The sequence below is a fragment of the Maricaulis sp. genome (genome assembly GCF_048270095.1).
Classification (GTDB): domain Bacteria; phylum Pseudomonadota; class Alphaproteobacteria; order Caulobacterales; family Maricaulaceae; genus Maricaulis.
Window position 1 is genome coordinate 332,493 of sequence record NZ_JBLWTL010000001.1, and the last position, 48,914, is coordinate 381,406.

Here is a 48,914-nt window from a genome sequence, read left to right on the forward strand (position 1 = left end):
CGCCAAAATAGGCGTCCTCACACGGTGAACTGAAAGGGGCCGGGTTTCGATCCGGCCCTTTTTATGCCCGAACGCGCGCGACAATACTCCTGCAACTCATTTGCAATACGGCTGGACAGGCGGCTCAATGCTCTGTAATTGCGGATCAGTCGCAATGATAGAGCGTTTAGGGGTCTCATGCGTATCGCACTTCTCTCGGCCACCGCGCTGGCCGCCGTCACGACATCCGCCTGGGCCCAGGCGCCTGCTTCCAGCAATATCCACGCCGAAGTGATTTCGGTCATTGGCCTTGGCGGCGACCCCAATTCCATTCCCGGCTCGGCCGACCTGCTTGATGCCGAAGACCTCGCCGTCCATGATTATGCCGACATCACCCGGCTCTTGCGGACCGTCGCCGGGGTGAATTTCCAGGAAGAGGATGGTTACGGCCTGCGCCCGAATATCGGCATGCGCGGCACCGGTCTCGACCGCTCTGACAAGATTACCCTGATGGAGGATGGCGTCCTGATCGCGCCGGCGCCCTATTCCGCGCCGGCGGCCTATTATTTTCCCCATGCCGGCCGCATGGCGGGTGTTGAAGTGATCAAGGGCGCGGCTGGCGTTCGCTATGGCCCGCGCACCCAGGGCGGCTCGCTCAATCTGTTCTCGACCCCGGTTCCCGACGCGTTTTCGGGCGCATTGGACCTGTGGGCCGGTGATGAGGGCATTCGTCGCGCCCATGGCTTCGCCGGCGGCATGACCGAGCTGGACGATGGCGTCCGCATTGGTGGCCTGCTCGAAGCCTATCTGGACAGCGCTGACGGATTCAAGACGATCGATGGCTTCGAGTCGGGTTCGACCGGATATGAAATCGAGGACTATGTCGGCAAATTGCGTCTGGAATTCTCGACCGGCGGCATCGACCACATGTTCGAACTGAAGGGCCAGGCCTCCGATGAGGTCTCCGACGAGACCTATCTCGGCCTGACCGAGGCGGACTTTGCCGCGGACCCGTTCCGCCGCTATGCCGGTAGCCAGCTCGACCAGATGAATGCCGATCACAGCGAGCTGTCGCTGCGCTATCGCGCCGATTTTTCCAACGGGCTGGAAGTGTCGGCAGTTGTCTATTCAACCCACTTCGGCCGCGACTGGTTCAAGCTGGACAATATCGACCCGGACGGGGCGGGTGCGGCCGGCTCGGTCTCGATCTCGGCCCTGCTCGCAGACCCGGCCGCCCATTCCGATTCCCTCGACATCATTTTCGGCGGTGCCGGTCTCGTCTCGGCCGATAATGCGTTGACCGTCAAACACAATAATCGCGACTATTCGGCCGAGGGCATCCAGCTCGAGCTGGCTGGCGATCTGACGCTGGGGCGGACCGATCATGCCTGGCGGGTCGGGGTGCGCGCGCATCGCGATGACATGGATCGCTTCCAGTGGGTCGAACGCTTCCGCATGGATGACGGTGTCATGGTGCAGACAAGCGTCGATGTGCCGGGCTCCGATTCCAACCGGATCGAAAGTGCCGAAGCCACCGCCTTCTTCATCCAGGACGAAATCAGTTTCGGCAATTGGATGCTGACGCCCGGCCTGCGCTATGAGCGTGTCGAGCTGCGGCGTGAGGATTTCGGCAAGACCGACCCGGACCGCACCGGCGCCAATTTGACCGTGCGGACCAATACGGTCGATGCGCTGATCCCGGGATTGGGTGTGCGCTATGATTTCAACGAGAGCCTGTCTGTATTCGGCGGCGTTCATCGCGGCTTTGCACCGCCGGCACCGGGCACGACCAACCAGGAGCCCGAAGACGCCCGCAATTGGGAAATTGGCGCGCGATATGGCCGCGAAAACTGGCAGGTCGAAGCGGTCGGCTTCTTCAATGCCTATGACAATCTCATCGGCAGCTGCACCAATTCCACCGGCGGTGGCTGCACGATCGGCGATCAGTTCGATGGCGGTGAAGTCGATGTCCGCGGCCTGGAACTGACGGGTCGTGCCGATCTCGCGCCGCTTCTGGGACTGGGTATCTCGGTGCCGGTGCGCGCGGCCTATACCTGGACCGAGGCTGAATTCCAGACCGGTTTCAGCTCGGATTATGAGCCCTGGGGCGTCGTGGTGTCCGGTGATCTGGTCCCCTACATCCCGGAACAGCAATTCTTCGCCGCCATCGGTATTGATGCCGGACGTTTCGGCGGCGAATTGGCAATGTCCTGGGTTGATGAAGTGCGCACGACGGCCGGCCAGGGCGCTATCGCAGCTACCGATCGCATCGAGGCCCACACCGTTGCGGATCTTTCAGCCTGGTATGCCGTCAGCGAGCAGGTGCGCGCCCGCCTCTCGGTCCGAAACCTGACCGACGAAGTCTATGCGGTAGCCCGTCAGCCGGCCGGATTGCGCCCCGGGGCGCCCCGTGCCGTACTGCTGGGCCTGTCCGTCAGCTTCTGACGCCGTTCAGTCCGCGGTGGGCCGCTGGATGCTCGGTCCGAGATTGGTCATCACGGCGCGGGCGTCGAAGGCATTCATGTCATCAGGCTTGGCGCCCCGCCCGAGCACGATTTCGGCGCTCGCTTCATAGCGGGTGATCTCGCGGTAATTGGTGTCATTCCAGAACGGGTCTGCCGCACCGCGCCAGCCCCAGCGTGGATGGAAATAGCTATAGTGCAGGCCGAATCCAGGCCGGTAGAATGGGTCCGGGCGGGAGCCGATGATCCGCGATTCCACATCGGTTGCCCGTTGCGCGACGAGGAAGTGATCATAGCCGTTCTCCAGAGTGAGTTCGGCGGCGCGGTACAGGAAATAGGTCTCGACCGTTTCGCGATCGGTCAGGGAATTGCCGCTGAATGAGACCCGGAAGCGATTGGATTCAATCTGGCTTTCCTGGAAGCCCCATTGGGTTTGGCCGGCGGCCTGGTAGGGCGTCGGTGTGGCGCATGCGGCGAGCAGGGAAAGTCCGGCGAGGCAGAGAAAGCGTTTCATGATTCTATCCTTGGTCTGTTTCCCGATCGAGATTCATCAACTATGACGATGCCCCATAGATTTGAAAGAGCCGTGTTGAAATTCTTGCCCGGGGCCGCTGCCGTCAGGCCGTGGGGGTGTCGCAATAATCCGCTTCCTTGTAGCAGGTTCGGCGGGCATTCGGTAGCTGCAGCCTGTGAGCTGCCTCTGCCAGCGGCGTCAGTCGCGTCCGCGAGATCGCTCGATAGCGCTGCCGAACCGATCGCCGGAACCGGCTTGTCGCGCGACCTCGATGATGCGGCCAGCCAATGCCTTCTTTGCGACGCCGGGAATGGCGCTATGGCAGGTCCAGCTCAAGGATGACGGTCGCCGGGCGGGGCGTCTCGGGGGCAGAGCCGTCCTCGGGGAAAAGCGGCCAGGCTGCGTTCGCCACCAGCCAGCCGCGGCCATCAGCCAGGTCAATCAGCGTCGGTTCGGTCTCGCCGGCCATGTCGCGATGACCGCGCAGCAGGATATCGATATGGGCGACGGCATGGCCTGTCGCATCGAGGTCGATCGCCATCACCTGATGTGGGGTAACCCCGTTGCGCACGGCGATCAGCCGACCGTCGCGCGTGTTGAGGAACCCATCAATGCCGATCAGGCTTTCATCGCCGGCGCGGACCAGCGAGACGCTGTGATCGCCCAGATCGATGCGCCATATCCCCATCGCATAATCGGCGACGTATAGCGCGCCATGCGCCAGGGCGAGGCCCTGCAGGCTGACGAAGCGCGGGTCCTCGACCAGCAGTTCAAGCTGGCTGGAAATCGAGTTGAGGACATAGATGCGCGGGGCGTCGGCATCGGAAACATAGACAATGCCGTCGCGGACGACGAAGTCGGCGAGCCGGCGGGCACCATCCATTTCGAACCGGCGATAGAGGTCGCCCGTCATCATGTCGAAGGCAAACAGGGCCGTGCCCGCTTCCTCACCGGCCTCGAGCGGGGTCTGCGGCACGACGCCGGACGCGGCCCAGACCATGCGGTTTCGATCATCAACGGCGATGCCGAACACCGACCACAGCCCGTCCTCGCGGTCGGCGAAGACCACCGGGTCATTTGGCGCGAAGGGCTCAAGCATGAGAATTTCGCGGTTGGCGACCGAGGACAGGAAAATGCGGTCAGTCTCGATATCGACGGCAACCCCTTCGATCAGTGCGTCGGGCCGGTCAATGCGGGCGGCGCGTTCGGCATGACCGGTGGCGGTCATATTGTCGGCCAGGCGCGCCTGGACGTCCGAGAGGCGGCCGGAATCGGCGGCGTTGAGGGCCGCGAAGTCATTCCCCGCGTCAAAGCCGAGGCCGGCATCGGCCATGCGTTCGAGCACGGCAAGCGCATCGCCGGGCCGTTCGGCGTTGATCGCGACACGGTAGAGGCCGCGCAAGATGGCCGGATGGCCGGGTTTGAGGTCGAGCGCCGCTTCCAGCATGCGCCGGGCGCTCTCGTAATCGCCGGAGCGCAGGGCGCTATTGGCGCCGCCGAATAATTCCATGGCAATGCTCTGCGGCGTCGGCAGAGTTGAAGCCGGACCTTCGGCGCTGCCCTGTCCAAGCGCCGGCAGGGTGATCAGGACCGTCAGGCCCGCCGCCGCCAGCAGGCTTCGCATGGTGAGAGTTTTGCCCATAATCACGCTTTCTATACATTGCCGCCTCGCGTTACGGGCCGGCTGGATGCTTGATAATATTGATTTTATTCTGGCCAGAAAGTTACTTTTGCGACAGTCCCGTCAGTGCCAGGGCTCGAGTTCGATCTCGCCGTCGTCCTCGACCGGGCCGGTGAGAATGACATGACCGTCGCTCTCGCGCCATTCGACAAATAGCTCGCCGCCATCGGCGGTTATCGTAGCGCTTCGCCCGGCCAGCCCCCGGCGGTGTGCCGCGACGAGCGCAGCGCAGGCCCCCGTTCCGCAGGCGGGGGTCAGTCCGGCACCGCGCTCCCAGACCCGCAGACGGATATGAGCCGGGTCGTGGATCTGGGCGAATCCGGCATTGACCCGCTCCGGGAATACCGGATCGAGTTCAACCTCGCGGCCCAGGCGCGCCACCGGCAAACTTTCCAGATCGCGCACGAAGAAGACCGCGTGGGGATTGCCCATATTGACGGCTCCGGGGTTCTCGACGCGGATACCATCAACCTCGGCGCGGAAATCCAGACTGATCGTGTTCATTGGGCGGGCCAGCGGGATGTCGCGCCAGTCCAGGCGCGGGACGCCCATATCGACACTCACCTCACCGCCGGGCTTGCGGCCGGCCAGCAGAATGCCAGCCTGTGTGTCGATGGCCACATGCTGAAGGCCTGTCGCCTCCATCATCTGCCAGGCCGCAGCGCGTGTCCCATTGCCGCAGGCGCCAACCTCGTCGCCATCCGCATTCCAGATCCGCATGAAGACATCGGCGCGATCGGAGGTTTCGAGCACAAGTAGCTGATCGAATGGCCATCGTTGGGCCCAATCGCGAATCCGGCTGGCCGCAATCCGGGTCGGCGCCGGATTTCCCCGCGCATCGACGAGGAGAAAGGCATTGCCGGCACCATTCATCAATCTTGCTCTCATCCTGCTGCGATAGCGCCGAGACGGCTTTACGTCCAGCACCAGTCCGGGCTTAACTGCGCCGCAAATCGGCAAGAAGGATTTCGGTGATGCGCTCAACAGCGAATAAATTGACGGCCATGGCAGGCGCGCTCTTGCTGGCGGCCTGCAGCCAGCCGGTCGCGGAAAGTGGAGACAGTGTGACCCCTGATAATGTGGTAACCGGCGCCGGGCGTCAGATTGTGCAGATCGATCCGGACAATGATCCGCGGGTCTGGCTGGAAGAGGTCGAGGGCGAGGCCGCCATCGAGTGGGTTGAGGGGCAAAACACACGCACCTTTGATCGTCTACAGGGCGATGAACGCTATCAAGGCATGTTTGACCAGGCCCTCGCCATCTATCAGAGCGAGGACCGGATCCCTGGCGGCGCCTTCTATGGCGGCTTTGTCTGGGGCTTTTGGCAGGACGCCGCCAATACGCATGGCCTGTGGCGCCGCACAACGATGGAAAGCTATGTCACCGACACGCCGGAATGGGATGTCATCCTCGATCTTGACGCCCTGTCGGAAACCGAAGGCCGGAATTGGGTCTGGCGCGGTGCCAATTGTCTCGCACCGGACTATGAACATTGCATGGTCACCTTGTCCGATGGCGGCTCCGATGCCGCCGTGCGCCGGGAGTTTTCGATTTCGGCCCGTGAGTTTGTCGATGGCGGCTTCGAGACGCCTGATGCCAAGGGTGGCGTGAGCTGGATTGACGCCGACACTCTTCTGGTCGGCCTGGCCACGAGTGAGGCAGACAGCACGGATTCCGGCTATCCGTCCGTCGCCTATCGCTGGGAACGCGGTGTGGCGCTGGAAGACGCGACAGAGGTTGTGCGCGGTGACCGGTCCGATGTCGGCCTGTTCACCTTCCGCGCCGAGGATTTCGACGGCACGGTCTATATGATGGCCTCCCAGGCCGTCACCTTCTACGACACCAACTGGTGGTATCTGCCTGCGGATGCGGCACCGGTTCAGCTGCCATTGCCGGCCAAATCCTCTATCCAGGATATTTTCCACGGCCAGCTGGTCTTCACAATCGAAGAAGACTGGGCACCGGTCGAGGGCGGCGCCAGCTTCGCCCAGGGTTCGCTCCTCTCCTTTGATATTGCCGAATGGGTCGCGACCGGCGAATTGCCGAGTGTGCACACGGTCTATGTGCCCCGCGCCCGACAATCACTTGGCGGTATGGGGTCGACGCGGACGGCCTTCCTGGTCGAGATCGACGAAAATGTTGTCGGTGGCCTGGAGGCCTTCCAGTTTGTGGATGGCGCCTGGACCTCGGAGACCATCCCGGTCCCGGCCAATATGACGATCACTCTGGGCAGCACCCATCGTCACGAAGACATTGCCTTCATGACTGCGGAAGGCTTTCTGACGCAGGATACCCTGTCTGTCGTCAATTCTGCGGCACTCACGGTTGAGCCGATCAAATCCATCCCCGCGCGCTTTGATGCCGAAGGTCTGGTGGTCGAGCAGCTCGAAGCCGCGTCGCCTGATGGCACCATGATCCCGTATTTCGTGGTGCGCCGCGAAGACACGGTGATGGACGGCACGACGCCAACCCTGCTCTACGCCTATGGCGGGTTCCAGGTTTCGATCCGGCCGAGCTATTCGGGCAGTCGTGGCCAGCTCTGGCTGGAAAATGGCGGCGCCTATGTCGTCGCCAATATTCGTGGCGGCGGCGAGTTTGGGCCTGCCTGGCACCAGGCCGGCCTCAAAATGGATCGCCAGCGCATCTATGATGATCTGATTGCGGTTGCTGAAGGCCTCATCGATACCGGCCTGACCAGTTCACGCCATCTCGGCGTCTATGGCGGGTCGAACGGCGGTCTGCTGACCGGTGTGATGTATACCCAGCGGCCCGATCTGTGGAATGCCGTCGTCTCGGCTGTGCCGCTGCTCGACATGCTGCGCTATCACACCCTGCTGGCGGGCAATTCCTGGATGGGCGAATATGGCGACCCGGCCGATCCGGACGAGGGCGCCTTCCTGCGCTCGATTTCGCCCTATCACAATGTCGACGCCAATGGCGAATACCCGGAAATCTATCTCTACACCTCGACCAAGGATGATCGGGTTCATCCGGGCCATGCGCGCAAAATGGCGTATCTGCTCGCTGAGCTTGGCCATCCCTATCTCTACTATGAGAACACGGCGGGCGGTCATGCCGCAGCCGCCAATCTGGAGGAATACGCCCGGCGTGATGCCCTGCTCTACACTTTCCTGATGCAAAAGCTGATGGATAGCGACGAGCCGGTTACCGATGAGGGTGCCACGCCGGAATAGTCCGTCCGGCAGGCTGAACACAAAACCCCCGGAGCCTGGCTTCGGGGGTTTTCATGTCCGGGCTCTATGGTTGGGCGCTATTGCGCGTCGCACCTGAAACTGCGCCGTTCGGCATCGGCGGCGGCGATCATCGACGGGTCTTCGACAATCTGGCGAAACAGGACCAGGCCGGTCTGCGTGGGGCTGCTCACCGAGATCGCTCCGTCCGGGACCGCGTCTGCGCCGGGCCGGTCCAGCCAGATCGCCGGGGCGCGGCCGGCATCGCGGTCGCTGAGCGTGAAGATGTTATTGGTGCGACTGTCATACAGGCTGATCGAGGCATAGCTGCCGCTCCGCGGCCAACGGGCCTGAATCAGCAAGGGCCCGTTAGACAGGTCAAACGGGCAAATGGAGTAAAGGATATCGGGGCTGGGCCTGACGACATGGCGGCTGGCCTCGGTGACGGGGGGCGCGTGCGTTGCCGTATTGGTCGCTGCTCCACCGTTTCCCAACTGCTCCATCGCGCGGGTCATGATGAAGCCGGGAATCCAGTTCAGGGTGAACCAGAATCCGAGCATGGCCGCGAGCAGGGCTGCCGTGAGCGGTATGAGCCGGCGCATCAGGACTCACCCTCGCAGGACAGGCGCTCAATCCTGGGCAGGATAGCCTGGACCGGGTCGTCACTGATCGCCGGGTCCGGTTGGTACAGGCGCAAGGTCAGGGCGAAATTGCCTGCATGGCGTGAACTCATCCAGTGGGCCGGACGCTCCGGCCGTGATGCTGCGACGGCAATATCGATCGAATTCGCAGCACTGGCGGCTGCGTGCTCTGCCGTGATGGAATGGGCGCTATCGCCATTGACGGCGAGAAAATCGTCCTCGGCGTAGAGGGTCAGGCTCCACCACCGTGTATCCGGCTGTTGATCGAAGCTGACGCGATAACTGCAGTCTTCGCGCAAGCCTTGGCCGGAATCATCGCTGGTCGCGTTGAAATACACGGTCTCCGAGCGGTTCAGAGCCAGCAATCCGCGTCGTGCAATCGCGGCCCGCACGGCCGGGCTGGCGGCGGGGTCGCCGATCAGGAGATTGGTTTTCCACGGGCCGACAGCCGTGCCGCCAAGCTCGAACGGGCCAAACACGAGCAGCACGGCCAGCAGCGCGCCGCCCGCCACGCCTGCCAAAGTCGCCAATCCGGTCTTGATCCACATGCGACGAGCCTAGCCGTGGCCTTGCGGCTTGGAAAGTGTGTCGAACCGGTGCTGTCAGACGCGCGGGGCCGCTATGCCGCGTCGGCGCGCGGCGTCATCTTGACCAGCATGGTCTGGATCAATTTCAGCTTGGCCCTGCCATCCTCTGTCTGCGCCTCACTCATCCCGCCGGCGGATTTGAGATGGCGGATTGCGCGCGCCTGTGCGTCGGATGAGCATTGGCCGGCGGGCAGGGCGCCCGCAGTTGCCAGCCTTAGCAGGCCGGTCGCCTTGTCCAGCGCCGGACGATCGCCGGCTTCGACGGCGTTGAGGATCTTGCTCTCATCGATAATCTTCATCCCGAGCTCGTCGATGGCGCTCGCCAGCTCGGCCTTCTCCCGCGACGGGTATTGCCCCTTGAGGACGCGGCGCTGGTGAACCGTGAGCGAGGCCAGCCGTTCGAGCGGTTTGTTGGGGCCGCGCAGATACCAGGACAGTGTGTTCTGTGCGCCCAGCATTCCATGCGCATAACCAGCAAGTTTCTGCTTGTTGGTCTCGCCGACAAGATTTTCTTCCAGCGCCAGCAAGCGCTCGAGTTCCTCGTTCGGATCCGCCGCGCCCTTCAGCAATTCTTCGATCGTCTCCGGATGCAGCAGCCGCGCCGAGCGCGCTGCGAACGCCTTGATCAGGGCGTCGGTAGGCAGCAGGGAATCGGGGCTCATCACGAGTTTTTGTGCCAGCTCCCGGGCCAGTTGAAGCTCGCCGGACAGGCTGGAGGGGCGCAGGCGTTTGGGTCGCTGCAATTCAGTCAGGAGGGATTGGGCGACGACAGCGCGGCAGGCATCCATCTCACCCTTGCCGATACGGGCCGTGAGGCGTTTGCAGACGCTTGGGGCGTAATTGATCGCATCGGCCCCTTGGTCGCCATCGAACAGGCAGGCCAACCGCTGGAGTGTCTCGCCCAGATCACGACAAGACCCCAGCAGGGCCGCCATCCCGGCGTCGAAGCTGATCACTTCCGCCGCATAATTGTCGATCTCGGTCAGTGCGAAATCGCGCTCCGGAGAGTCTTCACCAAGCGTTTCACCCATATCCATCAGGGCGTCGAGCTTGTTGCTATATCGCTTCGCCGACTTGAGCCGTGCGGCCATTGCGGATCGCAGCAGGTAGGCGCGCTGATCACCGGCGTGGATTTCGCTGACGATATCCTTGAACGGTTTGGAGTCAGGATATTCCGGGAGGCGCTGGGCACGGGCATCCTGGTAGATCCGGGTCAGTGCCTGCTGGATCAACTCGTTCAGCTGTTTGACATAGCCGTGGACATTTGCATCGCCATCCTTGGCACTGGCGATAGCGACTTTCTGAACCGCGTGCTGGAGATCCGTGCCGGAGGCTTCCAGCTGCTCGACCAGATCGGGCCGGTGCAGCAATTCCATCGGCAAGGCCTGCAATCGCTCGAACCAGGCGGTCAAGACGCGGCGAATTGTATCGCGGGCGTGCGGCTTGGAGAGGTCGTCCGGTGTCAGGCAGGGCAGCGTAGCGGCCCCGTTCTTGTCCTCACCCTCGGCAAATTTCTCGTCACCGAGCTCGCAGATCGGGACAGACCGGAAGGTGCGCGCTTCCTCGTCATACACTTCCTTGGTGACCCGTACGGAGCCGATCTTGTTTTGTGCAAAAATCTTGTGCGCGAGCCGGATCGCCGTTTCACGGTCGTTCTGGGCCTCGTGCAGCGTCCAGGCGGCCTTCCGATTCTTCTTCACGAAGACTTCGTAATGCGTGTCGGTAGCCATTGGTATCCCCGGAATATTCAGCGGAAGACTGCGCCAATAGGCTTAAAAGCATATGAACCCGGCGCAATCAGGCGGTTCCTGCTTGGCGTGTGGGGGCTGCCGCGTCTATCCTCCCCGCTGAACGGCAGTATTCGGCATCCGGTTCACGGTGCAATGGGCGGAGATGGCATGGCTACAATTGCGCTCGTCGATGACGACGAGAACATCATAACTTCGGTTTCGATCTTTCTCGAGGGTGAGGGATATAATGTCCGAACCTATAATGACGGTGCGTCTGCGCTCGTCGCGCTGACCGAGGATCCGCCGGATCTCGGGATTTTCGACGTCAAGATGCCGCGTATGGACGGGCTCGAATTATTGCGGCGCCTGCGGCAATCCTCGAACCTTCCCGTGATCTTCCTGACCTCGAAGGATGACGAGTTCGACGAGGCGCTTGGCCTCAATCTCGGCGCTGATGACTACATCGCCAAACCCTTCTCCCAGCGCCTGCTGGGCGAGCGGGTCAAGGCGGTCCTGCGCCGTGCCCGGCTGGCATCGGAGCCTTTGACCCTTACAGGGGGAGAGCCCGGCGATGCCAAACCGCTGGACCGCGGCAAGCTCCTCCTCGATTCGAATCGCCACGCCTGTTCCTGGGTGGGTGAGCCGGTTCGTCTGACGGTGACGGAATTCCTGATTTTGCAGGCGCTGGCCACGCGCCCCGGTTATGTGAAGAGCCGCGATAATCTGATGGACGCGGCCTATGACGACCAGGTTTACGTCGATGACCGGACAATCGACAGCCATATCAAGCGCATCCGGAAGAAGTTCCGGGAGGTGGATCAAGAATTTGATTCCATCGAGACCCTCTACGGCGTGGGTTACCGGTACAAGGAAGATTGACGTAGCCGACATGCGCGAGACTGTCAGACGCACCCGCGCCTTCCTTCGTGGCCTCGCGCCGCGGGCGTCGTCGCGTCTGGCACAGCTCATCCTGATGGCCAATTTTGTCGCCCTGGGTGTGCTGGTGGTTGGCATGCTGGCGCTGACCGAGACGCGTCGCGGCCTCGTCAATGCCAAGCTGGATTCCCTGCGGAGCCAGGGCGAATTGATCGCCAATGTGCTGGCCGAAGGGGCGTCGGACGGAATACCGGCCCCGGCCTTGCGCAATCATGATGCCCGCGCGCTATTGCGCCAGCTCTATGTTCCGGCGGAGGCGCGTGTGCTGGTCTTTGACAAGGGTGCAAGCCTGGTCGCCGACAGCCATCTCCTCGCCGATGTCTTTGAAACCTCAGAATTGCCACCGGCCGGCGCCGATCCCGCCGGTGAGGGTGAGACGAGTGACGCCCTGCCAGTGCGCCTGCTCGACGGGTTCGCGGACATCCTGCGTTCGCCTGAGGAGCGCGCAGCCCTGAATCGTGATCTTCGAGATGAAGTACGCCAGGCGATTTCCGGCGGCATTGTTGCGGGCGTCCGGCGCGAGGTCGATGGCCGGCGTGTGGTCTCGGTCTCCATTCCCATCCAGCATGTCCGGGCCGTCGTCGGTGTCGTGACAATTGAATCCTATGATCTCGACCGGCTGATTGACGCCGACCGGCAGGCCTTGCTGCCCTTCATTCTGATCGCGGCCCTGGTAACGGCGATGTCGTCGCTGGCGTTGACCGTTTTCATTGCGCGGCCGATCCGGCGCCTGGCGCGGGCGGCGCATGAGGCGCGGCGTGCCGGCGGGCGGCGGGTCAAAATGCCGGACCTTGGTGCGCGTAATGACGAGATTGGCGAACTCGGTGTCGCGCTGGCGGAGATGACCGATGCGCTCTATGACCGTCTCGATGCGATCGAGAGCTTTGCCGCCGACGTTGCCCATGAACTCAAAAACCCGCTGACTTCGATTCGCTCCGCAGCTGAAACCCTGCCGAAGGCGAAGGATGATGTTCGACGTGGCCGCTTGCTGGCTGTCATTACCGCCGATGTCGCGCGTCTGGACCGGTTGATCACGGATATCTCCCGCGCCTCCCGTGTCGATGCGGAGCTGGCGCGCGAGGACGTCGGGCCATTTGATCTGGGCGGCCTGCTGGCCAGCCTCGCCGAGGCCTATAGCGAAGCATCGTCAAGCCAGACGCCGGTGGTGTTTGAGAGCCAGGTTCGCAATAGCCGGGTGCTGGGGCGTGAAGGGCCGCTGGGGCAGGTATTCCGCAATCTGATTGATAATGCCATCACCTTCAGCCCGCCGGGCGGAAAGGTTTATGTCACCGCCATCCGCGGTCAACGAGAGCCGCGCGAAACCATGCTCATCACGGTCGATGATGACGGCCCCGGAATTCCCGAAGAAAATCTCGAAGCGGTGTTTGATCGCTTCTATACCCAACGCCCGACCGGCGCAGCCTTCGGGACGCATTCGGGCCTGGGACTGGCGATCTCACGCCAGATTATCAAGGCGCATGGCGGCCGTATCACTGCCAGCAACAGGTGTGATGTGACGGGGGCGTGCCTGGGGGCCCGTTTCACCGTCGAGCTGCCGGCGGCACCTGCTCACTGACAATCAAGCTGCTTGTGTTGCAAAAAGGCGCTTCCCCGCGGGGCCAAGCCGCGATTAGATGCTTCGCATGATAGGAGTTGTCGTCGTTAGTCATGGCCGTCTGGCCGATGAATTCGTCGCCGCCACAGAGCATGTGGTCGGGCCGATGGATGCGTTTCTTGCTGTCTGCATTGGGCCCGACGACGATATGGAAAAGCGCCGGGCTGATATCCGGCAGGCAATCGCCGATGCCGACCGTGGTGAGGGCGTGCTGGTTTTGACCGACATGTTTGGCGGCACGCCATCCAATCTGGCGATCTCATTGCTTGAAACGGGCAAGGTTGAGGTCATTGCTGGCGTCAATCTGCCGATGTTGATTAAGCTGGCCGAAGCCCGGTCGCGCGCCGATCTCGATAGCCTGGCCCGGATGGGCGAGGACGCTGGCAAACGCTATATCGCGATCGCGTCCAATGTTCTCGAAGGTTCCGGCAAGTGAGTCGGTCTCAACGGCGCGTAACCATCTGCAATAATCGCGGCTTGCATGCCCGCGCTGCTGCGAAATTCGTCGAGATGGCGCAGAGCTATGACGCGGTCATTCACGTCTCGCGCGATGGCGAGACCGTGAATGCCGACTCAATCATGGAATTGTTGATGCTGGCGGCCGGAAAAGGGTCGGAAATCGGCATTGAGGCCACGGGCGTCCAGGCTTCGGAAGTAGCCGATGCGCTGGCGGAACTGGTCGAAGCCGGGTTTCACGAGGAAGACTGAACCCCGGGCTGCCGCCACCTGCCCGTCAGTCTGATTTCTCACTTTCGACGTCGATTTCAGGGGCGCCGGGCGCAAAATCACCATTGGCAGATTCCATCATCGGATCATGATCGTCGTCGATCATGGGGTCCTCGATTGCTGGAGTCGCGACGGAATTTTCGGATCCAGCCTCTAACGGGACCTCGGCTTGCGGTGCGGTGGCCGCCAATTCTGGAGCCGGGATGGCTTCGCTCTCCAGTCCGCCAGGGATCGCGGCGGCGATCGCCGGGATCCCGGCGCTGGTCGCAGGGGCTTCAATGGGCGCTTCGACCGCTTCGATTTCTGGCTCGGCGGGTTCGGCAATGGCAGCGACGCTGCCGGTTCCGGCTGCTGCCACAGGCATTGGCGGCGGTGCGACCACGGGCATTGTACGGTCTTCATCCAGTGCTGCAGCGGTTGCTGCGGTGTTGGTGCCGGCGCGCTCGGTATCGCTGATCGCCGCAGCAGCGGCGACGGCCTCCAGGCTTGGCAGGTCTTCATCGTCGGCGTTGGTGTCTGGCGCCGGTGCGGCTTCAGAGTTTGGCGCAGCCTCGGCCATGATCACAGGGGCTGGCGACGCTTCATCATCGGCAGCTGTGGCGGCTTCCGTGTTGTCGGTACTGGATGTCTCTGCCTCTGCGGCCGCAGTCTCGGTCGCTTCAGGTTCGGAGGCTTCCGCGGCCGCTACGTCCGGCTCAGCGCTTTCTGGCCCAGCGCTTTCCGGCCCAGCGATTTCTGGCTCGGCGCTCTGTAGTTCAGAGGTTTCATCGTCTTCGCTTCCGGCGGCGACTTCCCCATTGGCGGCGCTCTGGGCGGGCTCGGCGGCGATGCTCGTCTCGGTGGTGATGTCCTCATCGGGCGCCGCGGCGGATGCGTCGCTGGTCTCATCGCCTTGCGCGACGGCTGAAGCGGCGGCGATTGCGGTCGCGGCGACGGCGGCTGCCAGTGGCTCCGGCGCTGCCGGCTCGGCGCGGGCCGGTTCGAGGGTGCGGACCCCTTCTTCAGGCGGATGACGCAAAACATATTCCGCCAGGCGTTCGACCCGGGCGTTGAAACGACCACCATCACGGATGCGGTTGATGAAGCCGCCGGTAATAAAGAGGAGCACGGCGCCGCCAGTCATCAACAGGGTTGCGTCCGGGCTGCCGAGGATCGCGCCGGATACAACGCAGAGCAAGGCCAATGCTGGCACGTAGAGCAGGCGCCAGGAGCGCGCGAAGAACGCGACCAGGGAAAGCGCCGCGACGGCGATGGCGAGACTCCATTCGGTGAGCTGCTCCATCGGTACGAAGCCCAGCGCAGCAACCGCATCGAACAATCCCGACGCCAGCGCTGTTTCCATCCGCCAGCTCGCCAGCCCGGGCATCTGGGCGCCGAGCAAGGCGAAGATATCAATCGACGGCACGCCGGCCATCATCGCGCCATTCAATTCGGTCAGGAAGCTGTGCAGTGCCGGCCATGCCGCCGCGATGGCCGTCAGGGCGAGCGCGAGAACAGACAGCCACCAGTTCAGCGTCCGTGTGACCCCGGAGCGCCCCAGAATTGTCGTCGCATCGGGGGCGGCACGCATCCAGACATTTCGGGAATGATTGATGATCGCGACAGGCCGCGAGCGCCGGTTCGGTCCTGACTGCACGCGAAGAACGGTCGCTGTATCGCCCGCAGCGAGGGCGCTTGTGCGCTCGTCCAGCCTGACATCGTGAACGACGCCATCGCCGTCAGTGACACGGCCAGTGCCAGCGTCGGAACTGGAAACCTCACCGGACACGGTGATAAAATCGATCCGGCGTGAACCAAAGGACTGCCCGGCATGAGCGGTTGGCAATTGCGACATAACTCAACGCACCTTGTAAAACACTTGGCGGACAGGGCTTTGTGCCAATCCGGGCCAATCAGCGGTAATTTCTGATTAATCTTACAAGTTCGGTGCCGGAAATAGAACCTGTCTTGTGATGAAGTTTATATAAGCCGTGATCCGGGCCGGGTCCGTCGTCTGGCAAAGCGGCGGGCAGGCCGCTGCGCGTGGTAATTGCGCCCGCGAGGGTGCGCGCTAGCTTGGCGCTCATGATGCGCTGTTTCCTGGCTCTGTTTTGCCTCTCCCTCACCGCCTGTTCCTCCCTGCCCGGAGGACTGGCGCCGCTATCGGCTCAGCGCGGCGTCTTCCGGCCCGTTGATACCTATCCAACACCGCCCAATGTCGACCTCATGATCGGCCCGACGGATTGCCGTGGGTCGACCCTGGCAGCGCTCGAGGCGCCGACCCCTGCCTATCCCGGCGGGCCCTATTCGCGTGGCCGTCAGGGCTGGGTCGTGGTTCGTTTCCATGTCTATTCCGACGGCAGTGTTCATCGGGCCCGGGTGGCGCGAGCCGTGCCCGACGGGCCATTCAACCGCGCCGCGACACGCGCCGTCTCGAACTGGCGTTTCCGGCCACTCGACGGGGTTGAAGTGCTGGAAAACTGCGTCGTGATGTTCGAATTCCGTGCTGGCGAAGTCCAGATTCGCTGATCAATACCGGTACTCGCCGAGGCGCGCTTTCCCCCGGTATTTTGAGTTTGTGCACGGATAATGTTCGCGATTTCGCGTGGATCAAATAAGTTATTAAGAGTTTTGCGGTGGCAGGCATCGCCGCCGAGTCCCCGCATCGTTATCATACTGATTCGTGCGGACCTCGAGATACGGGGGTGAGATCCGCCACAGGGCGAAATTGATGACCGGACAGACCTTCCAGATCGTGACCCTGATCGTCACACTCGGCGCCGTGGCGTTTGCCTTCGCAACAGGGATGTGGGCCTACCGGCTGACGGCGGGCGCGCGTGCTGCACAGACATTATGGCGCCGTCGCACCTCCGACCTGGAAGACAAGATTGCCCGCGCTGACAGCGTATTCGGGGCCCATCCGGGCCTGGTGCTGGTCTGGGATGAGCCACCTTTCGACGAGTCCGACACAGGCTGGGGCCATCCGCGCATTTTTGGCTCGCCGGTGGCGCTGGCATCACTTCTGCGCTTTGCCGAAGCCAGTGACGGGCCTGATCCGGCCAGCACACTGATGGAAGGTCTCGCCGATTATGAAGCGCGCTCAGCCGGCGGTGGCGAGACCACATTGCGGCTTCGCTTCCAGGAGCTGATGCAGCAGGGCAGTCCTTTCTCCCTGACCATTTTGGGCCCGGGCGGGCGTTTTCTGGAAGTCGATGGCCGTGCGGCAGGGACGCAACTGGTCGTCTGGCTTTCGGATTCCACGATCCGTGGCCTGGAGGAATCCGGCGCGCGTGGCCGGGTTGAGGAGGCGCAACGTCTCGTCAGCAAGGATCCGATGGCCTTCCTCGACATGCTCGGCCGTGCCCCTTTCCCGGCCTGGCGCATGAATGCGACCGGCCGGCTGGAATGGGCCAATCAGGCCTATGTGAACGCAGTCGATGCCGAGACGATTGACGAGGTTCTTCAAAAACAGACCACGCTCGATGCGGCGATGGCCGAACAGGCCGGCAAGGCGACCGCGAAGGCCGATGTTGTCGGCGATACACGCGTGATTGTTGTCGGCGGCCGGCGGCGGGCAATGCAATTCCTTGTTTTCCCGGTTTCTGGAGGCGCAGCCGGCTTTGCGCTCGACGTCACCGAAGGCGAGGATGCGAAGAGTGACCTGTCGCGGTTCCGGCGCGCTCATGATGAAACCCTGAACCATATGGCCGAAGCCGTGGTCGTGTTCGATCGTTCAAAACGGACATCCTTCCACAACACGGCTTTTTCGAAATTGTTCAAGCTCGACGAAGCGTGGCTCAATGACCGTCCCGGGCACGGTCAATTGCTGGACCGTATGCGCGAAAAGCGCCTGCTCCCGGAACAGGCTGATTTCGCGGAGTGGAAGGCCAATGAGCTGGCTCGCTACGAGCTCGCCCCGGGCGATGAAACGCCGGACGAGCTGTGGCCGGTTCCAGATGGGCGTACCTTGCGCGTCGCCCGCCAGCGTCACCCGCTCGGTGGCCTGATGTTGATTTTCGAGGACAAGACCGACGAGTTGGCCTTGCGGGCCCGCTACAACACCTTGATCAATGTCCAGCGTGCAACGCTCGACAAATTGCATGAGGCCGTCGCTGTGTTTGGCGCCAATGGGCGTTTGCAGCTCAACAATAATGCCTTCGAGCAATTATGGGGTTTCGATGCTGATGAGCTCGACGGGCAGCCCGACTTCGAGACTGTCGCCGAGACCTGTGCGGCCCTGTTTGCTGACGACCGGGTGTGGAATGAGATCCGCGGCCGGGTCACGGACCCAAGCCCGCAGGCGCGCAAACAGGTCACGGGTGAAATGCATCGCTCGGATGATCGTGTGCTGACCTATCTGACCCGGCCCCTGCCCGATGGCGCGACCCTGATCTGTTGGGATGACGTCACTGACAGCCGCCGGATCGAAGAGGCTCTGCGTGAGCGCGCCGAGGCGCTGGAAACCTCCGAGCGCATCAAGACCGAATTCGTCGAGCATGTGAGCTATCAATTGCGTACGCCTCTGACGACGATTGGCGGCTATGCCGATCTGCTGGCCCAGGGCTTTGCCGGCGAGCTGACTGACCGCCAGAAAGAACCAATGGCGGCGATCCAGTCGGCCTCGTCCCACCTGGCCAAGCTGATCGATGATATTCTTGATGTGGCCGCGATTGACGCCGGCCAGCTCGAGCTCGATCTCGGTGATGTCAATCTTGAGGACGTGGTCCGCGAAGCGGCCGAACTGGTCGCGGCCCGCGCTGATCATAATTCAGTCAAGCTGGATGTCCGCATCGAGGGCGATATCGGCCTGCTGCGCGCAGACCGCAACCGGCTCAAACAGGTGGCGATGAACCTTTTGTCCAATGCGCTGCGCCATGTGCAACCCGGCGGCGGCATTACGATTGGTGCCCGCCGGGAAAGCGATCAGCTCACCCTGTGGGTCAATGATAATGGCGAGGGGATCGCACCGGACAAGCAGGCCACTGTGTTCGATCGCTTCGCCCGCGGCGAGCGTGGCGGTGCCGGTCTGGGTCTGGCGCTGGTGAAGGATATCGCCCTGCTGCATGGCGGCTGGGTCGAGCTGAAATCAGAACCCGGCAAGGGCACGCTGGTCGCCTGCCATCTGCCGGCCGAGGCCCGTAGCCGGGCAACACCCAACGAGCTCGACCTCACCGGCGTCGCAAATGAGGACGACCGGGTGAGCTCGCAGAACTAGCGCGGCGGCCCGATCGGGCCGCCAACCGGTTAGCCCTGGTGTTTCGGCATCCGGACGATCAGCCCGTCCAGTTCTTCAGTGACCTTGATCTGGCAGGACAGGCGCGAGGTTTCGGTGACGCCGTCGGCGAAGTCGAGCATGGAGTCTTCCATCGCTTCGCGTGAACCGGTTTTGTCGAACCAGGCCTGGTCGACAAAGACATGGCAGGTGGCGCAGGCACAGGCCCCGCCGCAATCGGCATCAATGCCGGGAACCATGTTGCGGACCGCGCCCTCCATGACGGTCAACCCAGTGGCGACCTCAATGCTGTGCTCGGTTCCGTTGTGCTCGATATAGGTAATCTTGGCCATGCGACGCTCCGGTTCTATGGGTTGGAAATGAACAGCGTTCACTGCGATGTCAAGATTCAGCTTCACCGCTTGCCGTCGCTGCCGCGCTTCGTTAAGCGCGAGGCATGAGCCATTCGCGCCACCTCCCGCTGACTGATCTCGCCGATACTACGGCGCTGGGCGATCGTCTCGCCGGCTTGCTGGTGGCGGGCGATATCGTCTGTCTGTCTGGCGATCTCGGGGCCGGAAAGACGACCCTGGCGCGCCAGGTGATCGCCAATATGTGCGGCGTCGACGATGCCCCGAGCCCGACCTACACCATTGTCCAGGTCTATGAGACCGGCGCTTCCGTCGCGCTCTGGCATGTTGATCTCTACCGCATCGAAGAGCCGGGCGAACTGGAACAGCTCGGGCTGGATGACGCCTTCGATGATGCCATCACACTGATTGAATGGCCGGAACGGCTTGAAGACAGCCTCCCCGGCGACCGGCTGGAAATTTCCATAGCCATCACCGGCGCGGGCGTGGACACTGTCCGGGAAGCCCGGATAACAGGGTTTGGAAGCTGGGAGAGCCGCGTTGATGAATTCTGACCGCGCCACTGCGCGCGCAGCCTTTCTTGACCGGGCCGGATGGGCCGGCGCCGAGATTGCGCCGCTGCCCGGCGATGCCTCCACTCGACAATATTTTCGCCTGTCCAGGCAGGGAGAGCCGGCAATGCTGATGGATGCACCGGCGCGCGCTGAAGCGCCGACCTGTCCGCAAGGCGCCACGCCGGAGCAGCGCGCCGCATTGGGATATAACGCCCAGGCCCGGCTGGCCGGTTCCAATCCGACGGCCTTCGCCGGGCTGGCGAGCGCGCTGGTCGAACGCGGCTTTTCCGCCCCGCGCATCCTGGCCAGCGACCCCGACCAGGGATTTCTCCTGCTCGAGGACCTGGGCGATGCACTCTATGCCCGCCTCTTGCCTGGCCAGATGCATGAAGGCCGTTTGTATTCCGAAGCGGTCGACGCGCTGGCCGCGATCTACCGCGCGTCCTTCTCCGACCGGGTCACACTGGACGGCCAGGAATGGCCACTTCTGCCTTATGACGCTGTCGCTTTGGCGGCCGAAGCCGATCTTTTCCTCGACTGGTTCGCTGCACAACATGCCGGCCTGACGATCAGCGAGAGCGCCCGCGCGGATTGGGGGCAGATCTGGGAACAGGCTTTCCGGCGGCTGGACAGCTGCGCGCCGGGCCTCGTGCTGCGTGATTTCCATGCCGAGAACCTGATCCACCTGCCCGAGCGCGAAGGCCATGCCCGCGTTGGCCTGCTCGATTTCCAGGATGCCCTGATCGGCCATCCCGCCTATGATCTCGTCTCGCTGATCGAAGATGCGCGCCGCAGTGTTGATCACAATCTGGCGATCCCCCTGAAGGCCCGCTTCGTCGAGAAGGCCGGGATTGAGGATGCGGCTGGCTTTGACGCGGCCTATGCGGTGCTCGGTGCGCAGCGCAATGCGAAAATTCTCGGTATTTTCGTGCGCCTCGCAAAGCGCGACGGCAAGCAGCGCTATCTCGACCTGTTGCCACGCGTTGCCCGCCATTATGTGTCCAACCTGCAGCACCCGGCCCTGATGCCCTTGCTGATGTGGACCAAGACGCATGCGCCGTCAGTCTTTGCGGAAGCCCACAAATGACGCGGATCTCGACGGGTATGGCGCTGGCCGCCGGGTTGGGAACGAGGATGCGGCCGCTCACCAATGACCGGCCCAAGGCACTGGTCGAAGTTGGCGGCAAGGTCTTGCTCGATTGGGCGCTGGAACGGTTCGAGGCAGCGGGTGTGCAGCGGACCATCATCAATGTGCACCATTTTGCGGATGCGATGGAGGCTCATATCCAGGCCCACCCGCGCAATGAAAGCCTGACAATCTCCGACGAGCGCGATTGCGTGCTGGAAACCGGCGGCGGTGTCGTCAAGGCGTTGCCGTTGCTGGGTGATGATCCGGTCTTCATCTCCAATATCGACGCCATCTGGGTAGATGGGCCGGAGCCCGAGCTCGACCGGATGCGCGACGTCTGGGATGCGGAGCGGATGGATGTCCTGCTCTTGCTGGCGCCGATGCAGGCCGTGCTCGGTTTCGACGGAGCGGGCGACTTCTTCCTCGGCGATGACGGCCGCGTTGCCTGGCGCGGCGAGGCGGCGACGGCGCCGTTCGCCTATGCTGGCGTCCAGATCATGAAGCCATCAATCATGGCGGGCCGGAGTGAGGCGCGCTTCTCGATGACCGAAATCTGGCGCGATCTGGTGCCCCGGGGCCGCGTCTTCGGTCTGCCCATGCAAAGTTTCTGGATGCATGTCGGTGACCCGCAAGCGGTCGCCGCGGCCGAGGCGCGTCTGGCGAGGTGAGCGAGAGCCTGTTCGATACGCCGGCTCCGCGCCTCTTCACCCTGCCGCCCCAGGCCGACTTCCTGCGATCCATCGCCCGCCGCCTGCGGCTTGAATTCAATGTCGAGACCCATCCCGACGCCTTGACCCGTGTCCTGATCCTGACCCCGACCCGGCGCGCCGCCAAGGCTCTGGGAGACGCCTTCGCGGAGGAGGCGGGCAATGGGGTTGCCCTGCTGCCGATGATCCGTCCGCTCGGTGATATTGATGTCGACGACCCTCCGTTTGAACCGGGCGAACTGGCCGGCATCGCGCCGCCAGCCGTGTCCGCATCGCGCCGCCGCTTCGAGCTGGCGCGTCTGATCCTGGCCAAGGAAGCGGCACTGGGACGCGAGATCGGGATTGGCGGAGCGCTGGCTCTGGCTGAGCCGCTCGGTGCCCTGCTCGATGATCTGGCGACCGAGGATGTGACGGATTTGTCCGTCCTCGATGAGGCGCTGCAGGAGCATTTGCCGGCCGACCGCCGTGAAGCGGTCGAATTCCTCAATATCGTCGGCACGATATGGCCGATGCGGCTGAAAGAACTCGGCCTGGTCGATAGTGCGTCGCGGCGCTCGATCGTGTTGGGTGCCTTGGTTGAGCGCTGGGATCGACAAGCGCCATCGCATCCGGTTCTGGTTGTCGGGTCGACCGGTTCAATTCCGGCGGCGCGCGATGTGATGCGCTGCGTCGCGCAATTGCCTCAGGGCGCGGTGGTCCTGCCCGGTTTCGACTGGGACGCCGATGACAAGGCCTGGGAGCATATTGACGATTCCCACCCGCAATGGGCGATGCAGGCGTTCGTCAATGATTTCGGGATTCATCGCAAACAGGTCCGGCAATGGCCAGGCTCGGCGGAAGAGGCACCCGCGCGGGCCCGTCGCCGTGTCATCGCCGAATCCCTGCGCCCGGCGAAGGCCACCGATGACTGGCTCGATCGCGTCGAGCAGCTCAAACAGCAATATGGCGACGACTACTTCGCCCGCGGCCTGGATGGCCTCTCCCTGATCGAGGCGCCTGATCTTCTGGCCGAAGCGCGCATCTGCGCACTCCTGCTGCGCGAAACCCTCGATACGCCGGGCAAGACCGCCATTCTGGTGACGCCGGATCGCGGCCTGGCCCGGCGCGTCGCGGCCGAGATGGACCGGTTCGGTGTCCGGCTCGATGATTCCGGCGGCGCAGCGCTGTCGGAGACCCATGCCGGGGCCTTCCTCTTGCGCCTGCTCGATGTTGCCGAGGATCCGGGCAGTGTCGTGGCCCTGTCGGCGCTTTGGGGGTCACCCTTGTTTGCCGCCGGGCTCGAGCGCGGCCTGGTGCATGGCGTGCTCGGCAAGTTCGAGGCGGAAGCCTTGCGCGGTGTCAGGCCGGGGCGTGATCTGGCTGCGGTGCGTGCGCGCCTGGATGGAAAATATGTCGATCTGTTCGATGATGACCGCGCGGCGATTGAAACCATCCTGACTCAGATGCAGGCCGCGATGGCGCCGCTCGAGCCGGACGAGGCGCTACCTGCAGCCGTCTGGGCCGAACGCCATGCCCGCGCCGCCGAGGCGCTGGCCTCGAGCGCCGGGCGTGAGGGGGCGGTCCGGCTCTGGGCCGGCGAGGGCGGCGATGCGGCGGCTGGTGTGCTGCGCGAATTACTCGGTGAGACCGAAAGCCTGCCACCGATGCGTCTGTTTGAATATGCCGGCGCGTTTCGCGAGTTGGTACGCGCGCGCCGCGTGCCACCGCGTCTGGGCGTGCACCCACGTCTGCAAGTGCTCGGCCCGCTCGAAGCGCGCCTGATTGGCGCCGACCGGATTGTGCTGGCGGGCCTGAATGAGGGTGTCTGGCCTGCCGGGCTGGGAGTGGACCCCTGGCTCTCTGCGGGCATGCGCAGGGTTCTTGAACTGGGCGCACCGGAACGCCGCCATGGTCTCGCCGCGCATGATTTCGCCCAGCTCGCCTGCGGCGCCGAAGTCTTTCTGACCCGTGCCACCAAGGCTGATGGCGCGCCGACGGTGGCCTCGCGCTGGGTCTGGCGGCTCAAGACGCTGGTTGAGGGCGCGATGGGCCGTGATGCGGCTGCCAGGGCGCTGGAGCCGGCCGAGCCCTATGCCGCCATTGCCCGTGACCTCAACGCGCCCGGCCTCGGTCCGAAGCCAGCGCCCAAGCCGGAGCCGAGGCCGCCCGTTAGCGCACGGCCGCGAGGTCTGTCGATTACCGAGATCCGCACCTGGGTGCGCGACCCGTATTCCATTTATGCCCGTCGGATTCTCGGCATCAACCGGCTCGACCCGGCGGATATGCCCATCGGGCCGCGCGAGCGGGGCACGGCCTTGCACGACGCGTTGCAGGAAGCCTTCGAGAACTGGCTGGAGGTGTTGCCCGAAGATGCCGAGGCGCAATTGGTCGAGGTCTCGCGCCGGCATCTGGTCAAGGCCGGGTTTGCGCCGGAGGAAATGGTCGTCGAAGTGCCGCGCTTTGCGCGCGCTGCGCGCTGGCTGGTGGGCTGGGAGCGCGCCCGCCGCGCCGAAGGCATCACAATCGCCAAGCTGGAAATCAAGGGTGAGCTGACGCTCGATGTGCCGGGCGGCAACTGGGTGTTGAATGGCCGCTCTGACCGTTTCGACCGGCACGGCGATGGCCGTATCGACATCATTGACTACAAGACCGGGGGCGCCGCCGCGCCGAAGGAAGTGGCCTCCGGTTTCGATCCGCAATTGCCGCTGACAGCCGCGATGGCGCGCGAGATTGGCGCGTTCAAGGATTTCTCCGGCGAACCGGCCGGGCTTTACTATGTGCGCCTGCCTGGCAACGCCAAGGGCGGTGAAGAAACCCGGATCGACGAGGCCGGGCCGGCCAAATCGCCCACGCCGACCGCTGCCGAAATGGCGGACCAGGCGATCGCTGACCTGCGTGAATGGATCAACCGTTTCGACAATGAGGCAGAGCCCTATCTCTCTCAGCCTCGCGCGAAATACGTCAATGATTATGGTGATTACGATCATCTCGCGCGGCGCGGTGAATGGGCCAGTGCGCCCGGTGGCAGCGATGAGGGCGGCGAGACATGAGCGAGCCCGGTTTCGATCCCGACATCATCAAGCGGGCCACCGCCGAGCAGGACCTTGCTGCGGATCCGGTAGCAAGTGTCTTCGTCGAGGCCAATGCCGGCTCGGGCAAGACCCGTGTGCTGGTCAATCGCGTCATCAATATCCTGCTGAACGGCACCCAGCCTGATCAGATTCTTTGTGTGACCTATACCAAGGCCGCCGCTGCGGAGATGAAGGAGCGCCTGTTTGACCGGCTCGGTCACTGGTCGGTCATGCCGGACGCCAGGCTCGGCGATGAGCTGGAAAAGCTTGGGCAGAAACGGCGCGACGCGGATTTCCTCGCTTCGGCCCGCAAACTCTTCGCCATGGCGTTGGAAACACCGGGCGGCTTGAAGATCCAGACGATCCACGCCTTCTGCGAAAACCTGCTACGGCGCTTCCCGCTCGAGGCCGGCGCCCCGCCGGGGTTCAAGACACTGGATGATGCCGAAGCGGCGAAAGTGGTCGAGACCGCCAGACGGTGCACGCTGCAAGGGCTGGACCGAGAGACGGTAGACACCCTGTTGCAGGCCGGCGGCCCCGATGCGCTGGGCAATATCCTGCGCTGGGTGCGTTTCAATCGCCACAAGCTGCGCGATGCGTTGGAGGGAGCCGGTGATGCACAAGCGTTGACCGGCCAGATGTATGCGCTGTTTGACCTGCCACCCGGCACGGTGTCGGCAGCGGTGAAAGCCGAGGCCTGGGGCGCCGCACCGCATGCGCATCTCGCTGAAGCGGTGATCGCGCTGCGCCATTATGGCGGCTCGACCGATCAGACCCGGGCTGCGGCTCTCGACGCGGCGCTCAATGCCGCCTCGCCGGACCTGGCCTTTGATGCCTGTCTGCCGGCCTGGTTCATCAGCAATGGCGAGGGCAGCCAGGCCAAAACGCTGATTACCAAGACGTGCGCCAAGGCGGCGCCGAGCCTGCCCGGCCTGTTTGAAGCCGAGGCCGAGCGCATGGAATTGGCCCGCGACCGGGTCCGCACCGCCCAGGTCGCCGAGGCGAGCGCTGCGGCGCTGCAGGTCGCGACCCTGTTCCTCGACGCCTATGATGCGGAAATGCTGCGGCAAAGAGCGCTCGATTTCGAGGATCTCATCGTGCTGTCCGGCCAGCTTTTGAGCGACGCCAACCCCTTTTCCGGCTGGGTCGGCTACAAGCTCGATGGCCGCCTGGCGCATGCCCTCGTCGATGAGGCCCAGGACACCGCGCCGCGGCAATGGGACATGATCGCATCGCTGACAGCGGAATTCTTCGCCGGCAAGGGCTCCGCTGAAGCGGGGCGTACCCTGTTCGTGGTCGGCGATGAGAAACAGTCGATTTATTCCTTCCAGGGCGCCGAGCCGGCCCGTTTCATTGCCGAGGGCGATGCGCTGGGAGAGCGGGCCGACGCGGCCGGGTTGAAATTCACCCGACCGGGGCTCGATGTCAGCTTTCGCTCGGCGCCGGAAATCCTGCAGGCTGTCGACCAGGCCTTCGCGCCGATTGCCGCCAGTGCGCCGGAAACCAAGTTTGTGAATGCCGATCCGGCGCGGCCCTTCGCCTTCTATCATAATCACAAGGCGGCTCGTTCCGGCACGCCGGGCTGTGTCGAGTTCTGGCCCTCCGTGCCCAAGCCTGAAGTGGTTGAGGAGAGCTCGATCTTCGATCCGGTCGATGCACCGGGTCGCGGTTCGGCGCGCGATATTCTGGCCCAGACACTGGCTGCAGAGATCCGCGCGATGATCGATCGGGGGGATGCGGTCTGGCAGGAGACGGGTGGCCGTTTCGAGCAGCGCCCGGTTCAGCCCAGGGATATTGCCATCCTCGTCTGGCGCCGAACGGGTGGCTTCTTCGAAGAAGTGATCCGCCAGCTCAAGCTTGCCCAGGTACCTGTTGCCGGTGCCGACCGGATGGTGCTGCGGGAACAGACCGTGGTGAAGGATCTTCTGGCGCTGGGGCGATTGGCGATCACGCCCGGTGATGATCTGGCGCTGGCCGAATTGCTCAAATCGCCCTTCTTCGATCCGGTCGCCAGTACGACGCCGCCGCTTGATGATGCGGCGCTGTTCGATCTCGCAGAGAGCCGTCGCAACAGCCATCGCGGGGCGCTTTGGAATGCACTCTTCACCTCGACCGATCCGCGTTTTGCCGAAGCCAGAGTCGCGCTAACCGACTGGCGCAACAAGGCTGATAGCGAGGGGCTGTACGATGTTTATTGCAGCTTCCTCAATGCACGCACGCCGACCGGGGAGAGCCGCTGGGCCCGGGTCCTGGCGCGGCTGGGTGAGGAGGCGCGCGATCCGGCTGAGGTCTTCCTGGGGCGTGCGCTCGAGCAGGAGCGTGAGCATGGCGGTGCGATGGCGAGCTTTATTGCTTCGCTGCAAGGCGAAGAGACCCAGCTCAAGCGCGAAATGAGCACGGACCGGGATGAGGTCCAGGTCATGACGGTTCACGCCTCCAAGGGGCTTGAGAGGCCTGTCATTATCCTGCCGGATACCACGCGTTCGCCTGCTACTGGCAAAGGGGAACCTATCTTCAGTCATGCTGCAGCCGGTCTGATCTGGTCACAACGCAAGGCCGGGGACCCGCCGCTCGTTGCTGAAATGCGCGAAACCGATGCCGCAAGGGCCCAGGCCGAACATGGGCGCCTGCTTTACGTCGCGCTGACGCGGGCACGTGACCGGTTGATTGTCTGCGGCTGGCGCCAGGGCCGGGGTGCCGGGAGCGTGGCCAAGGACAGTTGGTATACGCAATTGGCGGCGCAATGGTCCGGGGATGACTGGGTGGAATTTGAGACCCCGCTCTCGGCACGGGTCGAGGGGATTGGTGCAGGCCTGAGACTGGGCGCTGTGCCGGTCGCGCTGGGTGCGCATGATCGCGCCGCTGCGGCGCGTGTGACCCTCCCCGATTGGGCGACTGAGCCGGCGAGTGCCGAGGCCGGTGCCCTGCGTGCGATTGCGCCTTCGCGTCTTCTCGACGATGGGGAGATGGCGGAGGCGGTGGTTTCGCCACTGCTCGATCCGGGCGGCCAGCGCTTCCGGCGCGGTGAGGTCATCCACAAATTGCTCGAAACCCTGCCCGATCTTGACCCGGCCCGCCGGCGCGAGGCGGCACTGCGCTTTGTCGCGGCCCAGCCTGATCTCGATGATACGAACCGGTCGATCATCGTCGAGGAAACGCTGGGCATTCTCGATCACCCCGATTTCGCCGCCCTGTTCGGCCCGGGCAGCCGCGCCGAAGTGGCCCTGACCGGCACCGCGCCGGGACTGCCGCCGGGCACGACAGTGCGCGGACAGGTCGACCGGCTGGTGGTGACGGATCACGAAGTCCTGATCGTCGACTACAAGACCAATCGTCCGCCGCCGGTTGATGTCGGCGGGGTCGCGCGGGTCTATCTTGGCCAGATGGCCGCCTACCGTGCCCTGCTGCGCAGCCTGCATCCCGGCAAGACGGTGCGGTGCGCCCTGCTGTGGACGGATGCGGCACGCCTGATGGAAATCCCCGCTGAGTTGCTGGACGGTGTCCTGTCAGGTGCAAACTCTTGACGATCGACCCGGCGCTGCTTACCTCACGCCTCATGTAATGGGTCCGGACCAACCGGACCCGTCCCGAACAAAGGAGTAGCCCATGGCGACGAAAGCGGTCAGCGATGATTCCTTCGAGTCTGATGTCCTCAATGCGGATCGTCCCGTGCTTGTCGATTTCTGGGCCGAATGGTGCGGCCCGTGCAAGCAGATTGCACCCGCACTTGAAGAGTTGGCCGAGGAAATGGCCGGTGAACTCACGGTCGCCAAGGTGAATATCGACGATCACCCGTTGACGCCTGGCAAGTATGGCGTGCGCGGCATCCCGACCCTGATGATTTTCAAGGGCGGCCAGGTGGCCTCGACCAAGATTGGTGCGATGGCGAAGGGCAAGATCACTGAATGGGTTCGCGAAACCCTCTCGGCCTGATCAAGCTCCAGACGGCCAGTCAGAATTGAGAAACGGGTCCCTTTCGGGGCCCGTTTTTCTTGGTGCGTCAGCCCGGCGTCTGGTGTGGTGCGGCACCGCCCAGGGCCAAGGCTTCGCCCGCCAGATAGAGAGAGCCCCCAATCAGGATGCGCGGTGCGGGGACTTCCCTGGCGGCATTCTTGACCGCAGTCAGAAGGCTTGTGGCGGTTTCCGCCTTGAGGCCGGCAGCATTGGAGGCGGCAGCAACGGCTTCGCCTGTTTGCGACCCGCCGCGCCCGGAGCTGAATTCGACCGCGATCAGCCGCCGTGCCAGACCGGCAAATTGCGAGCACCAGCCCTGGACGTCCTTATTGGGCGAAAAGCCCGCGATGATGACCAGTGGGCGGTCTTCGCGCTCATCCATATCGGCCAGGGCGTGGGACAGGGCAGCGGCGGCGGCGGGATTATGGCCGCCATCGAGCCAGAGCTCGGCATTATGGCTGCGGGCAATTTCGCCGAGCGGGCCGCGCGTGATGTTCTGCAGACGGGCCGGCCAGGTGGCGTGGGCGATGCCGTCGGCGACACATTTCTCCGGCCATTGCAGCACAGCGGCGCAGGCGGCGGCGGCTCCGGCATTGTCGATCTGGTGCGGGCCGATCAGGCCCGGACTGGGCAGGTCCCAGACCCGGCTTTCATCTTCATAGGTCAGGCGGCCATGTTGTTGATAGGCCCGGAAATCCTGACCCCAGACATAGGCCAGTGCGCCAACCCGTCCCGCTTCCTGGAGCAGGGCGGCTTCGGCCTCGGGGCTCTGGCGCCCGATAATGGTCGGGACACCGAATTTGCAGATGCCCGCCTTCTCGCGTGCGATCGTCTCGATGTCATGGCCGAGGAATTCCTGGTGATCGAGCCCGATTGCGGTGATGACGCACAGGACGGGTTTGGCGATCACATTGGTCGCATCGAAGCGGCCACCGAGCCCGACCTCGAGGATGAGCAGATCGGCCGGGTGTTCGCTGAACAGCAGGAAGGCGGCAGCGGTAGTGATCTCGAAAAATGTGATCGGTTCGCCGAAATTGGCCGCCTCACAGCGCGCAAACGCCTCGATCAGGGCCTGGTCGCCGACGGGCTGGCTGTCGATCTGGATGCGTTCGTTGAAATCGACCAGGTGCGGCGAGGTGTAGACATGCACTGTCTGGCCGTTGGCACGGGCCATATGCGCCAGATAGGCGCAGGTCGAACCTTTGCCGTTGGTGCCCGCAACATGGATGGTCGGCGGCAGCTGGTCCTGGGGGTTTCCCAGCGCTGTCAGAAGGCGCTGAAGCCGCCCCAGCGACAGGTCGATCTTTCTCGGGTGAAGCCGTGCCAGCCGCGTCAGCGCGTCGTCAATGTCCTGGCGTCGGGTGCTCATGCGATCCTCCGGCCGCCGCCACATGGTCAGGTGAAGGCGGTGCCAGGCGGCCGGGAGTGGACCCGCTTGGACGTTTCATCAGCACGCGCAGCATGCGGGCCAGCGTTGCCGGGATTTCATGACGATGAACGACCTGGTCGATCATGCCTTTTTCCAGCAGGTATTCGGCACGCTGGAAGCCCTCCGGGAGTTTCTCGCGGATGGTCTGTTCAATCACGCGCGGGCCGGCAAAACCGATCAATGCGCCCGGTTCGGCAATCTGGACATCGCCCAGCATGGCATAGGAGGCGGTGACCCCGCCCGTGGTCGGGTCGGTCAGCACGACGATATAGGGCAGGCTCGCATCGCGCATCATCTCGACGGCGATTGTGGTGCGCGGCATCTGCATCAGCGACAGGGCGCCTTCCTGCATGCGCGCACCGCCAGCGGCGGTGAAGACGATCAGCGGTGCCCGTTTGGCAATTGCGGTTTCGGCGGCCTTGATGAAGCTCTCGCCAGCGGCCATGCCGAGCGAACCGCCCATGAAGGCGAAATTCTGCACAAGAACCACGGATTCGACGCCGCCAATACGGCCGACGGCAATCGCCATGGCATCGTCGCGCCCGGTCTTCTTGCGCGCGGCCGCGATCTTGGAGACATAGGTCTTCTCGTCGCGGAATTTCAAAGGGTCCTTCGGGACTTCCGGTGTGTCGAGTTCCTCGAACGCGTCATCGAAGGTGAACTGGAAGCGCCAGGCGGGCCCGATCCGCATGTGATGGCCCGCAGGCGTGACGAATTGGCCGGCCTCCAGATCCTTCTGGAACACCATCTCGCCCGAGATCGGACATTTGACCCAGAGATTGTCGGGCGTGTCCCGCTTGGAGAAGATTTTCGACATCCCCGGAGGGGTGATCTTGGAAAGCCAGTTCATCTCTGAATCCCGATCTCTCATTGTCTCTGTCTCATCGTTTGACGCCGTGTGTGGCGGTCGACAAGGTTTTCACCAGTTTTACCGCGCCCGCAACACCGCCATCATGCATCGCATCGACAATGGCCGAGCCGACGACAACCGCATCGGCGCATTGGGCGATCGCTGTGGCTTGTTCCGGCGTGCGAACACCGAAGCCCACCACGACCGGAAGTCCGCTCGCCGCCTTGACGCGCGCCACGGCATTGCCGACATCGGTGACGGCGCCGGAACCGGTCCCGGTCACGCCCGTCGTTGAGACGTAATAGACGAAGCCCGAAGTGTTTTCGACCACGGTTGCCAGCCGCTCGTCATCGGTGGTCGGGGTGGCCAGGCGGATCATCGAGATGCCGAACTTGGCCAGATGCGACCGCAAGACGCTGTCTTCTTCCGGCGGCAGGTCGACGCAGATCAGACCATCAATACCGGCCTTGGCCGCAGCCTTGGCGAATTTCTCCCAACCCATCGAATGGATCGGATTGGCATAGCCCATCAGCACGATCGGCGTGGTGTGATCATGTTTGCGGAAATCCTGCACCTGCTGGAGCGTGCCTTTCAGCGTCATGCCGGCATCCAGTGAGCGCAGGGCGGCCGCCTGGATCGAGGCTCCATCGGCCATCGGATCGGTAAAGGGCATGCCCAGCTCGATCACGTCGGCACCGGCGTCGGGCAGGGCTGCGAGCAAGCCGGCACTATCGCCATCGCCGGCCATGATATAGGCGACGAAGCCGGGGCGGCCCCAGGCTTCCAGTTCGGAAAAACGGGTGGTCAGGCGATTGGTCATGTCAGAGGTCTGCTCCTGCGGGCTTTGGCCGATAACGTCTCACATCTTGAAGCCTCACGCCTCACCCTTCTTCATCGCATCGACATAGGCGCGCAGGGCAGCGTTCATTCGAGTCTGGTAGCCTTTGCCGCTTTGTTTGAAGAAGGTGACAATGTCTTCGTCGAGCCGCAAGGTGAGTTGCTTCTTGGACGGTGGCGTCCAGAGGACGGCCTTGGCGAACCAGGCCTCGTCGAGTTCGGGGATGTCGGAGTAATCGATCTGATCATCGGGGGTGGCTGCGATCTCACGGATGCGCGCGCGCTGGGCGCCAGTCAGTGGCGGCAGGTCTTCAAGTTTCACGCGCTTCATAGCCATGGAATATCTCCCTCTCACGCCGGCTCGCCGGTCGGGCTGAAATCAGCCTTGTGCGACCCTGACGGTCAGTGTGCACGACCGCAATGACGAGCAATTCCTCGATTTGGCCGATCGTAAGGCTTCGGACCTCTCCACCGACACTTCGACCGGGCAGGGTGATGCACCGGCCTTTGAAGACGCGCACTGCCAGTTCAAAGCCGAAACCATGCTTGCGCCGGTTGGCGTCATCCTTCGCTGGATCCCAATCGAATTCCATCCATTGTAGCTACAATTGTAGTTTCCCTCAAGCGCTTCCTCTTGTCAGAATACGTTTGTATGGTATGATTACAATCAAAAGTTGCTACAACTTGACCCCCAGCATCTCCGCAACTTGCGGCACATCCTTGTCGCCGCGGCCGCACATATTCATCAGGATGATGCCGTCCGGGCCGAGCTCTTTCGCCAGATCGCGGACGCGGGCGAGGGCGTGGGCGGGTTCCAGCGCCGGGATAATGCCTTCGAGCCTGGAGCAGATCTGGAACATTTCCAGCGCTTCGGTGTCGGTCGCCGAGACATATTCGGCGCGTTTCATGTCGTGCAGGAAAGCGTGCTCCGGGCCGATGCCGGGATAGTCGAGGCCGGCGGAGATGGAGTGGGCGTCGATGATCTGGCCGTCATCATCCTGCAGCAGATAGGTGCGGTTGCCGTGGAGGATACCCGGGCGGCCGCCCTTGAGGCTGGCGGCGTGCTTGTCGGTGTCCAGCCCGAGCCCGGCGGCTTCAACACCGATCAGGCGGACATCTTCGTCATCGATGAAGGGATGGAACAGGCCCATCGCATTGGAGCCGCCGCCGATACAGGCGACGCAGGCATCGGGCAGGCGGCCGGTGCGTTCCAAGATCTGTTCGCGCGCCTCGCGGCCAATGATCGACTGGAAGTCGCGCACCATCGCCGGATAGGGGTGCGGGCCGGCGACCGTGCCGATGACGTAGAACGTGTCATGCACATTGGTGACCCAGTCGCGCAGGGCCTCATTCATCGCATCTTTCAGCGTGCCGGTGCCGGAGGTGACCGGCACAACCTCGGCGCCCAGCAGCTTCATGCGGAAGACATTGGGCGATTGGCGCGCGACATCGGTGGCGCCCATGAAGACGGTGCAAGGCAGGCCGAAACGCGCCGCGACCGTAGCCGTGGCGACGCCGTGCTGGCCGGCGCCGGTCTCGGCGATGATGCGGGTCTTGCCCATGCGCAGGGCGAGCAGGACCTGGCCGAGGCAATTATTGATCTTGTGGCTGCCGGTATGATTGAGCTCATCGCGCTTGAGCCAGACCTGGGCGCCGCCGAATTCCTCAGTCAGGCGCTCGGCGAAATACATCGGGCTCGGCTTGCCGACATAGTCGCGCAGGAATTCATCCATCTTGTCGGTGAAGGCCGGATCGACCTTGGCCGCCTCATAGGCGGTTTCCAGCTCGAGGATAAGCGGCATCAGGGTCTCGGCGACATAGCGGCCGCCAAAATCGCCGAAGCGGCCTTGCCCGTCCGGCCAGGCCGAGAGCGAATTGGGTCGGGGGTCGACGGGCGCGGTCTCGCTCATGGCGCTCTCCTTCAGGTCAGGCGGTGCGCTCGGGGGCAAGCGCATCGGCAAAGGCTTGTATCCGTGCCGTATCCTTGATGCCGGGCGCTGATTCAATGCCCGAGGACACGTCGACAGCCTGGGCACCGGACGCGGTGACGGCCCTGCAGACATTGGTGGCATCCAGACCGCCGGACAAGAGCCAGGGCACAGACAGGTTCAGGTTTTTCAGCAGGGCATAGTCATAGCCCTCGCCCCAGCCACCCGGACGGCTGGCGCCGCTGGGTGGCTTGGCGTCAAATAACAGCATGTCGGCGATCCGGTCGTAAGCGCGCGCGGCGGCAAGATCACTCGCCTGCGCGATCGGGACAGACTTGACAATCCCCTGGCGTGCATAGGCGCGCGCCTGGATCACACGCCGGGGGCTCTCCTGCCCATGCAGCTGGATCCAGTCAGGCCGCATCGCGTCGCGGATCTGGGCCAAGAGCGTGTCATCGGGATCGACCATCACGGCGACGGTCTCGGTCCCTTGTGCCAGATGGGCCAGTTCGCCGGCCAGGCCGGGCGAGACATGGCGCGGGCTGGCAGGGAAAATCACAAAGCCGGTCCAGCGCGCGCCGGCTTTAGCGGCTGCGGCGACGTCACGCCCGGTTTTCAGGCCACAGAATTTGATCTCGGTCATGCCCGAGGAGTTAGCGCTTTGCTGGCCTGAGGGAAACCCGTTTGAAACCGTCACACCGCAAGGCCGGGCCAAAACAGCCTACCGGTTCAGCCGCAAGTGATCGCCGCCGGTCAGGCTGGCGTCGACTTCGACGCCCGCGACGCATCGACGCGTTCGCGCAATTCCTTGCCGGTCTTGAAGAAGGGAACATGCTTTTCCTTGACGGAAACGCTGTCGCCGGTGCGGGGATTGCGACCGGTGCGGGCGGGCCGGTGACGCACGGAAAAGGCGCCAAAGCCGCGCAGTTCGACACGTTCGCCGCGCGCGAGGGAGTCAGTAATTCCATCGAGAATCGTATTGACCACGCGCTCGACATCCCGGTGGTAGAGATGCGGGTTGGCCTCGGCCAGTTTGTCGATCAGCTCGGATTTGATCATGCGACAGCTCCACGCCTGAAAGTTCAAACCTGACCTTTGCGACCGCTCGCGTCAATGAGTCAGATTCAAAAAAACGGCCGGAGCGATGAGCTCCGGCCGTTCATTCTACTCAACCCCGCAGGGTCAAGCTAGCCTATTCGCCTTTGTCGGCATCCTTCTCGCGCATCGCTGCACCGAGAATATCACCGAGTGAGGCACCGGCGTCAGACGAGCCATACTGTTCGACAGCGTCGCGTTCATCGGCGATTTCAAGCGCCTTGACCGAGAGCGAAACCCGGCGCGAAGCCTTGTCGACATTGGTGATGCGGGCATCAACCTTGTCGCCGACCGCAAAACGCTCCGGACGCTGCTCGGCACGATCGCGCGACAGGTCGGACTTGCGGATGAAGGCTTTGACGGCAGCGTCGTCGCCGAAGGTGACTTCGATACCGCCCGTGGTGATTTCAGTGACCGTACAGGTCACGGTGTCACCGCGATTGGCGCCGGAGGAATCCATCGGATCGCCGGCCAGTTGCTTGATGCCGAGGGAAACGCGTTCCTTGTCGATGTCGACATCGAGAACTTTTGCGTCGACCAGGTCACCCTTCTTGAAGGCTTCGATGGCTTGCTCGCCCGACTGATCCCAGGAGATGTCGGAGAGGTGAACCATGCCGTCGATTTCGCCTTCCAGGCCAACGAACAGACCGAATTCGGTGATGTTCTTGACTTCGCCCTGGATCTGCGAGCCCGCGGGATAGGTTTCGGCGAAGACTTCCCATGGATTGCGCTGGGTCTGTTTGACACCCAGCGAGATGCGGCGCTTGTCGGCGTCGACATCGAGAACCATGACTTCGACTTCCTGGGAGGTCGAAAGGATCTTGCCCGGGTGGATATTCTTCTTGGTCCAGCTCATTTCGGACACGTGGACCAGGCCTTCAACGCCCTCTTCGAGTTCAACGAAGGCACCGTATTCGGCGATATTGGTGACGCGGCCCTTGAATGTCGCGCTGACAGGGTATTTGGCGGCAACGCCTTCCCATGGGTCGGACATCAGCTGCTTCATGCCGAGCGAGATACGCTGGGTCTCTTTGTTGATCTTGATGATCTGGACTTTGACGTTCTGACCGACTTCAACGACTTCGGACGGATGACCCACGCGGCTCCACGACATGTCGGTGACGTGCAGCAGGCCATCAATGCCGCCGAGATCAACGAATGCGCCGTAATCGGTGATGTTCTTGACGATACCGTCACGGGCTTCGCCCTCGGCCAGCTGGCCGACGAGTTCGGCGCGCTGTTCGGCACGCGATTCTTCAAGCACGGCACGACGCGAAACGACGATATTGCCGCGCGGACGGTCCATTTTGAGAACGGCGAAAGGCTGTTCCTGGTTCATCAGCGGGCCGACATCGCGCACAGGGCGGATATCGACTTGCGAGCCTGGCAGGAAGGCGCTGGCGCCGCCCAGATCGACCGTGAAACCACCCTTGACGCGGCCGACAATGGCACCGTTGACAGGTTCTTTTTTCTCGAAGGACTGCTCGAGGCGATCCCAGCTTTCTTCGCGGCGAGCCTTGTCGCGCGACAGCATGGCTTCACCGAGGGCGTTTTCGATGCGCTCGAGGAAGACTTCGACTTCATCACCCACTTTAGGGGCTTTGGAACCAGGACCGGTAAATTCGCGGACCGGAATACGGCCTTCGGTCTTGAGACCTACGTCGACGACGACGGCATCATTTTCAATGGCGGTGACAATGCCTTTAATGACCTGGCCCTCGGCAAGGTCGCGGCCGGCCAGGCTCGCTTCGAGCATGGCGGCAAAATCGTCGGTCGTCGGGGTAAGGGTTTCGGTAGACATGTAAGAGGTTGCTCCAGAATGCGATGCGCGCCGCAAAATGCGGGGGAGTTCGCATCGCTGGGCCAGATCGGCCCGGCAAGGGGTTTTTCCATGGGCGCCAAGGTCAAGACCCGCAGCGATCGTGAAATCGTGCGCGTTTTGAACTCGGTAAGCCCGGTTTCGAGATCGCCAAAGCCCTTGTGGATCACGCCGTCCTGGCGTTTTCCACAATCTGAATGGCCGCAGCAATCGCCGCGTCTATACTCAAGGACGAGGTATCAAGCAAGGTTGCGTCGTCGGCGGGCCGCATGGGGGCGTCGGCGCGCTCGGCGTCGCGCGCGTCTCGTTCGCGCGTCTGGGCCAGCACGGTTTCATAGCTTATCGGATCGCCCTTCGCCGCCAGCTCCCGCCAGCGCCGGTCGGCCCGGGTCTCGGCATTGGCGGTGACATAGAGCTTCACACGGGCATCGGGGCAGATCACGGTGCCGATATCGCGGCCGTCCAGAATAGCGCCGCCGGGCTGCCCGGCGAAGTCGCGCTGCAACTCATAGAGCGCTGCGCGCACGGCAGGCAGGGCCGCGACGCGGGAGGCCATGGCTCCGGCATCGGCGGTGCGAATCCGGCTTTCATCAATCGCTGTGCCATCGAGGGCGCGTGCTGCGCCGGCCGCAGCGGCCGCGTCGGCCGGGTCGATCGCCGCGTCAATCACCGCAACCGCCGTGGCGCGATACAGTGAGCCGGTGTCGAGATGCGGCAGGCCGAAATGACGCGCGAGTGCCTTGGCGATCGTGCCCTTGCCCGAAGCGAGCGGTCCATCAACGGCGATAATCATCTCAGATCGACTCCAGTATCGCGCCGAGCGCCATCATATCGTCGGCGAAGCGGGGATAGCTGGTCGCGATCATGGATGCATCGTCGATGCTCACCGGCGCCTGTGCCGCCAGGCCGAGCACGAGGGCGCTCATCGCCAGACGGTGATCATGATGGGTCGGCACCATGCCGCCACCCGCCACCGAGCCCGGCCCCTTGCCCGTGACTGTGAGGCTGTCCTCGCCAATTTCCAGCTCAACGCCATTGCAGCGCAAAAGCGCGGCAGTACCGGCCAGCCGGTCGCTCTCCTTGGCCCGCAATTCCGTGAGGCCGGCCATGTGTGTCGGGCCGGTGGCGCAGGCGGCCGCGACGCCGAGTATGGGGTATTCATCAATCATCGATGGCGCACGACCCGCCGGCACCGCGACGCCGCGCAGGGTGGAGTGACGTGCGGTGATATTCATCGTCCGCTCGCCGGCCATGGACGGCCCGGGTGTGACATCCAGATCGGCGCCCATTTCCCGGAGGGTTTCAATCAGCCCGGTGCGCGAGGGATTGTCCATTACGCCGTCGATCTGGATGCAGGAGCCCGGTGTGATCAGGGCGGCCACGAGTGCAAAGCTGATCGAGGACGGGTCGCCGGGGACCGTGATGTCCTGGGCTTTCAGCGCCTGGTGACCGGGCAGGCGGATTCGCACGCCGTCTTCGCTGCGCGTGATCTCGAGTGTGACGCCGAAGGCCCGCAGCATGGTCTCGGTATGGTCGCGGGTGGCGTGCTGCTCGGTGATGACGGTCTCGCCGCTAGCCCCAAGACCGGCCAGCAGGATCGCCGACTTTACCTGGGCCGAAGCGATCGGCGGTGCATAGGCAATGCCCTTCAGGCGTGATGGCGCGAGGGTGACGGGCAGGCGGCCATCAGTGCAGGTGAAGCCGGCGCCCATCATTTCAAGCGGGTCGGTCACGCGCCGCATCGGGCGGGCGGACAGACTGGCATCGCCGGTGAAAACTGCGCCGGCGCCGCTGCCGGCGATGGCACCCATCATGAGCCGGACGCCGGTGCCCGAATTACCGAAGTCGAGTGGCGAGCGCGGCGATGCGAACCGTCCACCCCGGCCCACGACCCGCCAATTGCCAGGGCCAAGGCGCTCGACTTCAGCGCCCAGCGACGCGATAGCCTTCGCCGTGTTGAGGACATCATCGCTCTCGAGCAGGCCGGCAATGCGGCTCTCGCCCTGGGCCAGCCCCGCAAAGATCAGGGCGCGGTGCGAGATCGACTTGTCGGCAGGCGCGGAGAGGTTGCCGGTCAGCGGTCCACTCGGACGCGCCAAAAACGGGCCTTGCAATTGGGGGGCAAGCTGGGTCATCAACTGAATTTCAACGATTAGGGTGAGAAGACGGCGATCAGGTTTTGACAGAGCGCGGTGATCGTGGCAACGGGTCGCGCCGAAAAACAAAACCGGTTGTGAAGGGATGTCATGGCCAAACAAGAACTGGGCTCCAAGCGCACTTGTCCGAAGTGTGCCGCCAAATTTTACGATCTGGGCCGTCGCCCGGCGCGATGTCCGAAGTGCGCCCACGAGTTCGATCCCGAACTGGTGCCCGTGCGGCTGAAAGTAGCGCCGGAGCCCGTCGATGACGACGAAGCGCCCGCCAAGGCCAAAGTGGTCGAGGCTGACGGATTCGAGGATGAGGTCGACGACACGCCGGAAGTCGGGGATGCCGGCGATGACATCGTGGTCGATGATGATGACGACGATGATGAGGGTTCGGGCCTCAGCGATGATCTTCCGGACGGTTTTGAGGAAGATGACGGCGAGGATTCGGTCGACGAGGATGACAATACAGTCTTGCTCGACGATGATGAGGATGATGATTTCGCTGAATTCACCAAGGGTGAAGACGAGGATCTGTAGGGCTCAAGCCGCGGCGCTGCGCAAGGTGCTGCGTTGAGGCTTGATCCGCGTGAAAAGCGGGACTAGTTTCCGCGCCTCTCGCCGCACCCCATCGCGGCGACAAGGATATTGGGGCCATAGCTCAGTTGGGAGAGCGCTTGCATGGCATGCAAGAGGTCGTCGGTTCGATTCCGTCTGGCTCCACCATCCTTCGCTCGCTGCGCGAGCTTCGGCTAGGCGGGCCCAACGCTCTTCCGAGCGAAGGATGTCCCGCCGCAGCCTTGGCGAAGGCGGACACCCCGTATCTAAATACTCCACCTGACCTGGCGCTCGCTGCGCGAGCTTCGGCCAGGCAGGCCCAACGCTCTTCGAGCGAAGCGGCTCTGGTTCGACCTGAAAACAAGGCCCCACCGGATCCCCGGTGGGGCCTTGTTTTTATTCGGCCGGGCCTTGCGGATCGGGCGGGATATCGCCTTCACTGCGCAGACGACGGCGCTGTTCTTCGAGGCTGTCCGGGTATTCGCCGACATCGCCGTATTCGAGGAAGCCATCATAGCGCCGGTGGGTGCCGGCCAGCCGTTCGGCGTGTTTGATTGGGCACCAGTATTGCTCGGTCCGTGACGCGATTTCGTGGACATAGGCGATCACGCCGTTGGCATAAGAGCAATAGAAGCAATTCACCTTCTGGATCGCATTGAGATAGGGCAGGCGGTGCCGGTCAAACACGACATAATCACGCCGCTTCACCTGTTTGACGCCATACACCCGGAAGCACACAGCCTGGTAGAGGCTCGCCACCACATCGAGAAGGAAGACCGGGATGGCGACCGCATAGATAAAGGGGGCTGTGAGGATGGTCAGCACGCCGCTATCGACCAGATAGCGCCGCAGGCCGAGTTTCAGGGCTGCCTGGCGTTCGCGCGCTTCCCGGCTGATGAAGAGCCGTCCCTGCTCCAGCTTGTAGCCATAGCTGCGGCGGCGCTCTGCCAATTCTTCCTCGAGGTCGGCCTCCAGTGACTGGATCTTCTCGAGCAATTGATTGATCTGGGTTCGCATGGGTCGCGCTCCTGCGGCTGCATCGCGGAGCATACACGGAGTCGCGTCACGGCGGACCTGCCGCCATTTGCCACATATCAAAGCGGGTGTGGTGTTCGCCGGCTTTCCGGCCCGTCAGGCCGTCTTTCAGGCGGCGTCGCTGGTCGGCTCGCCCGTGAGAACGGCATAGACAGCATCGGCATCGGGCGCAGCGCGCAGGCGTTGACGGACATCTTCCCGGCGCAGCAGGCGCGAGACGCGAGCCAGGGCCTTGAGGTGTTCGGCACCGGCATCTTCCGGTGCCAGCAGCAGGAAAATCAGGTCAGCGGGCTGGCCGTCGATCGATTCGAAATCCACGGGTGCCCGCAGGCGCATGAAGAATCCGGTGACCTTGTCGATCCCGGTCAGCCGCGCGTGCGGAATCGCGACGCCCTGGCCGACACCGGTCGAGCCAAGGCGTTCACGCTGCAATACAGCTTCGAAAATAACGCGCGGATTCAGCCCGGTTGCCTGCGCTGCCGTTTCCGACATGGCTTGCAAGGCTTGCTTGCGACTGGACGCCCCGACATCAACGGCGGCGCCGCCATCGGGAATCAGATCTGCTAATGCCATGGTAAAAACAACTCTATTTCAAGCCAATCAGGCCTGCACTGCGCGGGCCGGGTCGATCCAGCCGATATGGCCATCCGGTCGCCGATAGACAATGTTCAACCCGCCATTAGCGGCATTTCGGAACATCAGGAAGGGCGAATCCGCAGCGTCGAGCTCAAGCGAGGCCATTCCGACGGTCAATGTCCGGAATTCGCCGGCATGTTCGGCAATGACAATCGGCTCCGGAGCGTCGGGCAGGGATTCGTCGACATGATCCTCCGCTTCCTCGGAATACGTATCGCGCATGCCCTTGAGGACGAAGATCGGCAGCGATTCGGCCGGCAGTTCTGCCTTGTGACCCTGGCGGTGATTCTTGAGTTTGCGCTTGTAGCGGCGCAGCCGCTTCTCAAGCTTGTCCATGGTGCCGTCGGCGGCCTTGTAGGCGTCGTCGGCGCTGTCATGAGCCTGCAGCATCATGCCCGAAGGCAGGTGCAGCGAACAGTCGATGCGAAAACCGAGGCCTTCGCGTGCGATCGACACATAGGCTTCGCCCGGACGGCTGAAATATTTGGCAACGCCGTCCTCGACCCGTTCCAGGATCCTGGCTCTCAGGCTATCGCTGACATCGATGCCCTTGTTTGCGATTTGAATGTGCATGCGCTCCTTCCCGCTGGCCATACACCAGCTTGTGAGGCGTCAAAAACTCTTCCAACTCCCCCCGGAATGCGGGCGGACCCTAGTCGTCGGGTGCAGCGGGAGTCAATCTCAGTCGGTGGTGGCTTTCCAACCACATGGGGCGTGACACAACTACCACCGTCATGCGCGGATTGTCCTGTCGTCAGCTGGCACGTTTCAACATGCGTCGGCGCTGGACCGAAGAAGGGATATTCAACGCCTCCCGGTATTTAGCCACAGTCCGGCGGGCGATTTCAATCCCCTCATCGTGCAAAAGCTCGACAAGCTTGTCGTCGGACAGGACGTCGTCGGCGGTTTCCTGCTGGATCAGGAGCTTGATCTTGTGCCTGACGGCCTCTGCCGAGTGGGACTCGCCGCCTCCGGCCGAGGGAATCGAGGAGGTGAAAAAGTATTTCAATTCGAACATGCCGCGCGGTGTCGAGACGTATTTGTTCGAGGTCACCCGGCTGACGGTCGATTCGTGCATGCCGATTGCGTCGGCCACAGTCTTCAGATTCAGGGGCCGCAAATAGGCGACGCCGTTGACGAGGAAGAGGTCCTGCTGGCGCACGATTTCACTGGAAACCTTGAGGATGGTGCGCGCCCGCTGATCCAGGCTCTTCACGAGCCAGCTGGCATTCTGGCTGCACTCGGTGATGAAGCTGCGCTCCGACTCATTGCGGGCAGCCGCGTTGATTTCATTGTAGTACCGGTTGTTGATGAGCACGCGCGGCAGGGTTTCCGAGTTGAGCTCGACATGCCAGCCCCCATCGGGGGCCTGGCGGATATAGACATCGGGTTCGACGGCGCGGGTTGATTCGGTGCCGTAGGCGAGGCCGGGCTTGGGGGTCAGCGCCTTGATTTCGGAAATCATGTCGTCGAGGTCTTCGCCATCGACACCGCACAGTGATTTCAGCGTCGCGTAATCATGCTTGGCGAGCCGCTCGAGATTGTCGAGCAGGATCGCCATGGCCGGGTCGAGGCGGTTCTTTTCCTGCAATTGCAGCGCCAGGCACTCGGCCAGATCCCGCGCCATCACACCAGCTGGCTCGAAGGTTTGCGTCGTCGTCAGGACGGCCTCGATCCGGGCGCGCTCCAGACCCAGCCGGTCGGCGATCTCGTCGAGGTCGGCGCGCAGATAGCCATCTTCATCAGCGAGGTCGATCAGGTGTGCCCCGATCAGGCGGTCGATCGGATCTGATGTCGCCGTGGACAATTGTTCGTGCAGGTGTTCCGCCAGCGAAATATCACGCGAGGAATTGGCGATCGCATCATATTCCTCGCCGTTGAAGGAGCCGCCGGCGCTGCCCGTGGATGACCAGGTGCTGGCACCCATGCCAACCGAATCACCGGCCTGCGAGGTTTCAACACCGGACAGGTCGGATTTGGAATCCTCGCCGTGCAACATGTCCGAATCGGCATCGATCGCATCAGCGGCATCGCCATTGGCGGCCGAGAATTCGAGCTCACGCGTCTCGTTATCGCTTTCCTGCCGCGTTGATTCGGTGCTTTCGCTACGGTCGTCGCGTTCGAGCAAGGGGTTCTGTTCGAGCTCGCTCTCAACGAATTCGGCAAGCTCGATATTCGAGAGCTGCAACAGCTTGATGGCTTGTTGTAGCTGGGGCGTCATCACCAGGGATTGACCCTGGCGCATCTCCAGCTTTTGCATCAGTCCGGCCATGAACGCCTCTGCGTGGTGGTTTACGGCAGAAGTTAATCAGGCAAAGCTTTCCCCGAGATAAACGCGGCGCACATCAGGATCGGCCCGGATTGCTTCAGGTGAGCCTTCAAACAGCACTTCACCCTCATGAATAATCGTCGCACGGTCCGTGATTTCAAGGGTTTCGCGGACATTATGGTCGGTGATCAGAATGCCGATGCCGCGATCCTTCAGGAAGCGGATCAGATCGCGGATATCTGCAATTGCCAGCGGATCGATGCCGGCGAAAGGCTCATCAAGCAGCATGAATGAGGGGCGAGTCGCCAGCGCCCGGGCAATCTCGACCCGGCGGCGTTCGCCCCCGGACAGTGACGGAGCCGGTGCTTCGGCGAGGTGCGAGATGCGCAATTCCTCGAGCAATTGGTCGACCAGCTCATGACGCTGGCTGCGGTCCTTCTCGACCACTTCGGCGACGGCGAGGATGTTCTCGCGCACGCTCATGCCCTGGAAGATGGATTTTTCCTGCGGCAGATAGCCGATCCCGAGCCGGGCACGCTGATACATGGGCAGGCGGGTGATATCCTCGCCATCAAGCAGGATGCGGCCATAATCGACATCAACCAGGCCCGTGATCATGTAGAAACAGGTCGTCTTGCCGGCGCCATTGGGGCCAAGCAGGCCCGCGACTTCGCCGCGCTGGAGCGAGAGCGAGACGCCCTTGACGACGGGGCGTTTGCGATAGGTTTTGCCGATTGCTTCGACGACCAGTCCCGTGCTGAGAGCGGACGGGGCCGCTGCGAAGTCTTCGGTCATTGCCATGCTCAACTTGCCCTCGATCGGAATTCTAGCGGCCGCCAGTGCCGTTGCCATCACCATTGGCGGGCGTGGCGTCGGTCTGGCGCGGGTAGATCACGGCCCGCACGGGCGTACCATTACCCTCTTCACCAAAATTGGAATTCCCGGATGTCAGATTGGAGACAAAACGGGTGGTGGTGATGACATTCTCGCCCTGGGTGATGACGACATCGCCTGTCAGGGTGATGGTGTCCTGACCCATTTCATAAACGCCCAGATCGCCGGTGGCGTTCTGGAAGGGTGAGAAATACCGGACATGCCCCGTGGCAACAACGCGTTCGATGTCGCCGCGACTGCCGTCTGCAGGCTGGGTCCAGACCAGCTCGACCCGATCCGCCATGATGCGGCGGTCGCCCTGGGTAATGTCGACATGACCGGTCAGGACCGTGCGGCCCTGATCGTCGAGATTTTCGATTCGGTCGGCGATGGTGTCGAGTGGTTGCGACGAATCCCCGATCTGCGCCTGGGCGGTCGCAAGCGGCGCCAGCAGGAGACAGGACAGGGCGGTCAGTCGGGCAAGCAGGCGGATCATTGATCCTCTCCTTCGCTGGGGGCGGTCCGGGCTTGTACTATACGTGCGTGCACATTGCCCTCGAAAATAACGCGATTGCCGCCTTCGTGAATTTCATAGCGGTCGGCGGTGATGGTCCCGACCGGTCCGGAACCGGTCACCGGCAGTTCGCCGGCCACGCGTTCCTCGCGCAGAAAGATGCGGGCATGCTGGGAGGCAAAGCTATAGCCGTTATCGGTATTCAGATTGACGTCGGAATACAGGTCGAGAATGCGGTTGGCTGGATCAAAGGTTCCGGTCTGCGCCAGAACTTCCGAAGCATTTGCTCCGGTATTGAGGAAATCATAGTCGAGGCGCGGGCGCTCCAGCTCGGTGAGACTGTTGGCATTGTCGCGCCGGCGGATCGCGACATCGGCTGTGAGCGCATAGGGGGTGAGATTCTCGTCGCGGCCGGTAATGCGCGGATTGACCATGCGCACGTCCGTGCTCACGGCTTCGGCCGGAACCACCGGGCCAACCGATGCCCCGATGAATAATTGCGCAGCCAGCAATGCCAGCAGCGCGATGATGCCGGCAATGAAGACGAAGCGCAGCCAGCGCACAAACTGCGTCCGGCGCCGGGCAGCACTCAGCGTCAATGCGCGGCGGGGTTCCCAATTGCCGTGCATTGTGGGCTGGAACAGCTCGAGGCCGGGGGTCGCGGTCGTACTCATCGGCAGATCATCATCTCGCAAACGGCAGGCACAGCCTTGCCGCGCAACAAAGACCAGCCTTTGCTGGCCTTTTCAAGGCAAACCGGATCAGGCGTGGGCGAAAATGTCGGTGTCCGGCCAACCCGCCAGGTCGAGTTTGGCACGCATGGGCAGGAAATCGAAACAGGCCTTCGCCATCTCCATCCGGCCTTCACGCTCCAGCATCACACTCAGCCGTTCGCGCAGCTGGTGCAGGTACAGCACGTCGGAGGCGGCGTATTCCAGCTGCGCTTTCGACAATTCATCCGCGCCCCAGTCGGAGCTTTGCTGCTGCTTGTTCATATCGATGCCGACGAGTTCGCGCGTCACATCCTTCAGGCCGTGGCGGTCGGTATAGGTGCGGCACAGCTTCGACGCGATCTTGGTACAGAAGACCGGGGCCAGGGTGACACCGAGGCTGCGCTCGACCATGGCGACATCGAAACGGGCAAAGTGGAGGATTTTCTCGACGCCGGGATCGCCCAGCAGGGCTTTCAGGTTGGGGCAGTCATATTCGGGGCGGATCAGCTGCACGACATGGGCATCGCCGTCGCCGCTGGAGAGCTGTACGACGCACAGCGCGTCACGGGTCAGGGACAGGCCCAGGGTCTCCGTGTCGATGGCGACCAGCGGGCCCAGATCGACATCGGCGGGCAAATCGCCGCGGTGGTAATGTACAGTCATCGCTCAATCCTCAGTTTCTGGCACGCGTCCTAACGCTCCGCGCGGCCCGGCGCAATGCGGCTGATCTTGTCGTCCAGGCTGCGCCGGTCATCGCGATTGAGAAATTGCGGCATTTCAGTCTCGGCTTGCGGACCGGCGGCCTCCAGGGCGTCGAACAGCGCGGTGGCGGCCTGACCATCGGCGCTCTCCAGCCAGCGCTGGCGGCGCGCCCGGATCGCGTCGGCGCTGACGGACAGATTGCCGGGCTCGAGCTGGATGCCCGACACCTCGCTGCCGGGGGCTGCCTCGCCGCGCAAGGTATCGAGCATCGCCTGGCCGATATGCGGCAGATAATGTGAGGGTTCGTAGAAATTGGGATGCGCGGCGGTCTGCTCCGGTCCCGGCGCGGGCAGGCTGGCAAAATCGCGAAAACCGGAGAAATCCCACAACACCGCGCCACCGCCCTCGACGCAGGCATCATCCGGGCTGTTGGCGGCATGCCGGTCGAACACCCCGGTCAGCGCCTGGCGCATCTCGAAATAGGTCTCACTGCGACCCGAGCGGAACAGGGCCTCCTCGCGCCAGGCATGGAGCGGGTGAATAAAGCCGATGACCTGGACGCCATTCGCTGTCAGTGCGTCCAGCGCGCGTTCAAACAGGGCGACGCGGCCGGCGTCAAAATTATAGCCCAGATAGAAGCCGTAAATCCCGCGCACACCGCTTTCATAGCGCTCCCGCTGGGCCCCTGCCGGATAGGTGTCGGCCCAGGGCACGCGCGGCGAACCGCCGCCGATATTATCGGCCATCAACTGGAGTGAGGCGCCGAATGTATTGGGCGATAGCGACACCCGCGTCATGGACAATGCGCGATTGCCGTCATTCAGCGTCGATAGCCAATAGGTCGCCTTGGCCCTGGAATGGGTGCCGAATTCATCGAGGTCGAGCCCGATCACGACGCAGCGCAGGGAACGGTTGCGCGCGGCCAGCGCCATCGCCTGGCTGAGTTCGAATATATTGGTGCCGCGCATGCCGGCATTGTAAATCTCGCCGGGCCAGCCGGTCGGCTCGTGCGGGAATCCGTCGACCGTGCGCGAGGAGCCGAGCAGGATGGACGCATCGCCGCCGCGTGCCAGCCGGTCGCCGACATGGACCCGGCCACCATCGCCATACAGCCGCGTATCACGCGCCGTCAGCCCCGGAATATCGGGCGCGCCGGTGACGTTGAACGGGTCGATCAGGGCGTTGAAGCCGGCAAAGCCCAAAAGGCCCGTGAACAGCGCGATGAATAATGTTCTGGCGTATTGCTTCATGCGGTTAGCCCCGCACAGGAGTGATGGGTAAAAGCGGCTGGTATCCGCACACCGGGGCCGCCCTGTCCACCAGACCGGCAAGCCCTGCGCTGCGCCAGACCGCGTCGAGATTGTGATGAATTGATCAGCATTCCGGTGCCAGCCCCCAGCTGCGGCGACGCTAGCGGCGCTCAGGCGCAACGGCAAGGCGAGGCTGCACGCGACCGAAGCACCGCCCCGTCATGGCGCGTTTGTCTTGCGGGGGCGGTAGAATACTGTCAGCTCGTTTTCCGCCAGCCTGGCCGTGTGCCGGGCCTGATAGCCCAGTTTGCCGGCCAGCGAGGTTGAGGCCGTATTGATCGGGTCAATGATGCAACAGGTCTCCGGCCGGTCGAGCGCGCGATCGGCCCAGGTGAGCACGGCCTGCATCGCCTCGTGTCCGAGGCCGCGGCCGTGCGCTGTCGGCAAAAGCGCCCAGCCGCTCTCGGGGACATCGCCGAGCGGTGGCAGGAGTTCGCGCTTCAGATCTGCCAGGCCGGCCTCACCGAGAAAACGGCCATCGGTGCGGTCGGTGATTACCCAATAGCCAAAACCCAGCATGGTCCACATCCCGCCATAGCGCAGCAGGCGCTGCCAGACCTCGTGCTCGCTCGAGGCGCGCCCGCCGATGAAGCGGATTACCCCGGGATCGGTCCACAAGGCCAGGCTGCCGGCGAAATCTGCCGCCGTATGGCCGCGCAGAACGAGTCGCGGCGTGACCAGGGCCGGAATCGTGGTCGCAGGGGCAGGGCTCATGCCGTCACCAGGGCTGACATTCGGCGCGGGAGGTGCGCCACGCGCCAGAGCTAAACCCGCCAGCGGGCGCCGCGTCAATCGGCGACCTGGCATCACCGCTGACGATGCATGCGGGGAATGGGCCGGTTTATAGTCGCGTCAGCGGGGAGCGGGCTGTAAGCTTGGCGCGAGGACGGTCATAGTGGGGGATGGCAAATGCCTGACCGGGCCGTTTGCCGCCGGGGGTGGGCCGGCGAGTGGGGGAGTTGCAATGATCGAGATTATGGGAGCCTTGGGGCTGCTCGAATGGTTGGGCCTCGCCCGGGTGAGTGCCGTTGTGTTGGGCGCCTTCCGGTTTCGCGCCCGGCCCCGGCGCGGCGATGCCGCTGCCGCCGCGGCGGCGCCGCCGCCGGTTGTGGCCCGTCAGGGCGGCGATGGCAGTGTCGTGCTGCGCATCGTGCACCATCTGCCCTATGAATATGTCGACGAGT

The 48,914-nt window shown here is 63.3% G+C and carries 46 protein-coding genes and 1 tRNA gene (1 of these 47 only partly in view); 18 read left to right on the plus strand and 29 right to left on the minus strand.

Annotated features, from left to right (window positions below; genetic code table 11):
- A protein-coding gene (locus ACN0YJ_RS01680; RefSeq protein ID WP_417476719.1) for an SDR family NAD(P)-dependent oxidoreductase crosses the window boundary here: on the plus strand, nt 1-11 show its final stretch. It extends 772 nt beyond the left edge of the window; the window shows 11 of its 783 coding nt (coding positions 773-783); the start codon falls outside the window, past its left edge; its stop codon occupies nt 9-11.
- Nucleotides 12-177: 166 nt separating this feature from the next.
- Entirely contained in the window at nt 178-2,424 is a 2,247-nt protein-coding gene (locus tag ACN0YJ_RS01685) for a TonB-dependent receptor family protein (RefSeq protein WP_417495149.1), read from the plus strand.
- A 6-nt stretch (nt 2,425-2,430) separates the two neighbouring features.
- On the opposite strand, the gene ACN0YJ_RS01690 is transcribed toward ACN0YJ_RS01685, so the two are convergent.
- The 3 genes from ACN0YJ_RS01690 to dapF all read right to left on the minus strand — a co-directional run bounded on the left by ACN0YJ_RS01690 (nt 2,431) and on the right by dapF (nt 5,509).
- Nucleotides 2,431-2,955: a CC0125/CC1285 family lipoprotein gene (locus ACN0YJ_RS01690; protein ID WP_417476721.1), complete on the minus strand. Its 525-nt coding sequence runs from the start codon at nt 2,953-2,955 to the stop codon at nt 2,431-2,433.
- 316 nt (nt 2,956-3,271) lie between these two features.
- Nucleotides 3,272-4,597 carry a tetratricopeptide repeat protein gene (locus ACN0YJ_RS01695; RefSeq protein ID WP_417495150.1) on the minus strand — a complete coding sequence of 442 codons (1,326 nt, stop codon included), beginning with the start codon at nt 4,595-4,597 and terminating at the stop codon, nt 3,272-3,274.
- Nucleotides 4,598-4,699: 102 nt separating this feature from the next.
- Complete coding sequence (gene dapF, locus ACN0YJ_RS01700; RefSeq protein WP_417495174.1) at nt 4,700-5,509, minus strand: diaminopimelate epimerase; 810 nt, start codon at nt 5,507-5,509, stop codon at nt 4,700-4,702.
- A gap of 101 nt (nt 5,510-5,610) precedes the next feature.
- Between dapF and ACN0YJ_RS01705 the strand changes: the two genes are divergently transcribed.
- Complete coding sequence (locus ACN0YJ_RS01705; protein WP_417495151.1) at nt 5,611-7,830, plus strand: prolyl oligopeptidase family serine peptidase; 2,220 nt, start codon at nt 5,611-5,613, stop codon at nt 7,828-7,830.
- Nucleotides 7,831-7,907: 77 nt separating this feature from the next.
- On the opposite strand, the gene ACN0YJ_RS01710 is transcribed toward ACN0YJ_RS01705, so the two are convergent.
- From ACN0YJ_RS01710 to ACN0YJ_RS01720, 3 genes are all read right to left on the minus strand, one after another.
- Nucleotides 7,908-8,429: a DUF1254 domain-containing protein gene (locus ACN0YJ_RS01710; protein WP_417495152.1), complete on the minus strand. Its 522-nt coding sequence runs from the start codon at nt 8,427-8,429 to the stop codon at nt 7,908-7,910.
- Nucleotides 8,429-9,016, minus strand: coding sequence for a DUF1214 domain-containing protein (locus ACN0YJ_RS01715; RefSeq protein WP_417495153.1), 588 nt, complete (start codon nt 9,014-9,016; stop codon nt 8,429-8,431). The genes ACN0YJ_RS01710 and ACN0YJ_RS01715 overlap by 1 nt, the downstream gene beginning before the upstream one ends.
- A gap of 71 nt (nt 9,017-9,087) precedes the next feature.
- The gene (locus tag ACN0YJ_RS01720; RefSeq protein ID WP_417476726.1) at nt 9,088-10,785 is read right to left on the minus strand and encodes a hypothetical protein; all 1,698 of its coding nucleotides are present in this window, start codon (nt 10,783-10,785) and stop codon (nt 9,088-9,090) included.
- 168 nt (nt 10,786-10,953) lie between these two features.
- Between ACN0YJ_RS01720 and ACN0YJ_RS01725 the strand changes: the two genes are divergently transcribed.
- The 4 genes from ACN0YJ_RS01725 to ACN0YJ_RS01740 all read left to right on the plus strand — a co-directional run bounded on the left by ACN0YJ_RS01725 (nt 10,954) and on the right by ACN0YJ_RS01740 (nt 14,044).
- Nucleotides 10,954-11,664 (plus strand): response regulator transcription factor, encoded by a 711-nt coding sequence (locus ACN0YJ_RS01725; protein ID WP_091770084.1) that lies wholly within the window; start codon nt 10,954-10,956, stop codon nt 11,662-11,664.
- 10 nt (nt 11,665-11,674) lie between these two features.
- Nucleotides 11,675-13,297: a stimulus-sensing domain-containing protein gene (locus ACN0YJ_RS01730; protein ID WP_417476727.1), complete on the plus strand. Its 1,623-nt coding sequence runs from the start codon at nt 11,675-11,677 to the stop codon at nt 13,295-13,297.
- A 67-nt stretch (nt 13,298-13,364) separates the two neighbouring features.
- Nucleotides 13,365-13,772 (plus strand): PTS sugar transporter subunit IIA, encoded by a 408-nt coding sequence (locus ACN0YJ_RS01735; RefSeq protein ID WP_417476758.1) that lies wholly within the window; start codon nt 13,365-13,367, stop codon nt 13,770-13,772.
- Nucleotides 13,769-14,044: an HPr family phosphocarrier protein gene (locus tag ACN0YJ_RS01740; RefSeq protein WP_417476728.1), complete on the plus strand. Its 276-nt coding sequence runs from the start codon at nt 13,769-13,771 to the stop codon at nt 14,042-14,044. The genes ACN0YJ_RS01735 and ACN0YJ_RS01740 overlap by 4 nt, the downstream gene beginning before the upstream one ends.
- Before the next feature lie 25 nt (nt 14,045-14,069).
- Here ACN0YJ_RS01740 and ACN0YJ_RS01745 read toward each other — a convergent pair whose 3' ends face one another.
- Nucleotides 14,070-15,896 carry a hypothetical protein gene (locus tag ACN0YJ_RS01745; RefSeq protein WP_417495154.1) on the minus strand — a complete coding sequence of 609 codons (1,827 nt, stop codon included), beginning with the start codon at nt 15,894-15,896 and terminating at the stop codon, nt 14,070-14,072.
- A gap of 230 nt (nt 15,897-16,126) precedes the next feature.
- Between ACN0YJ_RS01745 and ACN0YJ_RS01750 the strand changes: the two genes are divergently transcribed.
- Both ACN0YJ_RS01750 and ACN0YJ_RS01755 read left to right on the plus strand, forming a co-directional pair.
- On the plus strand, nt 16,127-16,570 hold the full coding sequence (locus ACN0YJ_RS01750) for an energy transducer TonB (RefSeq protein WP_417476730.1): 444 nt from the start codon (nt 16,127-16,129) through the stop codon (nt 16,568-16,570).
- A gap of 202 nt (nt 16,571-16,772) precedes the next feature.
- Nucleotides 16,773-19,256: an ATP-binding protein gene (locus ACN0YJ_RS01755; RefSeq protein WP_417476731.1), complete on the plus strand. Its 2,484-nt coding sequence runs from the start codon at nt 16,773-16,775 to the stop codon at nt 19,254-19,256.
- Between the two features lie 29 nt (nt 19,257-19,285).
- On the opposite strand, the gene ACN0YJ_RS01760 is transcribed toward ACN0YJ_RS01755, so the two are convergent.
- Entirely contained in the window at nt 19,286-19,606 is a 321-nt protein-coding gene (locus tag ACN0YJ_RS01760) for a 2Fe-2S iron-sulfur cluster-binding protein (protein WP_091770000.1), read from the minus strand.
- A 104-nt stretch (nt 19,607-19,710) separates the two neighbouring features.
- Between ACN0YJ_RS01760 and tsaE the strand changes: the two genes are divergently transcribed.
- From tsaE to trxA, 6 genes are all read left to right on the plus strand, one after another.
- A complete protein-coding gene (gene tsaE, locus ACN0YJ_RS01765; protein WP_417489190.1) occupies nt 19,711-20,178 on the plus strand; it encodes a tRNA (adenosine(37)-N6)-threonylcarbamoyltransferase complex ATPase subunit type 1 TsaE in 468 nt (155 codons plus the stop codon).
- Nucleotides 20,168-21,265, plus strand: coding sequence for an aminoglycoside phosphotransferase family protein (locus ACN0YJ_RS01770; protein WP_417495155.1), 1,098 nt, complete (start codon nt 20,168-20,170; stop codon nt 21,263-21,265). Before tsaE ends, ACN0YJ_RS01770 begins: the two co-directional genes overlap by 11 nt.
- Nucleotides 21,262-21,975, plus strand: coding sequence for a nucleotidyltransferase family protein (locus tag ACN0YJ_RS01775; protein WP_417495156.1), 714 nt, complete (start codon nt 21,262-21,264; stop codon nt 21,973-21,975). The genes ACN0YJ_RS01770 and ACN0YJ_RS01775 overlap by 4 nt, the downstream gene beginning before the upstream one ends.
- Complete coding sequence (addB, locus tag ACN0YJ_RS01780) at nt 21,972-25,043, plus strand: double-strand break repair protein AddB (RefSeq protein ID WP_417495157.1); 3,072 nt, start codon at nt 21,972-21,974, stop codon at nt 25,041-25,043. Before ACN0YJ_RS01775 ends, addB begins: the two co-directional genes overlap by 4 nt.
- Nucleotides 25,040-28,588, plus strand: coding sequence for a double-strand break repair helicase AddA (gene addA, locus ACN0YJ_RS01785; protein WP_417495158.1), 3,549 nt, complete (start codon nt 25,040-25,042; stop codon nt 28,586-28,588). The genes addB and addA overlap by 4 nt, the downstream gene beginning before the upstream one ends.
- An 82-nt stretch (nt 28,589-28,670) precedes the next feature.
- Entirely contained in the window at nt 28,671-28,997 is a 327-nt protein-coding gene (gene trxA / locus ACN0YJ_RS01790; protein ID WP_091769990.1) for a thioredoxin TrxA, read from the plus strand.
- Nucleotides 28,998-29,064: 67 nt separating this feature from the next.
- On the opposite strand, the gene ACN0YJ_RS01795 is transcribed toward trxA, so the two are convergent.
- The 11 genes from ACN0YJ_RS01795 to aroA form a co-directional block, all read right to left on the minus strand.
- A complete protein-coding gene (locus tag ACN0YJ_RS01795; RefSeq protein ID WP_417476738.1) occupies nt 29,065-30,387 on the minus strand; it encodes a bifunctional folylpolyglutamate synthase/dihydrofolate synthase in 1,323 nt (440 codons plus the stop codon).
- On the minus strand, nt 30,362-31,297 hold the full coding sequence (gene accD, locus ACN0YJ_RS01800) for an acetyl-CoA carboxylase, carboxyltransferase subunit beta (protein ID WP_417476739.1): 936 nt from the start codon (nt 31,295-31,297) through the stop codon (nt 30,362-30,364). Before accD ends, ACN0YJ_RS01795 begins: the two co-directional genes overlap by 26 nt.
- A gap of 31 nt (nt 31,298-31,328) precedes the next feature.
- Nucleotides 31,329-32,117, minus strand: coding sequence for a tryptophan synthase subunit alpha (gene trpA, locus ACN0YJ_RS01805; RefSeq protein WP_417495159.1), 789 nt, complete (start codon nt 32,115-32,117; stop codon nt 31,329-31,331).
- Between the two features lie 54 nt (nt 32,118-32,171).
- Nucleotides 32,172-32,471, minus strand: coding sequence for a BrnA antitoxin family protein (locus tag ACN0YJ_RS01810; RefSeq protein WP_417495160.1), 300 nt, complete (start codon nt 32,469-32,471; stop codon nt 32,172-32,174).
- The gene (locus ACN0YJ_RS01815; RefSeq protein WP_417476742.1) at nt 32,446-32,727 is read right to left on the minus strand and encodes a BrnT family toxin; all 282 of its coding nucleotides are present in this window, start codon (nt 32,725-32,727) and stop codon (nt 32,446-32,448) included. Before ACN0YJ_RS01815 ends, ACN0YJ_RS01810 begins: the two co-directional genes overlap by 26 nt.
- An 84-nt stretch (nt 32,728-32,811) precedes the next feature.
- Entirely contained in the window at nt 32,812-34,044 is a 1,233-nt protein-coding gene (trpB, locus tag ACN0YJ_RS01820) for a tryptophan synthase subunit beta (RefSeq protein ID WP_417476743.1), read from the minus strand.
- 16 nt (nt 34,045-34,060) lie between these two features.
- Nucleotides 34,061-34,705 carry a phosphoribosylanthranilate isomerase gene (locus ACN0YJ_RS01825; protein WP_417495161.1) on the minus strand — a complete coding sequence of 215 codons (645 nt, stop codon included), beginning with the start codon at nt 34,703-34,705 and terminating at the stop codon, nt 34,061-34,063.
- A 110-nt stretch (nt 34,706-34,815) separates the two neighbouring features.
- Nucleotides 34,816-35,121 carry an integration host factor subunit beta gene (locus ACN0YJ_RS01830; RefSeq protein ID WP_417476745.1) on the minus strand — a complete coding sequence of 102 codons (306 nt, stop codon included), beginning with the start codon at nt 35,119-35,121 and terminating at the stop codon, nt 34,816-34,818.
- A gap of 133 nt (nt 35,122-35,254) precedes the next feature.
- Nucleotides 35,255-36,958: a 30S ribosomal protein S1 gene (rpsA, locus tag ACN0YJ_RS01835; protein ID WP_417489184.1), complete on the minus strand. Its 1,704-nt coding sequence runs from the start codon at nt 36,956-36,958 to the stop codon at nt 35,255-35,257.
- 184 nt (nt 36,959-37,142) lie between these two features.
- A complete protein-coding gene (gene cmk, locus ACN0YJ_RS01840) occupies nt 37,143-37,769 on the minus strand; it encodes a (d)CMP kinase (RefSeq protein WP_417495162.1) in 627 nt (208 codons plus the stop codon).
- Between the two features lies 1 nt (nt 37,770).
- Nucleotides 37,771-39,111 carry a 3-phosphoshikimate 1-carboxyvinyltransferase gene (aroA, locus tag ACN0YJ_RS01845; RefSeq protein ID WP_417495163.1) on the minus strand — a complete coding sequence of 447 codons (1,341 nt, stop codon included), beginning with the start codon at nt 39,109-39,111 and terminating at the stop codon, nt 37,771-37,773.
- A gap of 111 nt (nt 39,112-39,222) precedes the next feature.
- Here aroA and ACN0YJ_RS01850 point away from each other — a divergent pair, with 111 nt between their 5' ends.
- A complete protein-coding gene (locus ACN0YJ_RS01850; RefSeq protein WP_417478756.1) occupies nt 39,223-39,660 on the plus strand; it encodes a TIGR02300 family protein in 438 nt (145 codons plus the stop codon).
- A gap of 110 nt (nt 39,661-39,770) precedes the next feature.
- A tRNA-Ala gene (locus tag ACN0YJ_RS01855) sits at nt 39,771-39,846 on the plus strand.
- A 228-nt stretch (nt 39,847-40,074) separates the two neighbouring features.
- On the opposite strand, the gene ACN0YJ_RS01860 is transcribed toward ACN0YJ_RS01855, so the two are convergent.
- The 10 genes from ACN0YJ_RS01860 to ACN0YJ_RS01905 form a co-directional block, all read right to left on the minus strand.
- Nucleotides 40,075-40,695, minus strand: coding sequence for a hypothetical protein (locus ACN0YJ_RS01860; protein ID WP_417478755.1), 621 nt, complete (start codon nt 40,693-40,695; stop codon nt 40,075-40,077).
- 126 nt (nt 40,696-40,821) lie between these two features.
- On the minus strand, nt 40,822-41,286 hold the full coding sequence (gene ptsN / locus ACN0YJ_RS01865; RefSeq protein ID WP_417478754.1) for a PTS IIA-like nitrogen regulatory protein PtsN: 465 nt from the start codon (nt 41,284-41,286) through the stop codon (nt 40,822-40,824).
- Nucleotides 41,287-41,313: 27 nt separating this feature from the next.
- On the minus strand, nt 41,314-41,922 hold the full coding sequence (gene hpf / locus ACN0YJ_RS01870) for a ribosome hibernation-promoting factor, HPF/YfiA family (RefSeq protein ID WP_417478753.1): 609 nt from the start codon (nt 41,920-41,922) through the stop codon (nt 41,314-41,316).
- A 181-nt stretch (nt 41,923-42,103) separates the two neighbouring features.
- Complete coding sequence (rpoN, locus tag ACN0YJ_RS01875; RefSeq protein WP_091769964.1) at nt 42,104-43,621, minus strand: RNA polymerase factor sigma-54; 1,518 nt, start codon at nt 43,619-43,621, stop codon at nt 42,104-42,106.
- Nucleotides 43,622-43,657: 36 nt separating this feature from the next.
- Nucleotides 43,658-44,419, minus strand: a complete 762-nt coding sequence (gene lptB / locus ACN0YJ_RS01880; protein ID WP_417495164.1) for an LPS export ABC transporter ATP-binding protein — start codon at nt 44,417-44,419, stop codon at nt 43,658-43,660.
- 25 nt (nt 44,420-44,444) lie between these two features.
- Nucleotides 44,445-44,987, minus strand: a complete 543-nt coding sequence (locus tag ACN0YJ_RS01885; protein ID WP_417495165.1) for an LptA/OstA family protein — start codon at nt 44,985-44,987, stop codon at nt 44,445-44,447.
- On the minus strand, nt 44,984-45,679 hold the full coding sequence (gene lptC / locus ACN0YJ_RS01890; protein ID WP_417478750.1) for an LPS export ABC transporter periplasmic protein LptC: 696 nt from the start codon (nt 45,677-45,679) through the stop codon (nt 44,984-44,986). Before lptC ends, ACN0YJ_RS01885 begins: the two co-directional genes overlap by 4 nt.
- Nucleotides 45,680-45,766: 87 nt before the next feature.
- Nucleotides 45,767-46,381, minus strand: a complete 615-nt coding sequence (locus tag ACN0YJ_RS01895) for a ribonuclease D (protein WP_417478749.1) — start codon at nt 46,379-46,381, stop codon at nt 45,767-45,769.
- Nucleotides 46,382-46,410: 29 nt separating this feature from the next.
- Nucleotides 46,411-47,670: a hypothetical protein gene (locus ACN0YJ_RS01900; protein WP_417495166.1), complete on the minus strand. Its 1,260-nt coding sequence runs from the start codon at nt 47,668-47,670 to the stop codon at nt 46,411-46,413.
- A gap of 219 nt (nt 47,671-47,889) precedes the next feature.
- A complete protein-coding gene (locus ACN0YJ_RS01905; protein ID WP_417495167.1) occupies nt 47,890-48,444 on the minus strand; it encodes a GNAT family N-acetyltransferase in 555 nt (184 codons plus the stop codon).
- 250 nt (nt 48,445-48,694) lie between these two features.
- On the opposite strand from ACN0YJ_RS01905, the gene ACN0YJ_RS01910 reads away from it, so the two are divergent.
- Nucleotides 48,695-48,914, plus strand: a 220-nt coding sequence (locus tag ACN0YJ_RS01910) for a hypothetical protein (protein WP_417495168.1), incomplete at its 3' end; no start/stop codon positions are given.

Excerpts from the sequence above, each read along its gene's own strand:
- ACN0YJ_RS01715 (WP_417495153.1), bottom strand. The coding sequence starts at position 9,016 with ATGTGGATCAAGACCGGATTGGCGACTTTGGCAGGCGTGGCGGGCGGC.
- aroA (WP_417495163.1), bottom strand. The coding sequence starts at position 39,111 with ATGACCCAGCTTGCCCCCCAATTGCAAGGCCCGTTTTTGGCGCGTCCG.
- ACN0YJ_RS01860 (WP_417478755.1), bottom strand. The coding sequence starts at position 40,695 with ATGCGAACCCAGATCAATCAATTGCTCGAGAAGATCCAGTCACTGGAG.
- accD (WP_417476739.1), bottom strand. The coding sequence starts at position 31,297 with ATGAACTGGCTTTCCAAGATCACCCCTCCGGGGATGTCGAAAATCTTC.
- ACN0YJ_RS01730 (WP_417476727.1), top strand. The coding sequence starts at position 11,675 with ATGCGCGAGACTGTCAGACGCACCCGCGCCTTCCTTCGTGGCCTCGCG.
- ACN0YJ_RS01830 (WP_417476745.1), bottom strand. The coding sequence starts at position 35,121 with ATGATCAAATCCGAGCTGATCGACAAACTGGCCGAGGCCAACCCGCAT.
- tsaE (WP_417489190.1), top strand. The coding sequence starts at position 19,711 with ATGAGCCATTCGCGCCACCTCCCGCTGACTGATCTCGCCGATACTACG.
- ACN0YJ_RS01745 (WP_417495154.1), bottom strand. The coding sequence starts at position 15,896 with ATGTCGCAATTGCCAACCGCTCATGCCGGGCAGTCCTTTGGTTCACGC.
- lptB (WP_417495164.1), bottom strand. The coding sequence starts at position 44,419 with ATGGCAATGACCGAAGACTTCGCAGCGGCCCCGTCCGCTCTCAGCACG.
- ACN0YJ_RS01775 (WP_417495156.1), top strand. The coding sequence starts at position 21,262 with ATGACGCGGATCTCGACGGGTATGGCGCTGGCCGCCGGGTTGGGAACG.
- dapF (WP_417495174.1), bottom strand. The coding sequence starts at position 5,509 with ATGAATGGTGCCGGCAATGCCTTTCTCCTCGTCGATGCGCGGGGAAAT.
- addA (WP_417495158.1), top strand. The coding sequence starts at position 25,040 with ATGAGCGAGCCCGGTTTCGATCCCGACATCATCAAGCGGGCCACCGCC.
- rpsA (WP_417489184.1), bottom strand. The coding sequence starts at position 36,958 with ATGTCTACCGAAACCCTTACCCCGACGACCGACGATTTTGCCGCCATG.
- ACN0YJ_RS01795 (WP_417476738.1), bottom strand. The coding sequence starts at position 30,387 with ATGAGCACCCGACGCCAGGACATTGACGACGCGCTGACGCGGCTGGCA.
- trpB (WP_417476743.1), bottom strand. The coding sequence starts at position 34,044 with ATGAGCGAGACCGCGCCCGTCGACCCCCGACCCAATTCGCTCTCGGCC.
- ACN0YJ_RS01810 (WP_417495160.1), bottom strand. The coding sequence starts at position 32,471 with ATGGCTATGAAGCGCGTGAAACTTGAAGACCTGCCGCCACTGACTGGC.
- ACN0YJ_RS01685 (WP_417495149.1), top strand. The coding sequence starts at position 178 with ATGCGTATCGCACTTCTCTCGGCCACCGCGCTGGCCGCCGTCACGACA.
- ACN0YJ_RS01725 (WP_091770084.1), top strand. The coding sequence starts at position 10,954 with ATGGCTACAATTGCGCTCGTCGATGACGACGAGAACATCATAACTTCG.
- ptsN (WP_417478754.1), bottom strand. The coding sequence starts at position 41,286 with ATGGCATTAGCAGATCTGATTCCCGATGGCGGCGCCGCCGTTGATGTC.
- ACN0YJ_RS01755 (WP_417476731.1), top strand. The coding sequence starts at position 16,773 with ATGACCGGACAGACCTTCCAGATCGTGACCCTGATCGTCACACTCGGC.
- rpoN (WP_091769964.1), bottom strand. The coding sequence starts at position 43,621 with ATGGCCGGACTGATGCAAAAGCTGGAGATGCGCCAGGGTCAATCCCTG.
- ACN0YJ_RS01760 (WP_091770000.1), bottom strand. The coding sequence starts at position 19,606 with ATGGCCAAGATTACCTATATCGAGCACAACGGAACCGAGCACAGCATT.
- ACN0YJ_RS01900 (WP_417495166.1), bottom strand. The coding sequence starts at position 47,670 with ATGAAGCAATACGCCAGAACATTATTCATCGCGCTGTTCACGGGCCTT.
- ACN0YJ_RS01885 (WP_417495165.1), bottom strand. The coding sequence starts at position 44,987 with ATGATCCGCCTGCTTGCCCGACTGACCGCCCTGTCCTGTCTCCTGCTG.
- ACN0YJ_RS01695 (WP_417495150.1), bottom strand. The coding sequence starts at position 4,597 with ATGGGCAAAACTCTCACCATGCGAAGCCTGCTGGCGGCGGCGGGCCTG.
- ACN0YJ_RS01705 (WP_417495151.1), top strand. The coding sequence starts at position 5,611 with ATGCGCTCAACAGCGAATAAATTGACGGCCATGGCAGGCGCGCTCTTG.
- lptC (WP_417478750.1), bottom strand. The coding sequence starts at position 45,679 with ATGAGTACGACCGCGACCCCCGGCCTCGAGCTGTTCCAGCCCACAATG.
- ACN0YJ_RS01825 (WP_417495161.1), bottom strand. The coding sequence starts at position 34,705 with ATGACCGAGATCAAATTCTGTGGCCTGAAAACCGGGCGTGACGTCGCC.
- trxA (WP_091769990.1), top strand. The coding sequence starts at position 28,671 with ATGGCGACGAAAGCGGTCAGCGATGATTCCTTCGAGTCTGATGTCCTC.
- ACN0YJ_RS01710 (WP_417495152.1), bottom strand. The coding sequence starts at position 8,429 with ATGCGCCGGCTCATACCGCTCACGGCAGCCCTGCTCGCGGCCATGCTC.
- ACN0YJ_RS01720 (WP_417476726.1), bottom strand. The coding sequence starts at position 10,785 with ATGGCTACCGACACGCATTACGAAGTCTTCGTGAAGAAGAATCGGAAG.
- hpf (WP_417478753.1), bottom strand. The coding sequence starts at position 41,922 with ATGCACATTCAAATCGCAAACAAGGGCATCGATGTCAGCGATAGCCTG.
- ACN0YJ_RS01750 (WP_417476730.1), top strand. The coding sequence starts at position 16,127 with ATGATGCGCTGTTTCCTGGCTCTGTTTTGCCTCTCCCTCACCGCCTGT.
- cmk (WP_417495162.1), bottom strand. The coding sequence starts at position 37,769 with ATGATTATCGCCGTTGATGGACCGCTCGCTTCGGGCAAGGGCACGATC.
- ACN0YJ_RS01770 (WP_417495155.1), top strand. The coding sequence starts at position 20,168 with ATGAATTCTGACCGCGCCACTGCGCGCGCAGCCTTTCTTGACCGGGCC.
- ACN0YJ_RS01735 (WP_417476758.1), top strand. The coding sequence starts at position 13,365 with ATGATAGGAGTTGTCGTCGTTAGTCATGGCCGTCTGGCCGATGAATTC.
- ACN0YJ_RS01905 (WP_417495167.1), bottom strand. The coding sequence starts at position 48,444 with ATGAGCCCTGCCCCTGCGACCACGATTCCGGCCCTGGTCACGCCGCGA.
- ACN0YJ_RS01690 (WP_417476721.1), bottom strand. The coding sequence starts at position 2,955 with ATGAAACGCTTTCTCTGCCTCGCCGGACTTTCCCTGCTCGCCGCATGC.
- trpA (WP_417495159.1), bottom strand. The coding sequence starts at position 32,117 with ATGACCAATCGCCTGACCACCCGTTTTTCCGAACTGGAAGCCTGGGGC.
- ACN0YJ_RS01895 (WP_417478749.1), bottom strand. The coding sequence starts at position 46,381 with ATGACTGTACATTACCACCGCGGCGATTTGCCCGCCGATGTCGATCTG.
- ACN0YJ_RS01850 (WP_417478756.1), top strand. The coding sequence starts at position 39,223 with ATGGCCAAACAAGAACTGGGCTCCAAGCGCACTTGTCCGAAGTGTGCC.
- ACN0YJ_RS01815 (WP_417476742.1), bottom strand. The coding sequence starts at position 32,727 with ATGGAATTCGATTGGGATCCAGCGAAGGATGACGCCAACCGGCGCAAG.